General features: G+C 38.2%; 49 protein-coding genes, 13 tRNA genes and 1 rRNA gene. 56 read left to right on the forward strand and 7 right to left on the reverse strand.

Annotated features, from left to right (window positions below):
- Positions 1–73: 73 nt before the first annotated feature.
- The 3 genes from AC1DEF_RS26650 to rocF all read left to right on the forward strand — a co-directional run bounded on the left by AC1DEF_RS26650 (position 74) and on the right by rocF (position 1,309).
- Positions 74–148, forward strand: a tRNA-Gly gene (locus AC1DEF_RS26650).
- A 22-nt stretch (positions 149–170) separates the two neighbouring features.
- Positions 171–246, forward strand: a tRNA-Ala gene (locus AC1DEF_RS26655).
- A gap of 163 nt (positions 247–409) precedes the next feature.
- The gene (rocF, locus tag AC1DEF_RS26660; protein ID WP_013054967.1) at positions 410–1,309 is read left to right on the forward strand and encodes an arginase; all 900 of its coding nucleotides are present in this window, start codon (positions 410–412) and stop codon (positions 1,307–1,309) included.
- A gap of 82 nt (positions 1,310–1,391) precedes the next feature.
- Here the strand turns inward: rocF and AC1DEF_RS26665 are convergent, their stop codons facing one another.
- A complete protein-coding gene (locus tag AC1DEF_RS26665) occupies positions 1,392–1,553 on the reverse strand; it encodes an aspartyl-phosphate phosphatase Spo0E family protein (protein ID WP_013054968.1) in 162 nt (53 codons plus the stop codon).
- Between the two features lie 164 nt (positions 1,554–1,717).
- On the opposite strand from AC1DEF_RS26665, the gene sigW reads away from it, so the two are divergent.
- The 12 genes from sigW to AC1DEF_RS26725 all read left to right on the forward strand — a co-directional run bounded on the left by sigW (position 1,718) and on the right by AC1DEF_RS26725 (position 18,274).
- Positions 1,718–2,281 (forward strand): RNA polymerase sigma factor SigW, encoded by a 564-nt coding sequence (gene sigW, locus AC1DEF_RS26670; protein WP_013054969.1) that lies wholly within the window; start codon positions 1,718–1,720, stop codon positions 2,279–2,281.
- Positions 2,282–2,295: 14 nt separating this feature from the next.
- Complete coding sequence (locus AC1DEF_RS26675) at positions 2,296–2,901, forward strand: anti-sigma factor family protein (protein WP_013081391.1); 606 nt, start codon at positions 2,296–2,298, stop codon at positions 2,899–2,901.
- A gap of 192 nt (positions 2,902–3,093) precedes the next feature.
- Entirely contained in the window at positions 3,094–3,915 is an 822-nt protein-coding gene (cdaA, locus tag AC1DEF_RS26680) for a diadenylate cyclase CdaA (protein WP_097825457.1), read from the forward strand.
- Positions 3,908–5,461 (forward strand): CdaR family protein, encoded by a 1,554-nt coding sequence (locus AC1DEF_RS26685; protein WP_097825458.1) that lies wholly within the window; start codon positions 3,908–3,910, stop codon positions 5,459–5,461. The genes cdaA and AC1DEF_RS26685 overlap by 8 nt, the downstream gene beginning before the upstream one ends.
- Positions 5,462–5,489: 28 nt before the next feature.
- The gene (glmM, locus tag AC1DEF_RS26690) at positions 5,490–6,836 is read left to right on the forward strand and encodes a phosphoglucosamine mutase (protein WP_013054973.1); all 1,347 of its coding nucleotides are present in this window, start codon (positions 5,490–5,492) and stop codon (positions 6,834–6,836) included.
- Between the two features lie 430 nt (positions 6,837–7,266).
- A complete protein-coding gene (gene glmS / locus AC1DEF_RS26695; RefSeq protein ID WP_043977775.1) occupies positions 7,267–9,069 on the forward strand; it encodes a glutamine--fructose-6-phosphate transaminase (isomerizing) in 1,803 nt (600 codons plus the stop codon).
- Positions 9,070–9,930: 861 nt separating this feature from the next.
- Complete coding sequence (locus AC1DEF_RS26700) at positions 9,931–10,647, forward strand: YebC/PmpR family DNA-binding transcriptional regulator (protein ID WP_013054976.1); 717 nt, start codon at positions 9,931–9,933, stop codon at positions 10,645–10,647.
- Positions 10,648–10,805: 158 nt separating this feature from the next.
- Positions 10,806–12,347, forward strand: a complete 1,542-nt coding sequence (locus tag AC1DEF_RS26705; RefSeq protein WP_477727655.1) for an SH3 domain-containing protein — start codon at positions 10,806–10,808, stop codon at positions 12,345–12,347.
- A gap of 160 nt (positions 12,348–12,507) precedes the next feature.
- Positions 12,508–14,400, forward strand: coding sequence for a PTS mannitol transporter subunit IICBA (locus tag AC1DEF_RS26710; protein WP_097825559.1), 1,893 nt, complete (start codon positions 12,508–12,510; stop codon positions 14,398–14,400).
- Positions 14,401–14,460: 60 nt separating this feature from the next.
- Positions 14,461–16,551 (forward strand): BglG family transcription antiterminator, encoded by a 2,091-nt coding sequence (locus AC1DEF_RS26715; RefSeq protein WP_097825558.1) that lies wholly within the window; start codon positions 14,461–14,463, stop codon positions 16,549–16,551.
- A gap of 5 nt (positions 16,552–16,556) precedes the next feature.
- Entirely contained in the window at positions 16,557–17,699 is a 1,143-nt protein-coding gene (locus tag AC1DEF_RS26720) for a mannitol-1-phosphate 5-dehydrogenase (RefSeq protein WP_043977785.1), read from the forward strand.
- Positions 17,700–17,788: 89 nt separating this feature from the next.
- Positions 17,789–18,274 carry a VOC family protein gene (locus AC1DEF_RS26725; RefSeq protein ID WP_075422356.1) on the forward strand — a complete coding sequence of 162 codons (486 nt, stop codon included), beginning with the start codon at positions 17,789–17,791 and terminating at the stop codon, positions 18,272–18,274.
- A 55-nt stretch (positions 18,275–18,329) separates the two neighbouring features.
- Here the strand turns inward: AC1DEF_RS26725 and AC1DEF_RS26730 are convergent, their stop codons facing one another.
- A complete protein-coding gene (locus AC1DEF_RS26730; RefSeq protein WP_097825557.1) occupies positions 18,330–18,848 on the reverse strand; it encodes a L,D-transpeptidase in 519 nt (172 codons plus the stop codon).
- A 280-nt stretch (positions 18,849–19,128) separates the two neighbouring features.
- Here AC1DEF_RS26730 and mscL point away from each other — a divergent pair, with 280 nt between their 5' ends.
- The 10 genes from mscL (at position 19,129) to AC1DEF_RS26780 (ending at position 29,708) form a co-directional block, all read left to right on the forward strand.
- Entirely contained in the window at positions 19,129–19,524 is a 396-nt protein-coding gene (mscL, locus tag AC1DEF_RS26735; protein WP_043977792.1) for a large conductance mechanosensitive channel protein MscL, read from the forward strand.
- Positions 19,525–19,719: 195 nt separating this feature from the next.
- Positions 19,720–21,789 (forward strand): LTA synthase family protein, encoded by a 2,070-nt coding sequence (locus AC1DEF_RS26740; protein WP_097825556.1) that lies wholly within the window; start codon positions 19,720–19,722, stop codon positions 21,787–21,789.
- 196 nt (positions 21,790–21,985) lie between these two features.
- Entirely contained in the window at positions 21,986–22,528 is a 543-nt protein-coding gene (locus tag AC1DEF_RS26745; RefSeq protein WP_097825555.1) for a helix-turn-helix domain-containing protein, read from the forward strand.
- A 20-nt stretch (positions 22,529–22,548) separates the two neighbouring features.
- On the forward strand, positions 22,549–23,646 hold the full coding sequence (locus AC1DEF_RS26750) for an ABC transporter ATP-binding protein (RefSeq protein ID WP_097825554.1): 1,098 nt from the start codon (positions 22,549–22,551) through the stop codon (positions 23,644–23,646).
- Between the two features lies 1 nt (position 23,647).
- Positions 23,648–24,448, forward strand: coding sequence for an ABC transporter permease (locus AC1DEF_RS26755; RefSeq protein WP_097825553.1), 801 nt, complete (start codon positions 23,648–23,650; stop codon positions 24,446–24,448).
- 1 nt (position 24,449) lies between these two features.
- The gene (locus AC1DEF_RS26760) at positions 24,450–25,256 is read left to right on the forward strand and encodes an ABC transporter permease (RefSeq protein ID WP_013054988.1); all 807 of its coding nucleotides are present in this window, start codon (positions 24,450–24,452) and stop codon (positions 25,254–25,256) included.
- Entirely contained in the window at positions 25,253–26,326 is a 1,074-nt protein-coding gene (locus tag AC1DEF_RS26765) for an ABC transporter substrate-binding protein (protein WP_042992389.1), read from the forward strand. Before AC1DEF_RS26760 ends, AC1DEF_RS26765 begins: the two co-directional genes overlap by 4 nt.
- 218 nt (positions 26,327–26,544) lie before the next feature.
- Positions 26,545–27,657: an acyltransferase gene (locus AC1DEF_RS26770; protein WP_097825552.1), complete on the forward strand. Its 1,113-nt coding sequence runs from the start codon at positions 26,545–26,547 to the stop codon at positions 27,655–27,657.
- A 145-nt stretch (positions 27,658–27,802) separates the two neighbouring features.
- Complete coding sequence (locus AC1DEF_RS26775; RefSeq protein WP_097825551.1) at positions 27,803–28,480, forward strand: response regulator transcription factor; 678 nt, start codon at positions 27,803–27,805, stop codon at positions 28,478–28,480.
- Entirely contained in the window at positions 28,473–29,708 is a 1,236-nt protein-coding gene (locus tag AC1DEF_RS26780) for a sensor histidine kinase (RefSeq protein ID WP_318331542.1), read from the forward strand. Before AC1DEF_RS26775 ends, AC1DEF_RS26780 begins: the two co-directional genes overlap by 8 nt.
- Positions 29,709–29,725: 17 nt before the next feature.
- Here the strand turns inward: AC1DEF_RS26780 and AC1DEF_RS26785 are convergent, their stop codons facing one another.
- From AC1DEF_RS26785 to AC1DEF_RS26795, 3 genes are read right to left on the reverse strand one after another with little or no spacing between them, the layout of a single operon-like run.
- Positions 29,726–30,613 (reverse strand): RnfABCDGE type electron transport complex subunit D, encoded by an 888-nt coding sequence (locus AC1DEF_RS26785; RefSeq protein WP_097825549.1) that lies wholly within the window; start codon positions 30,611–30,613, stop codon positions 29,726–29,728.
- A complete protein-coding gene (locus AC1DEF_RS26790; protein ID WP_097825548.1) occupies positions 30,597–31,529 on the reverse strand; it encodes an FAD:protein FMN transferase in 933 nt (310 codons plus the stop codon). Before AC1DEF_RS26790 ends, AC1DEF_RS26785 begins: the two co-directional genes overlap by 17 nt.
- Before the next feature lie 11 nt (positions 31,530–31,540).
- On the reverse strand, positions 31,541–32,053 hold the full coding sequence (locus AC1DEF_RS26795) for an FMN-binding protein (RefSeq protein ID WP_097825547.1): 513 nt from the start codon (positions 32,051–32,053) through the stop codon (positions 31,541–31,543).
- Between the two features lie 293 nt (positions 32,054–32,346).
- On the opposite strand from AC1DEF_RS26795, the gene AC1DEF_RS26800 reads away from it, so the two are divergent.
- The 4 genes from AC1DEF_RS26800 (at position 32,347) to uvsE (ending at position 37,683) form a co-directional block, all read left to right on the forward strand.
- Positions 32,347–33,429 carry a D-alanine--D-alanine ligase gene (locus tag AC1DEF_RS26800; protein ID WP_097825546.1) on the forward strand — a complete coding sequence of 361 codons (1,083 nt, stop codon included), beginning with the start codon at positions 32,347–32,349 and terminating at the stop codon, positions 33,427–33,429.
- A 96-nt stretch (positions 33,430–33,525) separates the two neighbouring features.
- Positions 33,526–34,908 (forward strand): UDP-N-acetylmuramoyl-tripeptide--D-alanyl-D-alanine ligase, encoded by a 1,383-nt coding sequence (locus AC1DEF_RS26805; RefSeq protein ID WP_043977817.1) that lies wholly within the window; start codon positions 33,526–33,528, stop codon positions 34,906–34,908.
- 196 nt (positions 34,909–35,104) lie between these two features.
- On the forward strand, positions 35,105–36,616 hold the full coding sequence (gene cshA / locus AC1DEF_RS26810; protein ID WP_016762753.1) for a degradosome RNA helicase CshA: 1,512 nt from the start codon (positions 35,105–35,107) through the stop codon (positions 36,614–36,616).
- Positions 36,617–36,711: 95 nt separating this feature from the next.
- Positions 36,712–37,683: a UV DNA damage repair endonuclease UvsE gene (gene uvsE / locus AC1DEF_RS26815; protein ID WP_035336061.1), complete on the forward strand. Its 972-nt coding sequence runs from the start codon at positions 36,712–36,714 to the stop codon at positions 37,681–37,683.
- A gap of 8 nt (positions 37,684–37,691) precedes the next feature.
- On the opposite strand, the gene AC1DEF_RS26820 is transcribed toward uvsE, so the two are convergent.
- A complete protein-coding gene (locus AC1DEF_RS26820; RefSeq protein ID WP_097825545.1) occupies positions 37,692–38,294 on the reverse strand; it encodes a rhomboid family intramembrane serine protease in 603 nt (200 codons plus the stop codon).
- Between the two features lie 64 nt (positions 38,295–38,358).
- Between AC1DEF_RS26820 and acpS the strand changes: the two genes are divergently transcribed.
- From acpS to AC1DEF_RS26890, 14 genes are all read left to right on the forward strand, one after another.
- Positions 38,359–38,724, forward strand: coding sequence for a holo-ACP synthase (gene acpS / locus AC1DEF_RS26825; protein ID WP_043977839.1), 366 nt, complete (start codon positions 38,359–38,361; stop codon positions 38,722–38,724).
- A gap of 58 nt (positions 38,725–38,782) precedes the next feature.
- On the forward strand, positions 38,783–39,841 hold the full coding sequence (locus tag AC1DEF_RS26830) for a LolA family protein (protein WP_013081419.1): 1,059 nt from the start codon (positions 38,783–38,785) through the stop codon (positions 39,839–39,841).
- 143 nt (positions 39,842–39,984) lie between these two features.
- A complete protein-coding gene (gene alr, locus AC1DEF_RS26835; protein WP_477727657.1) occupies positions 39,985–41,145 on the forward strand; it encodes an alanine racemase in 1,161 nt (386 codons plus the stop codon).
- A 200-nt stretch (positions 41,146–41,345) separates the two neighbouring features.
- Positions 41,346–41,627, forward strand: coding sequence for a CopG family ribbon-helix-helix protein (locus AC1DEF_RS26840; protein WP_013055003.1), 282 nt, complete (start codon positions 41,346–41,348; stop codon positions 41,625–41,627).
- A gap of 4 nt (positions 41,628–41,631) precedes the next feature.
- Entirely contained in the window at positions 41,632–41,982 is a 351-nt protein-coding gene (gene ndoA, locus AC1DEF_RS26845; RefSeq protein ID WP_013055004.1) for a type II toxin-antitoxin system endoribonuclease NdoA, read from the forward strand.
- Positions 41,983–42,139: 157 nt separating this feature from the next.
- A complete protein-coding gene (locus AC1DEF_RS26850; protein WP_013055005.1) occupies positions 42,140–42,976 on the forward strand; it encodes an RsbT co-antagonist protein RsbRA in 837 nt (278 codons plus the stop codon).
- 2 nt (positions 42,977–42,978) lie between these two features.
- Positions 42,979–43,335, forward strand: a complete 357-nt coding sequence (locus tag AC1DEF_RS26855) for an STAS domain-containing protein (protein WP_013055006.1) — start codon at positions 42,979–42,981, stop codon at positions 43,333–43,335.
- Between the two features lie 3 nt (positions 43,336–43,338).
- Entirely contained in the window at positions 43,339–43,740 is a 402-nt protein-coding gene (locus tag AC1DEF_RS26860; RefSeq protein WP_013055007.1) for an anti-sigma regulatory factor, read from the forward strand.
- Positions 43,741–43,753: 13 nt separating this feature from the next.
- On the forward strand, positions 43,754–44,764 hold the full coding sequence (locus tag AC1DEF_RS26865; RefSeq protein ID WP_013055008.1) for a PP2C family protein-serine/threonine phosphatase: 1,011 nt from the start codon (positions 43,754–43,756) through the stop codon (positions 44,762–44,764).
- A gap of 59 nt (positions 44,765–44,823) precedes the next feature.
- Positions 44,824–45,156 (forward strand): anti-sigma factor antagonist, encoded by a 333-nt coding sequence (locus AC1DEF_RS26870; protein WP_013055009.1) that lies wholly within the window; start codon positions 44,824–44,826, stop codon positions 45,154–45,156.
- Positions 45,153–45,638 carry an anti-sigma B factor RsbW gene (gene rsbW / locus AC1DEF_RS26875; RefSeq protein ID WP_013055010.1) on the forward strand — a complete coding sequence of 162 codons (486 nt, stop codon included), beginning with the start codon at positions 45,153–45,155 and terminating at the stop codon, positions 45,636–45,638. Before AC1DEF_RS26870 ends, rsbW begins: the two co-directional genes overlap by 4 nt.
- Positions 45,604–46,398 carry an RNA polymerase sigma factor SigB gene (gene sigB / locus AC1DEF_RS26880; RefSeq protein ID WP_013055011.1) on the forward strand — a complete coding sequence of 265 codons (795 nt, stop codon included), beginning with the start codon at positions 45,604–45,606 and terminating at the stop codon, positions 46,396–46,398. The genes rsbW and sigB overlap by 35 nt, the downstream gene beginning before the upstream one ends.
- Complete coding sequence (locus AC1DEF_RS26885) at positions 46,398–47,003, forward strand: PP2C family serine/threonine-protein phosphatase (RefSeq protein WP_057243274.1); 606 nt, start codon at positions 46,398–46,400, stop codon at positions 47,001–47,003. The genes sigB and AC1DEF_RS26885 overlap by 1 nt, the downstream gene beginning before the upstream one ends.
- Positions 47,004–47,087: 84 nt before the next feature.
- Positions 47,088–49,262, forward strand: coding sequence for a Tex family protein (locus AC1DEF_RS26890; protein ID WP_477727656.1), 2,175 nt, complete (start codon positions 47,088–47,090; stop codon positions 49,260–49,262).
- A gap of 56 nt (positions 49,263–49,318) precedes the next feature.
- On the opposite strand, the gene cmpA is transcribed toward AC1DEF_RS26890, so the two are convergent.
- Positions 49,319–49,435, reverse strand: a complete 117-nt coding sequence (gene cmpA / locus AC1DEF_RS26895; RefSeq protein WP_013055014.1) for a cortex morphogenetic protein CmpA — start codon at positions 49,433–49,435, stop codon at positions 49,319–49,321.
- Positions 49,436–49,544: 109 nt separating this feature from the next.
- On the opposite strand from cmpA, the gene AC1DEF_RS26900 reads away from it, so the two are divergent.
- The 13 genes from AC1DEF_RS26900 to AC1DEF_RS26960 all read left to right on the forward strand — a co-directional run.
- Positions 49,545–49,994, forward strand: a complete 450-nt coding sequence (locus AC1DEF_RS26900) for a SprT family protein (protein ID WP_097825542.1) — start codon at positions 49,545–49,547, stop codon at positions 49,992–49,994.
- A gap of 134 nt (positions 49,995–50,128) precedes the next feature.
- Positions 50,129–50,203 (forward strand) — tRNA-Asn (locus AC1DEF_RS26905).
- A 3-nt stretch (positions 50,204–50,206) separates the two neighbouring features.
- Positions 50,207–50,297: transfer RNA gene (locus AC1DEF_RS26910), tRNA-Ser, on the forward strand.
- 9 nt (positions 50,298–50,306) lie between these two features.
- A tRNA-Glu gene (locus tag AC1DEF_RS26915) sits at positions 50,307–50,381 on the forward strand.
- 24 nt (positions 50,382–50,405) lie between these two features.
- Positions 50,406–50,481, forward strand: a tRNA-Val gene (locus tag AC1DEF_RS26920).
- A gap of 28 nt (positions 50,482–50,509) precedes the next feature.
- A tRNA-Asp gene (locus AC1DEF_RS26925) sits at positions 50,510–50,585 on the forward strand.
- Between the two features lie 10 nt (positions 50,586–50,595).
- A tRNA-Gln gene (locus AC1DEF_RS26930) sits at positions 50,596–50,670 on the forward strand.
- Positions 50,671–50,674: 4 nt separating this feature from the next.
- Positions 50,675–50,747: transfer RNA gene (locus tag AC1DEF_RS26935), tRNA-Lys, on the forward strand.
- 12 nt (positions 50,748–50,759) lie between these two features.
- Positions 50,760–50,842, forward strand: a tRNA-Leu gene (locus tag AC1DEF_RS26940).
- A 22-nt stretch (positions 50,843–50,864) separates the two neighbouring features.
- Positions 50,865–50,950, forward strand: a tRNA-Leu gene (locus tag AC1DEF_RS26945).
- Positions 50,951–51,040: 90 nt separating this feature from the next.
- Positions 51,041–51,117 (forward strand) — tRNA-Arg (locus AC1DEF_RS26950).
- 4 nt (positions 51,118–51,121) lie between these two features.
- A tRNA-Gly gene (locus AC1DEF_RS26955) sits at positions 51,122–51,195 on the forward strand.
- A gap of 81 nt (positions 51,196–51,276) precedes the next feature.
- A 16S ribosomal RNA gene (locus AC1DEF_RS26960) occupies positions 51,277–51,350 on the forward strand; the annotation flags it as partial.

Genomic DNA, 51,350 nt, shown 5'->3' on the forward strand with positions numbered 1-51,350 from the left:
GCTCAGTTGGTAGAGCATCTGACTTTTAATCAGAGGGTCGAAGGTTCGAGTCCTTCATGGCTCATTTTAATAAGCGGAAGTAGTTCAGTGGTAGAACACCACCTTGCCAAGGTGGGGGTCGCGAGTTCGAACCTCGTCTTCCGCTCCATTTCTATATAAAAAAAGATATTGGGGCCTTAGCTCAGCTGGGAGAGCGCCTGCCTTGCACGCAGGAGGTCAGCGGTTCGATCCCGCTAGGCTCCACCATACATATAAACGTACAACCTTTAAGCAAATTGCTTAAAGGTTTTTTTGTGTAGTTTTTACAAATTAGAATTGTATATATATTCAAAAAAGTGTCGAGTTGAGCCATCGCTCATTTAGCCGTTACAATAGGAGAGTAGCAACATTTGTGATGGGGGGACATATTATGAATAAGCTTTCAATTATTGGAGTACCAATGGATTTAGGTCAAACTCGCCGAGGGGTGGATATGGGGCCAAGTGCGATACGATATGCAGGTGTTATTGAACGCATCGAGAATATTGGATATAGTGTAGAAGATAAAGGGAATATTGAAATTGCCTTAGCTGAACGAGTACATAGTGATGAAAATACAAACTTAAAGAATTTAAAAGCTGTAGCAGATGCTAGCGAGAGGCTTGCTCAGACCGTAAGTGATGTTATTACAAATAAAAGGTTTCCTTTAGTGCTAGGGGGAGATCACAGCATCGCTATCGGAACACTAGCAGGAGTAAGTCGTCATTATAAAAACTTGGGCGTGATTTGGTATGATGCACACGGAGATTTGAATACAGCAGATACGTCTCCTTCAGGAAATATTCACGGTATGCCATTGGCGGCAAGTATAGGTATAGGAGACGACGCATTGACTCGAATTGGTGGTTATACACCTAAAGTCAAGCCTGAAAATATTGTGATTATCGGAGCACGTTCTTTAGATGAAGGAGAAAAAGAGTTAATAAAGGAAAAAGGGATTAAAGTGTATACGATGCATGAGATAGATCGAATGGGTATGACAAAAGTAATGGAAGAAACAATTTTATATTTGCGTGATAAAACAGATGGCGTTCATCTATCACTCGATTTAGATGGATTGGATCCACATGATGCACCTGGAGTAGGAACGCCGGTCATCGGTGGAATAAGCTACAGAGAAAGTCATTTAGCTATGGAGATGTTAGCAGAATCTCAGCTAATCACTTCTGCTGAGTTTGTGGAAGTGAATCCTATTTTAGATGAACGGAATAAAACAGCTACCGTAGCTGTTGCATTAATGGGCTCACTTTTAGGAGAGAAATTAGTATAAAACATTAGTACCTACCAAAAGGTACATAAAATATATATGAAGATAAAAAAAAGAAGCTCTTAGTTCGGATTCGAGAGCTTCTTTATATAGAGAAAAACTTTTCATATTCATTTAATAAACCATCTAGCTCTGAACTGACTCTCACTACTGTTAGTGATGATAAAGGGTTTTCTGCTGCAAGAGTGACCATGTTATTTCTGCATTCTTCAATTTGATTCAAAAGGTTCTCTTTTGTATGAGTCAAGCTTTCCACTCCTCTTCTTTTCATCTATACTAATTACATAACCTACGTACGATCTTTTTAAACGTATTTGACAAATTTTTGTTAAAATAATTAAGCATAAGTGAAACTTTATGATAAAGTACACGTATATATACTATCCCGCAATGGGCGGAGGTAACCGTTACATGGATTTATTATTAAAAAGAAAAATAAAAAAAGTAAAAAAAGGTGACCAGGATGCGTTTGCTGACATAGTAGAATATCACAAGGATAAACTTTTTCATCTATGTTATCGAATGTTAGGAAACCGGGAAGAAGCCCAAGACGCTGCCCAAGAAGCGTTTATTCGAGCCTATGTAAATATTCATAGCTATGACACGAGTAAAAAGTTTTCCACCTGGTTATATCGAATTGCTACAAATCTTTGTATTGATCGAATTCGTAAAAAAAAGCCAGACTATTATTTAGATGCAGAAGTAGCCGGGACCGACGGGTTAAATATGTACTCTCAAATAGCTGCCGATCAGGCCTTACCAGAGGAAGAACTAGAGCAAGTAGAATTGCAAGAATTCATTCAGTCGGAAATATTAAAGCTACCTGAGAAATATCGAACTGTCATTGTCCTAAAATATATAGATGAGCTGTCGTTAAAAGAAATCAGCGATATTTTAGACCTGCCTCTTGGTACGGTAAAGACTAGAATTCACAGAGGACGTGAAGCTTTAAGAAATCGACTTCGCCACTTGTAAGGAGTGAACTAAGAATGAAATGTCCAAAAATGTATGTAAATCTCATTCATGAGCATTTAGATGGAGATATTACAAAAGAAAATGAACTGTTATTAAAAGAGCATTTGCATCAATGCAAAGGTTGTCAGCAGCATATGCATCAGTTAAAAAGAACCATTGCATTTGTGCAAAGCACTTCTCATATAGAATTACCTATGAACTTTACAGCAGGTGTTATGGCTGGGTTACCACGTGAGAAGAATCGAATTCGAATGAATAGATGGTTTACAAACCACCCGATTCTTAGTGCAGCTGCTGTATTTGTGCTGTTAATGTCAGGCACCGTGTTTTCAGCTTGGGAAACGGATGAAGACTTTTCTGTTTCAAAGCAGCCGAACTTGGTCATTCACGATAAAACAGTGGTTGTACCAAAAGGTGAGACCGTCAAAGGTGATATTACTGTGAGAAATGGCGATATTAAAATTGAAGGAAAAGTAGATGGAAACGTTACTGTTATACATGGTGATAAGTATCTAGCTTCTGCAGGAGAAGTGACAGGCAATATTGAAGAGTTAGACAAGATTTTTGACTGGGTATGGTATAACGTCAAAACTCATGCCAAACAAGCTGTTGACTTTTAATAGTTGAAACATAAAACCGTCCGCTTATCTTGTTAGAGAGGAACAGTGGACGGTTTTATTTATATAAAAAGAAGGCTACATTATATAGGAACAAGGATTTAAAAATAAGATGTAATTTACAGTGTAATTTTGTTTTATGGTATAATAAAACGGTTATGTTATCTTTATTACATATATAGAGGAAGTGAGAAGATGCCTATTGGAGACCTGCCAATCCTCTCATATTTAGGAAAAATTGTTGATGTTCTCCTGGTATGGTTCGTCATATATAAATTAATTATGGTCATAAGAGGTACAAAAGCAGTACAGCTTTTAAAAGGAATTACGGTGATTTTAGTTGTTCGCTTTATAAGTAACTTCCTTGGACTAAATACGCTGCAATGGTTAATGGACCAAGCGTTAACGTATGGGTTTTTAGCTATCATTATTATCTTCCAGCCAGAGCTGCGCCGAGCGCTTGAACAGCTTGGGAGAGGACGTTTGTTTTCACGCAGTAATTTGCCTGAAGAAGACGAACGTACCGTTACGATTGAGGCGATTATAAAAGCAACGCATTATATGGCTAAAAGACGCATAGGTGCATTGATCTCAATCGAAAGAGAGACGGGTATGGGTGATTATATTGAAACAGGTATACCGCTCAACTCTAATATTTCTTCTGAATTATTAATCAACTTATTTATACCAAATACACCACTTCATGATGGAGCGGTTATTTTACAGCGGGATCAAGTAGCCGCTGCAGCATGTTACTTACCTTTATCTGAAAGTCCTTTTATTTCAAAAGAATTAGGTACTCGCCATCGTGCTGCTGTAGGAATAAGTGAAGTAACAGATAGTGTGACTGTCATTGTATCTGAAGAAACTGGAGGCATTTCCATTACCAAAAATGGTGAATTGTATCGTGAATTGACAATTGATACATTGAGAGAAATGCTAGAAAAAGAATTAGTCACAACTTCTAAAGCAACTTCTTCCACTCGTTGGCAATGGAGGTTGAAGAAGAATGGATAAATTGATGAATCGATCGTGGGTTATGAAAATTATCGCGTTGCTGTTAGCCTTCATGTTATATTTATCTGTTAATTTAGATGATGGTGCCAGTTCATCAAATAAGATTCTGAACCGAAGCAGTTCTGCCAACACTGGAGTAGAAACATTAACAGATGTTCCGGTTCAAGTATCCTATAATGAGAAGAACAGAATTGTAAGAGGTGTTCCGGATACGGTGATTATGACACTGGAAGGTCCTAAAAATATTTTGGCTCAAACAAAGCTACAAAAAGATTATCAAGCTTATATTGACCTTGATAATTTAAGCTTAGGGCAGCATAGAGTCAAGGTTCAGTATCGAAATATCTCTGATAATTTAAATGTAGTGGTTAAGCCTGATATTGTAAACGTAACAATTGAAGAACGCGATTCAAAACAGTTTTCAGTAGAGGCAAGCTATGATAAAAACAAAGTCAAGAATGGATATGAAGCAGGGGAAGCAACTGTTAGTCCAAGAGCCGTCACGGTAACGGGCGCATCAAGTCAATTGGACCAAGTTGCTTATGTGAAAGCTATTATTGATTTAGATAATGCTTCAAAAACAGTGACGAAACAAGCAACTGTTGTCGCACTAGACAAGAATTTAAATAAATTGAACGTAACAGTTCAACCAGAAACGGTCAATGTAACAATCCCAGTGAGAAATATTAGTAAAAAAGTGCCGATCGATGTGGTTCAAGAAGGCACGCCAGGCGACGGTGTCAACATTACGAAGCTAGAGCCTAAAACAGATACAGTAAAAATTATCGGTCCATCTGATTCTTTAGAAAAAATCGATAAAATTGATAATATTCCAGTCGATGTTACCGGTATTACGAAATCTAAAGATATTAAGGTGAACGTCCCTGTTCCAGACGGAATAGATAGTGTAAGTCCTAAACAAATTACCGTTCATGTGGAAGTAGACAAACAAGGTGATGAGAAAGACGCAGAAGAAACGGATGCAAGTGCAGCTGAGACTAAGTCATTTAAGAATTTACCGGTTTCTTTAACTGGTCAATCCTCAAAGTACACGTATGAACTGCTTTCTCCTACTTCAGTAGATGCGGATGTAAAAGGACCAAAATCTGATTTAGATAAGTTGACGAAAAGCGGCATTAGCTTGTCAGCGAATGTAGGGAATTTATCTGCCGGGGAGCACACGGTTCCTATTATGATAAATAGTCCCGACTCCGTTACATCAGCTCTATCGACTAAACAGGCAAAAGTTCGTGTAACAGCGAAAAAACAATCAGGGACAAATGATGAGCAAACAGATAAAGAAACAAGTGGAAGTACGAGCGATAAAGAAACAAAGCCAGACACGGGAACTGGATCAGGAACAAATCCTGGGACGGGAAATTCAGGTGATTCAGCTGATAAACCAAGCGAAGAGACTGATACACCTGAGGACAATACAGATACACCAACAGATAGTACAGAAACTGGTGACGACAGTAGTAATAATCAAAGTGATGAAAATTCTACACCCGTAGATGGACAGACAGATAATACATCAGGAAACTAAATGTTTTGACATGAAGGAGAGAAAATTAATGGGTAAGTATTTTGGAACAGACGGAGTACGAGGAGTTGCCAATAGTGAATTAACTCCTGAGCTTGCTTTTAAAATTGGACGCTTAGGTGGTTACGTTCTAACAAAAGATTCAGAGCGACCAAAAGTATTAATCGGACGCGATACACGCGTTTCTGGTCATATGTTAGAAGGAGCGCTTGTTGCAGGATTGCTTTCAATTGGAGCAGAAGTTATGCGACTAGGTGTTATTTCAACTCCAGGGGTAGCGTATTTAACAAAAGCACTTGGCGCACAAGCAGGAGTCATGATCTCTGCTTCGCACAACCCAGTTCAAGATAACGGAATTAAATTCTTTGGTCCAGATGGATTTAAACTTTCAGATGCCCAAGAGAATGAAATTGAAGCGTTAATGGATAGTGACACAGATCAATTACCAAGACCCGTTGGGGGAGACTTAGGTCAGGTAAATGACTACTTCGAAGGTGGACAAAAATATCTGCAATACTTAAAACAAACGGTTGATGAAGACTTCTCAGGTATTCATGTGGCATTAGACTGTGCGCACGGGGCAACGTCATCTTTAGCAGCACATTTATTTGCAGATCTAGATGCAGATATCTCTACAATGGGGGCATCTCCAAACGGATTAAACATCAATGACGGTGTAGGATCTACACATCCGGAAGCATTAAGTGCCTTCTTAAAAGAAAAAGGAGCGGATGTTGGGTTAGCATTTGATGGAGACGGAGATCGTTTAATCGCAATCGATGAAAAAGGCGAGATTGTAGATGGTGATCAAATCATGTTCATTTGTGCAAAATACTTGTATGAACAAGGGCGTTTAAAGAAAAACACGCTTGTTTCTACCGTTATGAGTAACTTAGGTTTCTATAAAGCACTAGAAGCTAGCGGGATTGAAAGTGCACAAACTGGTGTAGGCGACCGTTATGTAGTGGAAGAAATGAAAGCTAATCAATATAACCTAGGTGGAGAACAGTCAGGTCATATTATTTTCTTAGATTACAACACAACAGGTGACGGTATGCTTTCAGCTATTCAGCTTGTAAATATTATGCAAGCAACGAAAAAGCCTTTATCAGAATTAGCAGCCGAAATGAAGAAATATCCTCAGCTTCTTGTAAATGTAAAAGTAACAGATAAGCATCATGTTACAGATAACGAGAAGGTAAAAGTGGTTATTGAAGAAGTGGAAAAAGAAATGAACGGTAATGGCCGAGTACTTGTACGCCCTTCAGGAACAGAGCCGTTAGTACGTGTGATGGTTGAAGCACAAACACAAGAAGAATGTGAAACTTATGTAACGCGTATCGTAGAAGTAGTAAAAGAAGAAATGGGCTTAGAGTAATTCATTAATTATATGCATAAGCGGTGACGTTTCAAGCCGTTTATGCATATTTTTATATTGTTGAGAAAAATTCTTGGAAATTATCTGATGCTAAAGGCTGTTTTTACAGATAGTAAAGAAGATAATTGACGTTTTCTCACTTCTTATTGTAATATTAAATCTGTTCGTCTCTTAATTTATGTAAAGGAGTGAATAATCTAGTTTAAAAGTGAATACAAAGCGCCTGAACTAAGTAAAGGGACGGAAACGACTTAGTTGACGAGGAGGAGGTTTATCGAAGTATCGGCGGATGCCTCCCGGTTGTTGATTATCACGGCCGAAAACTTGATGTGAAAAACAATGAGGTGACTTATTGGACAAAAGCGTTGAGATGATAATCATTGATGATGAAAAGAGACTCTCTTTTCATACATGAAGGAGGATTTTATCTATGTGCGGAATTGTAGGATATATTGGAACAGAAGATTCGAAAGAAATTTTATTACGTGGTCTTGAAAAGTTAGAATATCGTGGCTATGACTCAGCAGGTATTGCAGTTGTTAACAATGAAGGCGTACACGTATTCAAAGAAAAAGGCCGTATTGCAGAATTGCGTCAGGCAGTAGATAACAGTGTTGTAGCACCAGCAGGTATCGGTCATACGCGTTGGGCAACTCATGGTGTACCAAGCCAAGAAAATGCTCATCCGCATCAAAGTACATCTGGACGCTTCACACTTGTGCATAACGGTGTAATTGAAAACTATGCTATTTTGAAACGTGAATATTTACAAGATGTAACGTTCAAAAGCGAAACGGATACAGAAGTAATCGTTCAGTTAATTGAAAAAATCGCAGCAGAAGGCTTAGATGTAGAAGAAGCGTTCCGTAAGACAGTGAGCTTGCTTCACGGTTCTTATGCACTAGCTCTTGTTGATAACGAAGATAAAAATACAATCTACGTAGCTAAAAATAAAAGCCCGCTTCTTGTAGGTGTTGGCAAAGGATTTAACGTTGTAGCGAGCGATGCTATGGCAATGCTTCAAGTAACAGATCAGTACGTAGAATTAATGGATAAAGAAACAGTAATTGTTACAAAAGAAGGCGTAACAATTAAAACGCTTGATGGTGAAGTGGTAGAAAGAGCACCTTATACAGCAGAGCTTGATGCAAGTGATATTGAAAAAGGTACGTACCCTCACTATATGTTAAAAGAAATTGATGAGCAGCCTTTAGTTGTTCGTAAAATCATTCAAGAGTATCAAAATGAGAACAATGAACTGCACATTGATGCAGACATTTTAGGAGCAATGGATGAAGCAGACCGCATCTATATCGTAGCATGTGGAACAAGCTATCATGCAGGCCTAGTAGGTAAACAATTCATTGAAACGTGGGCGAAGGTTCCAGTAGAAGTGCACGTAGCAAGTGAATTCTCTTATAACATGCCGCTTTTATCTGAAAAGCCATTGTTTATCTTTATTTCTCAAAGTGGAGAAACAGCTGACAGCCGTGCAGTATTAGTTCAAATTAAAGAACTAGGTTACAAAGCGTTAACAATCACAAACGTTCCGGGATCAACATTATCTCGTGAATCTGATTATACGTTATTACTTCATGCAGGTCCGGAAATTGCTGTAGCATCAACAAAAGCTTATACAGCTCAATTAGCAGTGCTATCAATTCTAGCGGCTGTAACAGCAAAAACACGCGGCATTGAATTAGAATTTGATTTAGTTCAAGAGTTAGCAATCGTAGCAAACACAATGGAAGTACTTTGCGACGACAAAGAAGAAATGGAAAGCATTGCTCTTCAATTCTTAGCAACAACTCGCAACGCATTCTTTATTGGACGTTCTGTCGATTATTATGTAGGTTTAGAAGGTGCGTTAAAACTAAAAGAAATCTCTTACATCCAAGCAGAAGGGTTTGCTGGAGGAGAGCTTAAGCACGGAACAATCGCTTTAATTGAAAACAATACGCCAATTATTGCATTAGCAACACAAGAGCATGTAAACTTAAGCATCCGTGGTAACGTAAAAGAAGTAGTAGCACGTGGAGCTAATCCTTGTATCATTTCAATGAAAGGATTAGAAACAGAAGAAGATCGCTACGTGATTCCGAAAGTTCACGAAACACTTTCACCACTAGCAGCGGTTATTCCTTTACAATTAATCTCTTACTACGCTGCATTGCACCGCGATTGCGATGTAGATAAACCACGTAACTTAGCAAAATCAGTTACTGTAGAATAATAAGGTTCTAGACACCCTTCTATTATAGAAGGGTGTTTTTGTATATAATTCTCATTGAGCTAAAAAATATATTTGCTTGCTCAATTTATTTTATATAATAGAGTAGGTAAATGAACGAAACTCACTTATAAAAAAGGAAGTGAAAAGTATTAGTGGAGTAGCTCAAAGTATAAAGTACGTGTTGCGAGGCATTTTTTTTGTCTTGTATTTTCCCTTTTATTTTGTATTTCAAATTTTGTGTAAGCTATGGATATATTTTATCGCTAAGCCCCTCATATGGATAGGAACAAGAATTATTCAACCTGTCATTGATTTCATTTGGAGATACATTATACGTTTCTTGTTCGTTTATCCTATTTCTTGGCTATGGAGTGTCCTCATCTATCCTTTTATTCTCTTCGTTTGGAAACGATGTTTTTTGCCTATAACTAGATTTATATGGAAGTACGTTTTATACCCTGTGTTGTATCTAGTTTGTTACCCTTGTTATCTTTTCTGGAAATATGTTGTGCTGCCATTTTATAATGAAATTGTTATCCCTGTGGTTTCATTTTGTCAGCGTATATTTCTCTGTTTCTGGAAAGGAGTTAAGTGGATCGTAATTCATATGATCTACTATCCTTTACGGTGGATTTGGATGAGATGTATATACAAACCGCTTAAAAATGTATATACAAAAATCATTCAGCCGGTTATCAAATGGTTTTCTCATTTATTTAGTTAATGAAATATACCAAAAGATTGCTTGTCTTTTTTAGGTATTAAACTCGAAAGATAAGAGGGAATTGATGTATAATAAAGACGGATATATCATTGCCTATTTATTTTATTAGATTCAATTTTGAAAGAGAGTGAAACAATATGGGCCGTAAGTGGAACAATATTAAAGAAAAGAAAGCGTCAAAAGATGCTAATACAAGTCGTATATATGCCAAGTTTGGCCGTGAGATTTATGTGGCTGCGAAACAAGGCGAGCCAGATCCAGAATCAAACCAAGCGTTAAAAGTTGTATTAGAACGCGCGAAAACATACAATGTGCCAAAAGCAATTATTGACCGTGCGATTGAAAAAGCAAAAGGCGGATCAGAAGAAAATTACGATAATCTTCGTTACGAAGGTTTTGGACCAAATGGCTCAATGGTTATCGTAGATGCTCTTACGAATAACGTAAACAGAACAGCTTCAGACGTGCGTGCTGCTTTTGGTAAAAACGGCGGTAATATGGGAGTAAGCGGATCAGTAGCGTACATGTTTGATCCAACAGCTGTTATTGGTGTAGAAGGTAAGGATGAAGAAGAGACGCTAGAACTGTTAATGGAAGCAGATGTAGACGTGCGTGACATTTTAGAAGAAGAAGATTCTGTAATTGTTTATGCTGATCCGGATCAATTCCATGCGGTACAAAAAGCGTTCAACGATGCTGGTATTACGGAATTTACAGTAGCTGAGCAAACGATGCTTGCTCAAAATGATGTAACTCTTCCTGAAGATGCACAAGCTCAGTTTGAAAAAATGATTGATGCATTAGAGGACCTAGAAGATGTGCAGCAAGTATATCACAACGTTGATTTAGGATAATAGTGAAAGAGGCAGACCTATCAAAGAGGTCTGTCTTTTTTTATAGGCCGTGTGAAAAGCATCTATTGACCCTTTCCCTTCTTTTGGAATATGGTAAGATAATGAATTAAGAATAGAAAATAGTAGAATTTTATAAGAGATAAATGGAGGGAAAGCAGTTGAAAAAATTAATGGTGGGGATGGCATTAACAGCTACACTTGCAACGGCTGTAACGCCTGGCTTTGGCTCAATCGGAGGAAATCAAGAAAAGGCATATGCAGCGACAGTTACATATAAAGTAACGGCAAGCAAGCTAAATGTGAGAAGCGGAGCGGGAACGACTTACGGGATTATCGGCAGCGTAGTGAAAGATCAAACGCTATCTGTGGTGAGTAAAAGCGGAAGCTGGTACAAAATCAACTATAACGGCCGCACGGGCTATGTAAGCAGCGATTATGTACAAGCATCAGGAACAGCAACGCCGCCAGCAGAAAGCACAACGTACACAGTAACGGCAAGCACGCTGAATGTAAGAAGCGGAGCAGGTACCAATTATGCATCCATAGGAAGTGTGACAAAAGGCCAGAAGCTGTCCGTGGTGAGCAAAAGCGGAAGCTGGTACAAAATCAACTATAACGGCCGCACGGGCTATGTAAGCAGCGATTATGTACAAGCATCAGGAACAACAACGGCCCCAACAACGCCACCACCAGAAAGCATGACATACACAGTAACGGCAAGCACGCTGAATGTAAGAAGCGGAGCAGGTACCAATTATGCATCCATAGGAAGTGTGATAAAAGGCCAGAAGCTGTCTGTGGTGAGCAAAAGCGGAAGCTGGTACAAAATCAACTATAACGGCCGCACGGGCTATGTAAGCAGCGATTATGTACAAGCATCAGGAACAACAACGGCCCCAGCAGAAAGCACAGCGTACACAGTAACGGCAAGCACGCTGAATGTAAGAAGCGGAGCGGGCACTAGCTATGCATCCATAGGAAGTGTGACAAAAGGCCAGAAGCTGTCTGTGGTGAGCAAAAGCGGAAGCTGGTACAAAATTAACTATAACGGCCGCACAGGCTATGTAAGCAGTGACTATGTACAGGCTTCAGCTACAGCGTCTCCAAAACTCGTAGTCGATTCTTTTAAAACGTTAGGTAACGCTCAGCAAGTCATCTTGGTTACAGCAGATAACTACGATACGAAGTCTGCTAAAATTCAAACGTTTGAAAAAGTTGATGGGAAATGGAAGCAAGTTTTAACTGCGAACGGTGTACTTGGACAAAAAGGATTCGCTTTATCGAAAAAAGAAGGAGATATGGAATCTCCGACAGGGAAATATACAATTGGCACAGCATTCGGACGCTATGCAAACCCTGGAACTAAGCTTCCATATCGAAAGATTACAGCAAATGATGTGTGGGTAGACGATTCAAAAAGCTCTCTATATAATACGTGGCAGCAAAAGCCGGCTAATGGCCGCTGGACGAGCGCTGAGAACATGGACATCCCCGCTTACGACTATGGGTTCGTCATTAATTATAACGAATCTAGAACGCCAGGAAAGGGAAGTGCAATCTTCTTCCATGTAGGAACAAATTATACCGCAGGATGTACGGCTACTTCTAAAGAACAAGTTGTCTCTATTTTAAAATGGTTAAACCCAGAGAAAAATCCGGTTATTATTCAATCTCCTGTAAGTGAATTAGATAAATATTAAGTTAGAAAGCAGCTGAACTTTGACAGTTCAGCTGCTTTTTTATGTAATTAAAAGCTTTGTCTGTCTGTGGTACGACAAAGTTAGTTTTCCTATTCATTGAATGAAAGCGTTTAATCTCTTACGATTAAAGTATCATCACGTAGAGAAAGGAAGAGAGCAAATGGCTCAATCTAATATAAAAGTAGCTGTACAAAAGTTTGGGAACTTTCTAAGTTCAATGGTTATGCCAAATATCGGAGCATTTATTGCATGGGGACTTATTACTGCTTTATTTATTCCAACAGGCTTTTTTCCAAATGAAAGCCTTGCCAAACTAGTGGATCCAATGGTCAAGTATTTGCTTCCGCTGCTAATCGGCTACACAGGAGGAAAGCTTGTCCACGATCAGCGTGGAGGCGTTGTAGGTGCTATCGCGACCATGGGCGTCATCGTTGGATCTGATATTCCGATGTTTCTAGGCGCTATGATTATGGGACCGCTTGGCGGTTATATCATCAAGAAGTTTGATCAGTTTATTGAAGGTAAAGTCAAAACAGGATTCGAGATGTTAATTAATAATTTCTCAGCAGGTATTCTTGGAGGAATTCTAGCAATTCTAGCCTTTTTAGGAGTTAGTCCAGCCGTGGACGGATTTACAGGCGCGCTTGTAGTGGGTGTAGATTGGATGGTTGCACATGGCCTTCTTCCACTTACAAGTATTCTAATTGAACCAGCTAAAATTTTATTCTTAAACAATGCTATTAATCACGGTATCTTATCTCCGATCGGAGCAGAACAAATTCGAACAAACGGACAGTCAATTCTATTGTTATTAGAAACAAATCCTGGTCCGGGATTAGGAATTTTGTTAGCGTATTGCTTCTTTGGAAAAGGAACAGCAAAACAGTCAGCGCCGGGAGCAGCCATCATTCATTTTATTGGCGGAATTCACGAAATTTACTTCCCTTACGTTTTAATGCGTCCGCTTCTAATCATTGCGGCTATTTTAGGCGGAATGAGCGGCGTATTTACATTTGTTCTTTTAGGCGGAGGCTTACAAGCGGTTGCTTCACCGGGAAGTATTTTGGCTATTTTAGCTGCTACACCAGGTAATGCAGGCAGCTATGTTGCAAATATCTCCGGTGTTCTCGTTGCAGCCATCGTATCGTTTATTGTAGGTTCGTTAATTTTAAAAACGGGCAAGCAAACAGAAGATTTGGATGAAGCAGCTCGCAAAATGCAAGAGATGAAAGGCAAGAAGAGCTCTGTAGCAGGAAGCTTTACAAAACAGCAAGGAGAAGTACCAGCAAGCGTTCAGAAAATTGTTTTTGCCTGTGACGCAGGTATGGGATCGAGTGCGATGGGCGCCTCTCTTCTTCGCAAGAAAGTTAAACAAGCAGATTTAAATATTTCGGTAACGAATACAGCCATCAGTAATATTCCAAGTGATGCTCAAATCGTTATTACACAGGAAGAGCTAACGCCAAGAGCTCAAAACAAAGTTCCAGATGCGTATCATATCTCGGTTGATAATTTTCTATCTAGTCCGGAATATGACAAACTAATTGATCAACTAAAAAATGATCATACTACTTCTAAAGCGGAAGAAGAAAAAAGAGTATCTGCAGAAAATAATACAGATAGTAATGATGGTTTATTAAAAGAAGAAAACGTTTTCTTAAATCAGCACTTTTCTTCTAAGGAAGAAGCAATTCGATTTGCAGGGAGCGTGTTAGTAAAAGGCGGATATGTAGAAGAAAACTACGTTGAAGCGATGATTGAGCGCGACAATATGACTTCTACTTATATGGGAAATGACGTAGCGATTCCGCACGGTACGGAAGAAGCGAAAAAGAACGTTTTAAGGTCGGGTTTTACAGTGATTCAAGTGCCAGAAGGCGTTGATTTTGATGGTGAGAAAGTTCGTTTGATTTTTGGAATTGCCGGAAAAGACGGCACTCATTTAGAAATTTTATCTGGTATCGCGATTACATGTTCTGATATGGACAATATTGAAAAGATGGTTCATGCCAAATCAGCTAAAGAATTAATGGCTATTATTCAAAGTAACTAACGGGATAGAAAGGCATGGAAATGCCTTTTTATCCTTTGTTTATAAATAAGAAAAGAGTTGATGTTCTTGTTTATTACTTCAAGAGAAAAATCAATCATTGAGTTAATTATTAAAACGGCAGGAAAACATACAGCCCTTACACTTGCTACTTTTTTGAATGTAAGTGTAAGAACCGTTCACCGAGATTTGAAGGCAATTGAATCAATACTTGAAAAATTTGATTTGAAGCTGATTCGTACGCAAGATGAAGGACTAATGATTGAAGGTAAAAATGAACAAATTTTTCGCCTTATCCAAGAGCTGATGAAGATTAAAACGACGGATCAGTCTCCACAGGAAAGAAAACTAATTCTTTTAATTCTTCTTCTAGAAGAAGGAGATTCATTTAAATTACAAACGCTGGCTAAAGACTTAGAAGTAAGTATTACTACACTCACTGCTTATTTAGATGAATTAACAGAGTGGTTAACCACATTTGACGTTTTCCTTCAACGAAAGAGAGGGGTGGGAGTAGAGGTTCAAGCTACTGAAGCCAATAAACGAAAAGCATTAGCTAATTATTTTCTTGTTTACTTTAATGAAGAGTTAATTGAGTGCATGTTTTTAGCAGAAAACCAGCAGCATACGGATGAAACGATTTTGCACTATTTTTATCCGGATTATTTGGCAGAAGTAGACAGAATTGTACATCAAGCGATTAATCAGCATCATTCTAAGCTGGCTGACAGCGATTATATAGGGCTCATTGTTCATATTTGCATTATGATACAGCGAACGAAAAAGCAAATGTATCTAGAAGACGACGGCGGCCAAACGGAAGAACTGGCGAGTGAAATGTTTTTAATGAAGGATATTTGCCGGGAAATTGAACGGGTATTTTCTCTTTCTTTTACAGAAAAAGATATTCATTTCTTAGCAGTGCGGCTGCGTGCAGCAAAGTTCCAAACTACTAGAGACGTATATTACGACAGCGTAGTGGTTGGGCAGGTTATTAAGAATATGATTGCTCACGTTTCTGTTCAGCTTAACACCGACTTAACCGGTGATTTTTCCCTTTACCAGGGGCTGCTCGCTCATATGGAACCCGCAATTTTTCGTCTTAAGCAAAAAATGGAGCTTTTTAATCCATTAACAGAAGAGATTAAGAAAAAGTACCCGGTTTTATTTATGGCTGTGAGAAACAGTATCGATCAAGAGCTGCCGCATTTAGTTTTTCCAGATGATGAAGTAGCATATCTTGTTTTGCATTTCGGTTCAACGCTAGTGCTAAAAGAAGAAGTTATGGAAATTCAGGCACTAATCGTCTGTCCAACTGGAATTGGCACCTCGAAAATGTTAGCTAGCCGTATTCGTAAAGAGATTCCGGAGATTAATTCAGTTGTCATTAAATCGGTAAAAGAAATCAAAGAAGCCGCGCTTGAAGGGTATGACGTAGTGATTTCAACAGTAAGACTGCCTTTTTTAAATGTCGATTACATTTTAGTCAATCCACTCTTAACCGAAGAGGATATTCAATCCGTCCAGAATTTTTTACAGAAAAACATTCAAAAGTTAACCAAAGATAAGGACTATCGCTCGTTCCAATATAAAAATAAGACTTTTTCTAAAGAAAAACCGTCTTTTGAGGAAACGATGAAGCAAATTAAAGATGTGCATGGAAGTATCGAATCAATTCTTCAAAACCTTAGAATGTATCGATTTTCGGATGAAGTGAGTCACGATCAAGTGATTTCGCACGTAGTAAAAGCTGCTGAAAAAGAACGTTTAATAACCAATGCCAGCTGCGTTATTCATCAGCTTAAGGAACGAGAAAACAAAGGCGGTTTAGGCATTCCGCAAACGAGTATGGCACTGTTCCATTGCCGTGAACATCACGTGAACGAGCTGATTTTTCAAGTTTCACATTTAGAACAGCCTTGCACAGTTAAAGGCATGGACGGAACAAACATGCAGGCGCGTAACCTTCTATTAATGCTCGCACCTGAAGAGTTAAGTGAAGCACAGCAAGAAATTTTAAGTTTAATTAGTACCAGTTTAATTGAAGACCATGAAGCAATGATGATTTTTTCGTCTTCGAACGAAGAGATAATTCGCAAAAAGCTAGAGGATACGTTTCATGAGTACCTTCGAAATAATTTGATAAAGGAATGATTTTTGTGAAACAAGCAGTTCATTTTGGAGCAGGCAATATCGGTCGAGGATTCATTGGGGCATTGTTTTCTCAAAGCAACTATCACGTCACATTCGTAGATATTGCTGAAAAGATTATTAATCAGTTAAACATAGATGAAGGGTATAACGTAATAACAGCCGCAGAGCATCCCGAGACATTAGCTGTTCAAAACGTATCTGGTTTAAATAATCTGACACAAGAACAAGCGGTCATTAAAGCGATTAAAGAAGCAACGTACATTACGACGGCCATCGGACCGAACGTTCTGCCTCGCATTGCTCCTTTAATTGCTAAAGGTTTGGCTGAACGTGTAAAAGCAAGCGACGAAAATGTATATGTGATTGCATGTGAAAATCAAATCTCTGCGACAGATTTATTAAAAGGCTATATTTTTGACGCGCTGGATGAAGAGACAAAAGCTCATATGATAAATAAGGTCTTTTTCTTCAATTCAGCTGTAGATCGTATCGTGCCTATTCAACATGATCAAGGTTCGCTTGATGTTTTAGTAGAATCCTATTATGAATGGGTAGTAGAGGCACCTGAAGATATTCCTTTTGTAGAAGGAATGACGATTGTGCCTGACCTTGCTCCTTTTATTGAAAGAAAGTTATTTACAGTGAATACGGGACACGCGGTGATTGCATATTTTGGTTATTTAAAAGGAAAAGAAACAATTGATCAAACGTTAAGAGATTCAGATATTTATGAACAAGTACAGCAAACGCTACAAGAAACAGGAAACTATCTAATTAAAAGATATGACTTAGATAAAGAGGAACACAAAGCCTATATTACTAAAATCATTGAACGCTTTAAAAATCCTCATTTAAATGATTCAGTTAAAAGAGTAGGACGAGCACCAATTCGCAAGCTTGGACCTCAGGATCGTTTGATTCGTCCAGCGCTAGAAGCAAAAAAATCGGGCCTTTCTTATACCTATTTAGCAAAGGCTATTGCCGCTGCGCTTTTATTTGATCCGCAAGAAGATAAAGAGGCTATGAAGCTTCAAGCGAATATTCATGAGTATGGTATTGAGTATGTATTAAAAGAGATTAGTGGGTTAGAGGCAAGTAATGATTTAACAAAAGAAATCATTGCTCAATATAATGCTTTAAAATCGTGAATGAATTTAGTATGTGTAAACAGTCCATTTTAAATGGGCTGTTTTTCTTTTAGCAGAAAGGGAATGTTTGTGTATAGGAGGGTGATAAAATGGTAGCTATTACGCACGTTGGATTAGCTGTACCTGATGTAGAAGAAGCCGTGCAGTGGTATGGAAAAGTTTTAGGTTTTAAGCTAATTGCCGGTCCTTATATGTTTAATGCGGAGGAAGAAAAAGCTGAAAATATGACTCAAGATTTACTGGGGTCTCATATCAAAAAAATGAAAAATGCTCACATGACAGCTGACAACCAGGTAGGCATTGAACTGTTTGAATTTAATAAGCCGCAAATGCCTCTTGTATTAAAAGACAGCGATGAGCAGTATCAAAGTTATTTTCACATGTGCTTAATAGCCGATGACGTGGAAAAGTTAGCGGATAAAATCGAACAATCAGGCGGTAAAAAGCGAAGCCAAGTATGGAATACAAGACCAGGAAAACCTTATTACTTGGTTTATTGTGAAGATCCGTTTGGGAATATTATTGAGCTATATTCACACAGTACGGAGCTCATGTATGGGAATAGAGAAGAATAAAAGCTTATCCAGATTTCTTGGATAAGCTTTTATTTTTTCATAGCTGTCCGTAGCCTTATACTTTTGCCAGCTCTTCAAAGGTTTTTGATGAATACGTAATAGTTACAGATGTTCCTACTGCCACTTTATTGAATAATTCTTCGAAATCCGCATTATGCATTCGTACGCAGCCGTGGCTTACATATTTGCCGATGCTATCTTCTGAGTTATTCCCATGAATAGCGTATGTGTCGCCGGTTGTTCCGTTTGCATTAAGCCCTAGCCAGCGAGAGCCAAGATGATTATTAGAAGCGCCTCCTGCAATATGCCCTGTATAGTAAGGACGATTTTTAATTTTGTTAACAATCTTGAAAAAGCCTACCGGCGTATCGCTCCATGTTTTTCCCGTAGCTACTGAATACGTCTTTTCTAACTTTCCATTATGAAAATAAGCAAGCTGATTTGTTTTTTTATTAATAATAATTAAATCTCCACTTGCTGCGTTTTCACTTGCATTCGCCGCACTTGCTGTATAAGAAATGCTGATAATAGCTACGAGGCATAAAGCAGCTGCTCGCAGTATAATTTTTCTCACGTTCTAGCCATCTCCTCTATTGTTCATTTACATATTTGGTGAATTACATGCTATTAGTGTATAAAAGGAAAATGGACTGAATATGAATCTTTCCTGAATGAAAACTGAAAGTGCATTTTATTTATAAGCGAATATAAAGTAAAAATCTGGGCAGAAATACAACTAAAGGTCTGGTACATATCTCATGAAAAAGAGAAAAGTGAAAATGCACCTTGTATGTTTAATTTAGGATGTATTATCATGAAAGTTTGAAATGAAGGGCAGGAGGTGGAAGAAACAGATGCTTAAAGAATTTAAAGAGTTTGCTTTGCGTGGAAATGTATTGGATTTAGCTGTCGGTGTTATTATTGGAGCGGCATTTGGAAAAATTGTAACGTCTCTTGTAAATGATATTATTATGCCGCTGATTGGTTTGTTGTTAGCAGGGATAGACTTTAAAGATTTATCCTTCACGGTTGGAGATGCTACGGTATTATATGGATCTTTTATTCAAACAATTGTTGATTTCTTAATTGTCGCATTCTCGATTTTCTTATTTATTCGTTTCTTTAATCGTTTTAAGAGAAAAGAAGAAGAGAAAGTAGAGGAAGAAGTGGCTGTTCTGTCAAAAGAAGAAGAGATCTTAACAGAAATTCGCGATCTGTTAAAAGCAGAAGCGTTGAAAGAACGTTCATAACAGCAATTTTTACATACGTATAAAACGGCTAAGAGGCCCGTCTTTTCATAAGAAAAGCGGGCTTTTTTCGTGTGAAATTTCTCGGGAAATGTTAGTGGTATGATCATGGGAAAATTAGGCGTGAAAGCGAGAGAGATAGGAATGTTAAAATTATATTAAAAGTGTTAAGATATTGTAAATAGGAGGGTTAAGGTTATGTTTAAACATTTGTATCGTTCTTTGCCAATGCTGGCAGCGTATGGGCTGCTTAGCGTTTTTTTATACAGTGTTGTTATGTTTAATGTATCAAATGACACAAAGATATTGTTTGACTGGGCCCAAATCCATACAGCTGGGTTCGTAGTATTAATAGGGGGATGCTCCCTTGTTTTATGGGCGCTCACTTTCTATTTGCTACTTCGGTTTAATCAGATAGAGAGAATACAAGCTTCGCAGTGGTATGCCATTTTTACGGCAATTGTGTTTTCAATTACAGTAGCAGCTGTTTCTGCCATGGTTTTTGTTGTCTATCATATTGATATACATAACCCAGGCAAAACAATAGAGTGGATGCAGGCGTACCCTCAACGCTATCTCTTTACGGTATTTTTGCTTTCGCTGTTAACACTAGCGATCATTATGCTAGTAGGGGAAGCTTATTTAGGGGCTGGGATTACCTTTGTTCTGTATTTTATTTTAGCTCTCGTAAACTATTACAAAAAAATCTTTCGAAATGAACCATTGTTCCCAAACGATTTTATTCAGGCCAGTCAGTTAAAAGAAGTTATTCCGATGATTAAAGATTCGATTTCAATTCCTATTGTAATAGGAGTTATTGGATCTATTATCGTACTGATTACTCTTTGGTTTTTCTTGCCGAAAATTAAAATTCGATGGTTTCTTCGAATTATTATGATTCTGCCGCTCATCTTTTTAATGAAATCATTTTTATTCTTTGAACACTCGTTTGCTCAAAAATATTATGATCAATATGCTGCGCTGATGCCTTGGAATCAGCAAAATAATTATTACTATAATGGACCTGTTATTGGCATGATTTCAAATGTTAAAACAGATGTGCTGCAAGAGCCGGATGACTACTCAGAAGAAGCTATGGCAAAAGTGGCAAAGCGCATTCAGTCAAAGGAAGAGAAAACACAAGAAAGCAAGACTGAAGTCAAACCAAACGTTGTGTTTGTGATGAATGAAACATTTTGGGACCCAACAAAGCTTAACGTGACGTTCTCTGAAGATCCAATGAAAAATACAAGAGAACTTCAAAAGAAATATCCTTCCGGATGGTCTTTAAGTCCTTCGTTTGGCGGGGAAACAGCTAATGTGGAGTTCGAAGCGCTGACGAGCTACTCTTTGTCTTTCTTTAACCCTGGAGGCCTTCCTTATCAGCATGTATTGAGTAAAAAAGAATATCCGTCTTTTGTTTCTTATTTAGAAAAGCAAGGCTATGCTACAACAGCTATGCATCCAAACAGCGGCATGCTTTATATGAGACAAAATGTATATCCAAACTTGGGATTTGATCAAGTGAAGTTTATTGATGAAATGAAGCATACGCAAAAAGATAACAAAGAGTTTGTTTCCGATGAAGCGGTAGTTGATGAAGTACTCGATACGCTTCGTCAGTCGAAAAAGCCTGCATTTGTGCATGCTGTAACGATTGCAAATCATCTTCCTTATTCGGCGGATAAGTATAATGGTCAGGAAACCATTAAAGTAACCGGTAAAGGGTTATCACCGGAAATGCAAAAGGAAATTGGAATTTATGCTGAAGGAATTAAACGTTCAGATGCTGCTTTAAAACGATTGAACGATGAAATTCAAAAGCTGGACGAGCCGACCATTGTAGTATTTTGGGGAGATCATTTGCCGGCGCTTGGCCAAAACCTTCAAGCTTACAAAGAAACGGGTTTTGGAAACGAGAAAACGCAGCAAACATCTCAAAAATTTTATGAAACGCCGCTCTTATTTTTATCTAATTACGATACGAAAATAGATAAAAATCTCGGTACGATGAGTCCTATTTATATTGCTCCGACGCTTGCTCAATCTCTTGGTTACAAAAGTAATCTGTTCTACGATCAGTTGAATCAAATGAAAACAGAAGTGCCGGCTTTTCGTTCAAATATGTATATAGATTCGAAAGGAAAGCTAGTCGATGATCCGGCGGCACTATCTAAAAAAGCTGCAAAAGACCTTCAAGATTACCATGAAGTTGAGTTTGATACATTATCCGGGAAACAGTACGAAACGCATAAGTTGTATAAATAAAAATAAAAACTCCTTTTAATATAAAAGGAGTTTTTATTTTTTAAGTGTTTAAGGTTGTACTAAAAAATAATTCATGTATAATATTTTAAGGTTAAAAGTAAACTTTAAGTTAAGTAAAACAAAACTTGAGTTTGGAACAGCATGAACAATCATTCATGCTGTTTGCTAATTTTAAATACAGTTGAGGATCGAGAGTATGGAAATAGGAAAGAAAATTAAAAATTTACGATTAAAAAAAGGTTTAACACAAGAAGAGCTAGGAGAACGTACTGATTTAAGTAAAGGCTATATTTCCCAGCTAGAGCGCGATTTAAGTTCACCGTCTTTAGAAACATTTTTTAGTATTTTGGAAGTGCTAGGATGCGAACCGAAAGAATTCTTCGAAATTGATACGCATGTTCAAAAGGTTGTATACAGAGAGGAAGACTACACGAGTTATTGCGAAGATCAAAAAGGTTACCATATTCAGTGGCTTGTCCATGAATCAAATGAAAAAGAAATGGAGCCGATTCGTCTTATTCTTCATGAAAAGGGTGCATTTAAGAGATTTGAGCCTTCCCTTTCAGAAACGTTTGGCTACATTTTGCGCGGGTGTGTGAAGGTAAAGCTTGGAGGCAGAATATATGAAGCCAAACAAGGAGAAACCATCTATTTTCAAGCTTCTGAAGAACATCAGATTTTAAATGCTCATGACGGAATAACAGAGTTAATTATCGTGGCGACAGAGTCTTATTTATAGAACAAAAGAGGTGAAGTGAAATGACATCTACGAATGCAATTATTCAATTTGAAAATGTGACCAAGCAATATGATAATGATTCAGTTGTATTGGATCATGTAAGCTTTGAAATTGAAAAAGGGAAATTTTATACCCTCTTAGGTCCATCGGGATGTGGAAAGACAACGATTTTACGATTAATTGCAGGCTTTACGGAAGCCTCAAGCGGAACGATTTATTTTAATGGGAAAAGAATTAATGATGTCCCGGCTAACAAACGACAGGTTAATACGGTTTTTCAAGACTACGCGCTTTTCCCCCATTTGAATGTATTTGAAAATGTAGCATTTGGTCTTCGAATCAAGAAGATGAAAAATGCTGATATTGCAATAAAAGTTAAAGAAGCCCTTCGTTTTGTTAACTTAGAAGGATATGAAAACAGAGAAATAAAGGAAATGTCGGGCGGCCAAAGACAGCGTGTAGCAATTGCACGAGCAATTGTAAACCAGCCCGAAGTCATTTTGCTGGACGAGCCGCTTTCAGCTCTTGATCTAAAATTGCGTACAGAAATGCAATACGAGTTAAGAGAATTACAGCGTCGTCTAGGTATTACGTTCATTTTTGTTACGCACGATCAAGAAGAAGCGCTTGCGATGTCCGATGAAATCTTTGTTTTGAATAAAGGAAGAATTCAGCAGAGCGGGGAACCCACAGATATTTATGATGAGCCAATTAATCGTTTTGTTGCCGATTTTATTGGTGAATCAAATATTGTACCAGGTAAAATGATTGCTGACTTTTTAGTGGAGTTTGGCGACCAGCAATTTGAATGTGTCGATCAAGGATTAAACCAAAATGAGCAGGTTGAAATTGTGATTCGCCCTGAAGATTTAGCCATTACAAGCTCCGATCAAGGAAAGCTGCAGGTTCGTGTAGATTCACAGCTGTTCAGAGGAGTCCATTATGAAATTTTAGGCTATGACCATGCAGGGAATGAGTGGCTCGTTCACTCTACGAAAAAGGCAACGGTTGGCGAAGAAATTGGTTTATATTTTGAACCTGAAGCTATTCATGTTATGCGATTTAATGAAACGGAAGAAGAATTCGATAAGCGACTCGAAGGTTATGAAGAGGATTAAGATGCAAACTAAATCAAGAAATATTTACTTAGTCCCGTACGTGTTATGGATTTTGCTTTTTGTAGTTGCTCCCATTGTATTAGTTGTCTATTATTCTTTTTTCAACATCGATAATGAGCTGACGCTTGAAAACTATAAGAAATTTTTCACCCCAGTTTATTTACAGATGACGCTGAGTTCATTTTGGTATGCCTTTTTAATTACGTTATTTTCCTTGGTTTTTTCTTATCCTACAGCTTATTTACTAACGAAGCTTAAGCACAAGCAGCTTTGGCTTCTACTGATTATTTTACCGACGTGGATTAACCTATTATTAAAAGCTTATGCTTTTTTAGGTATATTTGGCACGTATGGTGCGGTTAATAAGTTTACTGAATTTCTAGGACTTGGTACTCATCAAATTTTATTTACTGACTTTAGTTTTGTATTTGTATCGGTGTATATTTTTATCCCCTTTATGATTTTGCCGATCTTTAACTCTTTAGAAGAACTTAATCCCTCGCTTATCTACGCTTCGCGAGACTTGGGGGCATCTTCATGGGTGACATTTAAGCGCGTAGTATTTCCGCTAACGCTAGAAGGGGTTAAATCAGGTTGTCAGGCTGTTTTTATTCCAGCACTATCCCTCTTTATGATTACGCGTTTAATTGCTGGAAACCGCGTCATTACACTGGGAACAGCGATTGAACAACATTTTTTAGTGACGCAGGATTGGGGCATGGGCGCCACAATAGCCGTCTTTTTAATTATTGCGATGGCCGTTATGATGCTCATAACAGGCACTGGAAAGAGAGGTGTGTAAAATGAAGAGAAAGTGGAAGTTCAGCCACCTTTATTTATTTTTTGTATTTTTCATTTTATACGCGCCCATTTTTTATTTAATGTATTACTCTTTTAACAGCGGAGGAAACATGCGTGAATTTGAAGGGTTTACGTTAGATTGGTACAAAGAAGTGTTTCAAGACACGCGTTTGCTTATTATTGTCTTGAATACTCTTATTATTGCTCTACTGTCTTCGGTTATTTCAACTATTATTGGCGTGATAGGGGCACTTGCTATCGTATACGTGAAGCGCAGACGTGTTCAAAATACGCTGTTAACATTTAATAATGTGTTAATTGTGAGTCCAGATGTTATTATTGGCGCATCTTTTTTAATTCTATTTACCATTATCGGTGTAAAGCTCGGATTTATATCGGTATTATTAGCGCATATTGCATTCAGTGTACCGATCGTGGTCATCATGGTTCTGCCTAAGCTGCAGGAAATGAGTCCGACACTGCTCGATGCAGCCCGTGATTTGGGCGCAAGCCGCTTTGAAGTACTTTCGAAAGTGGTATTGCCATTTATTCGTCCGGGTATCTTTGCAGGCTTTTTTATGGCTTTAACTTACTCTTTGGATGACTTTGCGGTTACGTTCTTTGTGACCGGGAACGGTTTTTCTACGCTTTCAGTAGAAATTTATTCGTTAGCAAGAAGAGGGGTCTCGCTGAAAATCAATGCTCTTTCTACTCTTATTTTCATGTTTACCGTGCTGATTGTGATTGGTTATTACTTTATCAGTCAGCGATATAGCAATAAAGTGAAAGGGGTGGCGACTGGAAAATGAAGCAATTAGCAAAGCCGTTTATCTTCATCGTCATCCTTTCTTTCGTTCTTATGTATGTGGTTCATCATTTGAACAATGCCGAAGGATACTCTGGAGGAGATACGCTGACCGTCTATAATTGGGGAGATTATATTGATCCTGATTTAGTGAATCAGTTTGAGAAAGAAACCGGAATTAAAGTCATTTATCAGACCTTTGATTCGAATGAAGCAATGATGACCAAAATTGAACAAGGCGGTACGACATTTGATATTGCTGTGCCTTCTGAGTACGCGATTAGCAAGATGCGTGAAGAAAATTTACTATTGCCAATTGATCATTCGAAGCTGCCTAATTTAAAATACATTAATCCGCGTTTTTTAGACTTATCCTTTGATCCTGGCAATAAGTACTCTATTCCTTATTTTTGGGGAACTGTTGGTATTGTGTATAACTCTGATATGATTCATGGCAAGAAGATAAAAAGCTGGAATGATTTATGGGATCCTAAGCTGAAAAATCAAATTTTACTTGCAGATGGCGCTAGAGAAGTGATGGGAATGGGACTAAACAGCTTAAATTATTCATTAAATGATACGAATAAAGCCCATCTTCAAGAAGCAAAAAGAAAGCTTGATACATTAACACCAAATGTCAAAGCTATTGTAGGAGACGAGATTAAGATGCTCCTAGCAAATGAAGAAGCGGCAATTGGCGTTGTTTGGTCAGGCGATGCTTCTGAGATTATGAGTGAAAACGATAAGCTGAATTACGTTGTTCCAGAAGAAGGTTCGAATTTATGGTTTGATAACATGGTTATTCCAAAAACGGCTAAAAACGTAGAAGGCGCACATAAATTCATGAACTTTATGTTAGATCCTAAACATGCTGCTCAAAACGCGGAATATGTAGGGTATTCTACCCCTAATAAAAAAGCGTTAGATTATTTGCCGAAAGAAGTAGCGGAAGATGAACGTTTTTATCCAGAGGAAGAACTAACAAAAAAGCTTGAAGTATATAATAACTTAGGCAAACGAATGCTTGCTTATTACAATGAATTATTTTTAGAATTTAAAATGCACCGTAAATAAAAGGAACTTAATTAGGTATTTGTACTTAAGTTCTTTATTGTTTTTGTAAATTCAGTTGCGTGATAGCAAGAGGAAAGATAAAATACAAACGAGTAAAGCTAATAACATTTATTTTGTGTTATTAGCTTTTTTATTTGTAAAACGGGAAAGATAAGAAAAAATTGAATGTTCTATTATTCATCTAGAAGTTATATTTCACATTATATAGGAGAGAAAAAGTGAAGCAAAAACAAAAGCAGCATATTCAATCCATTTATTTTTTACGATTATTCGCTATGATGATGGTTGTGCTCGTACATGTAACAGCAGCATATGCAACGGTACTGCCATTTGCAAGCGAAGCTTATCAGAAATATCATTTTCTTAACCGAATTGTTCGAATTGAAGCAGGAATCTTTATTGTGATCACAGGTTTGGTTTTCTTTTATAGTTATATTAACAAGCCTTTAACAAAGACTTTATGGAAAACGTATTATGCTCGAAGAGTGACATATATTTTGGTTCCCTATATTATTTGGGCACTTATTTATGAATTTTATTCGTACTATGTAGGAGCAACAGAATTAAATGCAGCTGATATTGTGAAACGTATTTTACGCGGAGAGTCCTACTATCAGCTTCATTTTATCTTTTTAATTGTACAAGTTTATCTCGTGCTGCCGGTTTTTGTATGGCTAGCACAAAAAGTAACCATTTTTAAAAAATACATGTGGCTGTTTGGCATTATCATTCAGCTTGGTTATTTAATGCTTAACAATACGTATCATATCACTTCATTTAATTTATTTTTAAATACAATGGCGACGTTTTTACTCGGCGGTTGGATTGGCATTTATTATCGCGAGCAAGTGGATAAAAAGTACAGTCGTTCGAATATTGTATTATTTCTGGTGACGCTCGGAGCGGGAATAGCTATTTCACTGTTAAATTATCACTTGTACACAATGAAGACAATCCAAATTTCAGGCTTTACGTATGAGGCTGTTAATACGCTTTATTTGGTTGCTGGAAGTTATTTCTTCTTCCGAATTGCAGAGATATTAGCTGAAAAGCTTTCTGCGAAGTCCGTGACGGTTGTTAAAAATATTGCCATGTACTCGTTTGGCTTTTACTTGATTCACCCGATGGTTTTAAACTTTGTGGCAAAAGCAGTACCAATACAAGGCAACTACATGTTTCACGTTGAAATCTTGGCACGCTATATTCTAACATTAGCGGGCTGTTACCTCATCATTTGGGGATGTCATCGTCTTTTACCGTTTGCTAGCTTTTTGTTTGGTAAACTGCCAAAAGAAGCGGTGTTCATTTACCGACGTCCTGATCATAAATAGCGTTTAGTTAAAAGTTATGTCTGCTTGCAGGCATAACTTTTTTTATAAAGTATAAGAGATGATAACACGCTAGTTTTAAAATATTTTTAAAAGTGACATGCTAAGATAATGCTTACTTAGGTACTCACAAAAGGGGGAATTTGATATGCGTGTACTTGTGGTAGAAGATGATGCTTCCTTATTACACGGTATCGTAGAAGGCTTAAAAGAAGAAGGATATGAAGTTGATTGTGCGTCTGAAGGAGATGAAGGTTTGTTTTTAGCAGAGCAGAATATTTATGATGCCTTGATTTTAGATATTATGCTGCCGGGTATGACAGGGCTTGACATACTAAAAAAGCTAAGAAAACAAAAGGTGCTGACGAAAGTTATTTTTCTTACTGCAAAAGATAGTGTAGAAGATCGAGTGAAAGGACTTGATTATGGAGCTGATGATTATTTGGTTAAGCCTTTTGCCATGGCTGAACTTTTTGCGAGGTTAAGGGTGATGCTCAGAGACTTCCAGGCAGAAGAAGGCATGATTTCATATGGTCCCATTTCTATACGAGAAGCCAATCATGAAGTTATGATAAATGGTAGTGCCTTAACGTTAACGATTAAAGAATTTCAGCTTTTGGAATACTTTATTCGAAATAAAGAACAAATCCTTATTCGAGATCAAATTTTTAATCGCGTATGGGGATTTACATCTGACGTAGGAGTGGGTGTAGTAGATGTCTATGTTCACCATTTAAGAAAGAAGCTTCAGCCTTTTAATTGTGACGGTTATGTACGTACAGTAAGAGGCGTAGGCTTTATGTTGAAAGGCGAAGAGCATGTTTAAAAAGACGAGAATCAGGCTGGTGTTATTTAACACAATCGTGCTGATGGTTATTTTGAGCATTTTTAGTTTAGTTTTATATGTTTATATGCAGCATGTTATTTTTTTAAACCCAGACAATCGGTTAAGTGAGATGAGCGAGCAAGTAAAAAAAAGAAACTTACATGAGATCCAGGAAAACAATGAGAGAGAAACAGAAAGACGGGTTGCGTTTTTACTTTGGAGCAGTGATAAAAAACTAATCAAAATCACACCTAAAAAAGGGTTATATACAAACGATATTGACGACTTTAAGCCTGCGCTTTCAGAAGGAAAAGCCCAAACTTCACAAGAGGTAAACGGTCATGCTTATCGAGTGATGAATGTGAAAAACGAAGGGTATATAAAAGACCAAGACGTTTCAACGATTCAACTTGTCTTAAACGTAGATCCAGAAACTCAAACCTTAGAGCACCTTGCTTTTCTTCTTATCATTTCAGCGTTTATTGGACTGCTTCTTTCGCTTGTAGCTGGCTTGTTTTTAGCTAATCGAGCGCTTGTACCTATACAAAAGTCGTGGAACAAACAGGTCGAATTTATTGCAGATGCTTCCCATGAGTTAAGAACGCCTCTTTCCGTGATGCAAACGCATCTCGAGCTATTGTTTAGACGACCAAATCATACGATCGAGCAAGAAAGCGAAAATATTTATCAAAGCTTAAACGAAGTGAAGCGGATGACGAAGCTGGTGGGTAACTTACTAACACTGGCTAGATCTGATTCAAGTGCGCAGCTGCTAAACAAAACGGTCTTTAATATGAGCGAGCTGGTTGATAAAGTAGCTAATCAATTTGAGCCCATATTTGAACTAAAGGAGCTGCACTTCACAAGGGAAATTGAATCGTTAATGTGCGGAGGAGATCAAGAACGACTTCATCAGCTATGTATGATTTTATTAGATAACGCTTTTAAATACACGCCCTCTGGAGAAAGCATTCACATCAGTCTAAAGAAACATCATCACTCTATGACGTTAATCGTTAGAGACACAGGCGTTGGAATTGAAGCAAAAGATCTTCCATATGTGTTTGATCGCTTTTATCGAAGTGATAAGAGCCGAGCACGTGCCGAAGGAGGATCAGGTTTAGGTCTCGCGATTGCCAAATGGATTGTACAAGCTCATGACGGAGAAATTAAGGTTTTTAGCCAAAAAAACGTGGGTACGGAATTTCATGTGAGAATTCCGCTATAAAAAAAAGCTGCCTATCATCAGGCAGCTTTTTTTATCACTTTTTTGTTGGCAGTTTTCCACGCTTTCCATGCATTAGCGATTAACAGGCCAATTAATAAATAGGCAAGGCCGCCAAAAACTAAGTAATCTACAGCGCTAATCGCCCCCGCAAGCAGTCCAAATTTTATTTGGTCTTTATACTTGGCAGGAGAAGTTGGCGGATCCGTCACCATGAAGAAGGCTAAAAATAAAGCGGAATTGACAAAAGGAGCTCGTAAAGCATCCGCTACATCGCCCACTCCTATTAATGACATAATCGTAAAAATAGCAAAATACACGCCCAAAAACGCAAATACTTGAGGGAATTTATTTACCTTGCTCGTCACAAGGTACCCCGTCACAAATACGAATACAATGAGCCATACGGGTAGTAAAGATAAGCTTCCCCACCAGCTTTGGCCGCTTGAAAAGACAATAAGTGAAAAAAGAAGACCAAAAGCGGCAGGGTTAAAAACAGGCTTCTTTTTTACTTTTACGAAGTGCTTCGATAAAATCGCAACAGCTACAGTGCAAAATGTGACCCAAGCAGGTGTAGAGGTGCTGAGTACTAAGGCAATAATTAATCCAGTAATAATTCCGCCGTCAGGAAGCTGAATTTTCTTTTTATAAGCAAAAGAAAATCCTAAATCTAAGGCAGCCGCCGAGCATACGGCAAGCAGTAGGTGTCCTAATCCTTGAAAGGCAGAAGAGTTGAATTCACCTAATAAAGTTAAAAGCAGAAGCATAGCGATTACATATCTTTTAGGGGTTTTAACTAGCTGCACCCAAAGACTTATTTCTTTTGGTTTGTTTTCATCTACAGTAATATAACCTTTTGGTGTACTGATATATTTAACACCGCTTCTTCGTTCAGAACGTGTGGTCATAATTTATTAATTCCTCCATATCTGATGTGAAAAAAGGAGTGAATCTAGAGTCGAAGAGCACGCCGCGTATGTCGGCATCATTCAATAAATTTACTCCTTTTTCCGCTCCTAAAATAAAAGCTGACGTAGATAATGCATCGGCCAGCATGGCAGAAGGAGCAATAGCTGTGCAACTCAACAGACTGCTTCGAGTGGATGGAGATAAGGGATTAACCAAATGATGCGTTGATGGATGTATCTTATTTTTTCTAGCATAATTTCCTGATGTGCAGACAGCCGTATCTGTTACACGTAAAGTCAGTAGTGACTGCGTTTGAATCACAGGGTGCTGAATCCCAACTTTCCACAACTCTCCGTGTTGATTGCGTCCTTTAACTAGGATGTCTCCTCCTGCATTAATCATAAAATGCTGATAAGGAAGGGAGCGGGCAGCTAAATCAATCGCCAACCCTTTGGCGACCGCTCCAAGATCTATAATCATCGGTTTTTGTAAACAAACCGTTTTTTTATGTGTATCCAATACGATGTCTTTATAACTTCCAGAATCGACTGCTTCGTTCACTTGTACGAGTTTTCCATATAAGTAATGTTCATTAAAACCGCGGTTTTCTAATTGCTTTCCTACCGTTGGGTCAAAGATTCCATGCGTTTCATTTGCTACTAAGACAGCGAAATGAAGGGCTTCAAATAATAGATGACTAACAGAAACAGGCTCTTTGACATGTCTAATTAGTTTCATAACTTCGCTTTTGGCATCAAATCGACTGCATGTCGTTTCAACGGTTTTAAAAATAGTAAATGCCTTTGAGATATGGTGAAGGACATTTGCTTCTTCTGATTGGGGAGCAATTACTTGAATGGAGACGGTTGTTCCCATACATAATACGGAGCGGCTATATGTTTTTATGGACATCATTCGTTTCTCCTTTATGCATTGATTGCTTGCTGAAGTGCGTCGTCCACGGCATTTTGAAAATCTTCTGTACTAAGCGTTGCTCCGCTCACGACGTCGACATCTGAGCTTTGTCTTTGTACGACTTGAGCCGGAAGGCCCTCAATGTAACTTTGAGAATAGTGAGTATCTGCTTCTGTAATTTCAACTGTATCAATTCGGTCGTTTTTAATGGTCACGGATACGTAGACAGTTCCGATACGGTTGCTTCCTTGGCCAGAATACGTTCCATCTTTGTATTTTGTTTTAGGAGAAGAACTTTCGGCACTCGCTGATGAATGGTTCCGATTAGAAGAAGCTATATCTTCTCCCCAGCTGTCATTGACAATCGTTTGATTGTCTGTTTGATCCGTCGTTTTCTTCTGATGATGAGCCGGGGTGACTTGAACAGCTTGTGCATCAGATAGAGTGTTTATATAACCAGTTGCATAAATACTTCCAATGGCTACGCTGCATGCAGCAATCATCGTTTTTCCCATTTTACTCATGTTTGTTGAACCTCCTGCTTTATACCAGAACTATAGTTTCGATTATTGATGGTGATCTTTAGCATAAATAAACTTTACAAATAAAATTTTAAAAAAGATTTAAAATCAAAAAAGTTTTTTCGAAAATAAATGATCCAAGTGAAAAGGTCATTTTAAATAATGAAAGGAGAAGCTGGAATTTCTTTCACAAGCCTAGCTATTTTGACATACGTAATAATAGTTAATATTTCTGTTTACTATCTAAACGTGCATGATAAAATAGAAAAGATGAATATGTGTTAGGAGGAACATCAGTGAAAATTAAGCTTGGCCTTTTATACGGAGGAAAATCCGCTGAACATAAAGTATCTTTACAAACAGCTCTAGCAGTTTCAAAAGCAATTAATCACGATAAATATGAAGTGCATCCAATTTACATTACAGAAACAGGAAAGTGGATTCGCGGCACACAGCTGACTGGTCCGCTTGAAACAGTTGCTCAATTAGAAATTCAAGATAACGGAACTGCTATTTCACCAGTTTCATTGAATACGGAAATGTTTGCATTAACAGATTCAAAAACAGATGATCAGCTAGATGTTATTTTCCCACTTCTTCATGGTCCAAATGGAGAAGATGGTACGGTACAAGGATTATTAGAATTATTGAATATTCCTTATGTTGGAAACGGTGTATTAGCTTCAGCAGCTGGTATGGATAAAGTTGTAATGAAGCAGCTGTTTGCACAGGCAGGTCTCCCTCAAGTAGAGTACGTATCATTTATCCGCCGCGAGTGGGAAGCAGATCGAACGGTTGCTTATGAAAAAGTAGAAACACTTGGATACCCTTGCTTTGTTAAACCAGCAAACTTAGGTTCAAGCGTTGGGATTAGCAAATGTGATAACCGTGAAGAGTTAGAAGCGGCATTTGTTGAAGCTTTCTTATTCGATCGGAAAATCATTGTAGAAGCAGCAGCAGTTGGTCGTGAAGTTGAAATTGGTGTGTTAGGTAATGATGAAGCAGCTTGTTCAGTAGTTGGAGAAATCTTACCTAAAAAAGCGTTTTACGATTACAAAGCCAAATATGAAGACGGCGATACAGGCCTTATTATTCCAGCTGAAATTACAGAAGAACAGCATCAAGAAATGTCAGCACTAGCAATCAAAGCATTTAAAGCAATTGATGGATCTGGTCTTGTACGTGCAGATTTCTTCTTAACATCAGAAGGTAAATTCATTATTAATGAAGTGAATACGATGCCTGGTTTTACACCTTTCAGTATGTTCCCGTTATTGTGGAAACACGCAGGTGTTGAATATCCAGATTTAATCGAAAAACTTGTATCACTAGCAATTGAACGTCATACCGAAAAGCAGCAAATTAAACACACAATGTAACTCACACAACACTATTCATCATGAATAGTGTTTCTGTGTTTAGTTTCAATTAATGTTATCCATAGTTAACTTTATATCGAGAGGAGCAAACCAACAATGATTAAACGTACGCTTACACAGCTAGCTACAATGATTCCAGGAAGTGTATTTCATAGCGGAAATGAAACAGCTGTAATTGAGGGAGTCTCAATTGATACGAGAACCATTCAGCAAGGTAATTTATATATCCCAATTAAAGGGGAACGTTTTAACGGGCATGCATTTGTTCATAAAGCAATTGAAAACGGAGCGGTCGCTACACTGTGGAACAAAGATGAAGAAAATCCACCGACAGACATTAGTGTTATTTTAGTCGATGATACGCTAGAAGCTCTTCAGCAATTAGCGAAATCCTATCGTCACGAGTTAGATATTAAAGTAGTGGGCATTACAGGAAGTAACGGAAAAACAACAGCAAAAGACATGGTAAAAGCTGTGCTCGATACAACTTACCGCGTTCTGAAAACAGATGGAAACTTTAATAATCATATTGGTATGCCGCTTACTATTTTGCGTTTAGATGAAACTCATGATATTGCAGTTTTAGAAATGGGCATGAGCAGCCGAGGGGAAATTGAGTTTCTTTCTAATTTAGCGGAGCCTGATGTAGCCATTATTACAAATATCGGAGAATCGCACCTTCAAGACTTAGGAAGCCGTGATGGAATTGCGGAGGCAAAATTAGAAATTACAAGCGGCTTAGCGCCAACAGGTCAGCTTGTCTATAATGGTGATGAGCCACTTTTAACGTCGCGCGTTGTTAATCCAGTATTTGAAACGGTGACATTTGGCAGCTCAGAACAAAACGATTTGTATCCAAGTGCTATTTCAGCTGAAGAGTTAGGCACAACATTCACTGTTTCACGTGAAACAACATATCCATTCTTTATCCCGGTATTAGGTAAACATAATGTTCACAATGCGCTTTCTGCTATTGCGGTAGGTCATTATTTTGGACTAGACAATGAAACAATCGCTAAGGGGTTAAAAGAATTAAAGCTAACCAATATGCGTATGGAGCTCGTGAAACGAACGGATGGCCTGACCTTCATTAATGACGCATATAACGCAAGCCCAACGTCCGTTAAAGCTGCTATCACGTTGATGCATGATTTAGAAGGCTATAAGCAAAAAATTCTTGTTCTCGGGGATATGCTTGAATTAGGCGATCAGGAAAAAGAGTTCCACAAAGAAGTGGGAGAGTTTATTCAAGCAGAAAAAATTGATTATGTTCTAACATACGGCCCCTTATCTGTTGAAATTGAGCAAGGAGCAAAAAATAATTTTGCAGAAGATAAGGTAATGCACTTTGAGGAGAAAGATGAGCTTGTTAAAAAATTAACAGCGATTACAACAAGAGAAGATGTGGTTTTAGTGAAAGCATCTCGAGGGATGAAGCTTGAGGAAGTTATCTCAAAAATGATGCATAAATTACCGTGATATTAAAAAGAGTATAAGTAAGCTCTATTGCAAACGGAAAGCCATAGTGTTATGATGTAGTCTGAGTGTCTTGAGGCGCTTATACTCTAAACGTTGAATTTATTGAAGTAGTCGTTTAGAGCATTTTCCGTTTCCTCGGAGAATGCTTTTTTTTGTAAAATATAGATAGTCTAAATATAAAAGGAGTTTGAAAAACTTGGCATTATTTCAAGATTTAGGATTAAGTCAACAGCTTAATAAAGCTGTGAGTAAAATGGGTTTTGAAGAAGCAACACCAATTCAATCAGAAACTATCCCATTAGCACTAGAAGGTCACGATTTGATCGGACAAGCACAAACAGGAACAGGGAAAACAGCGGCATTTGGTATTCCTCTTATTGAAAAAGTTGATGTAAACGTAGATGCAATTCAAGGGTTAATTATTGCTCCTACTCGTGAACTTGCTGTACAGGTATCTGAAGAACTTTACAAAATTGGTCAAACAAAGCGCGTACGCGTGCTATCAATTTACGGTGGTCAAGATATCAGTCGTCAAATTCGTGCATTGAAAAAGCACCCTCATATCATCGTAGGGACACCAGGGCGTATGCTAGATCATATTAATCGTCGTACACTTCGTCTACAAGATGTTCATACAGTTATTTTAGATGAAGCAGATGAAATGTTAAACATGGGATTCATCGAAGACATTGAAAAAATCTTATCAAACGTACCTGAGAACCACCAAACACTTTTATTCTCAGCAACAATGCCTACTCCAATCCGTCGCATTGCTGAAAAATTCATGAACGAACCAAAAGTGGTAAAAGTACAAGCAAAAGAAGTAACGATGCCAAACATTACGCAGTATTATTTAGAAGTACAAGAAAAGCGTAAATTTGATATCCTTACTCGTCTTTTAGATATGCAATCACCTGAATTAGCTATCATCTTTGGTCGTACAAAGCGCCGTGTTGATGAGTTATCAGAAGCATTAAATATGCGTGGTTATTCTGCACAAGGTATCCATGGTGACTTGACGCAATCGAAACGTCTATCTGTACTACGTCAATTTAAAGAAGGTTCTATTGATGTATTAGTTGCAACGGACGTAGCTGCACGCGGACTTGATATTTCTGGTGTTACTCATGTATACAACTTTGATATCCCTCAAGATCCAGAGAGCTATGTACACCGTATCGGACGTACAGGACGTGCTGGTAAAATGGGTGCTGCTATGACATTTGTAACGCCAAGAGAAACTGGACAGTTACACAATATTGAGCGTACAACAAAACGTAAAATGGAGCGTCTTACTCCTCCAACGCTTGATGAAGCAATGGAAGGTCAACAGCGTATTGCAGCTGACAAATTAACAGAATCTGTGACACAAGGCAACTTATCTTACTACAAACAGTTGGCAGAAGAGTTACTTGAAGAGCACGATTCAGTTTCATTAGTGGCAGCAGCGATCAAATTATTTACAAAAGAACCAAACGAATCACCAATTCAATTAACTGCTGAACCACCGGTAATTGCAAAAGGTGATAAAAACAAACGTGGAAATGGCGGAGGTCGTTCACGTTCTAACTCTAAAAACTACTCACAACAAAATCGTCGTGGAAACTCAAAACGTTTTGGTGACAAGCGTCGCGGTGGAAGCAACGGCAGTGATAATAGAAATCGTAATAGCAGCAGTAATCGTAAAGATTCTCGCAGCAAAGCGTAAAATAAAAACGAGCCTTAACAGGCTCGTTTTTTTTATGTGTTAATTGCTATTTTATTGGTGCACACTATGAGTAAAATAAAATGGGGTGTTCACTGATGTCGACCATTGTTCGGTTAGGTTATGTGGCGATGAGCGTTCATTTGGAAAATAGTTCTCCTTCTCAAACAATGACTTTTGCACAATTTCAGCGTGTGAAAGACCATGAAGCGGCCATTCGCAAGCTCGAACGTATTGCAATATCCAACTTAGAAAACTGCTTACGTTTATTAAAACATAATGCGTGGAGTGAAATTGAGTTTTTTCGATTCAGTTCTAAGTTAATTCCATTAGCTAACCATGAGGCGCTAAAAGAGTGGAACTACATAGCTCCTTTAAAGGATGCTCTTCAGCGTATTTCTGTATTTTTGAAGGAACATCCAATGCGAGTAGATTTTCACCCGGATCATTTTGTTGTTTTAAACTCAACGGATAAAGAGGTTTTTAAGCATTCTATCCAAACTCTTCGCATGCATCAAAAGTTGCTAAAAGGAATGGATATTCCGCTTCAAAATCGCTGTGTTTTACATGTCGGAGGGGCTTATAATGATAAAGAAAAAGCATTGGAGCAGTTTATTCATAATTGGGGGCTTGTACCTCAATCCCTTCAGCAAATGATTATGTTAGAAAACGACGATACAACCTTTCATATAAAGGACGTCTTGTATTTATGTGAAAAACTAAATGTCCCAATCATTTTTGATCTTCATCATCATCAGGCAAACAACGATGAAACTTCATGGCAAGAGCATTGGGACCGTATCACTAGAACGTGGGAACAGGAAACGCTTCCTCTAAAAATGCATATATCTAGTCCTAAAAGTGATAAAGAATTTAGAGCCCATGCAGATTATATCGATGTTCATGGGTTTTACAGCTTTTTAAAAGAAGTAAATGGAACGATACCGCAAATTGATTGCATGATTGAAGCTAAGAAAAAAGATGAAGCGCTCTTTCAGTTAGTAAGAGACTTGAAGTCTTATGAAGATGTGGAATTTATTAACTCATCCACTTTTTATATTAAATCTTAAAGCAGGCCTCATATCTGTGGCTTGTTTTTCTGTTTGAACGCGAGAAAAGCGAGAAGAAATCCAGCAATACCTCCAACGAAATGAGCTGTGTTGTTGGTTCCTGGCGTTAGCAGACCTGAAAGTAATCCAATAATTAAGAAGACGATAATGATTTGCTGGTTACTTTGAGAAAGCATATGTTTTTGTTTTATTACAAGGTAGAGGTAAAACCCGAGCAGCCCGAAAATGGCACCGGATGCACCCACATGGCTGTAGAAAGAAGATTGGGTTAGAAATGTAACGATATTTCCAAGAAATCCACACGTAAGGTAGAATAGAAGAAACTTATAAGAAGAAAGAATACGCTCAGCACCTGGCCCTAACAAGAACAATGAAAATGAGTTAAAAAGAAGGTGTGAAAAGCTTAGATGCAAAAAGATAGGTGTGAAAAGTCGCCAGTAGTCTCCTTGAGAAATTAAGCTATTCACACCGATAAGCTGATGTATAAAAGATTCTGCAAGGTTTGAGGGAAGAGCGGCAAGTAACCATAGCGCAATGTGAATGCAGATAAGCGTGAAGGTAACAGGGTAAAAACGTTTAAATTCAGCTGCATTTTCTGTGCGTACGAACATATTTGTCACTCCTTTTTATAAAGGCATTTTTATATACTATTCTGTAAGAGAGGATTAAATGAAAATGATTATAGGAACTGGAATTGATATTACAGAGTTAGAGCGGATTGAAAAAATGGTGCAGCGTCAAAGTGCTTTTGTTACTCGGATTTTAACAAAAAATGAAAAAGAACGCTATGAAAAGCTATCAAGCCGACGTAAGGTCGAATTTTTAGCAGGGAGATTTGCTGTGAAGGAAGCATATTCGAAAGCTCTTGGAACAGGAATAGGAAAAGATTTCAGCTTCCAAGATATCGAAATCGTGAATGATGAAAGAGGAAAGCCCCACATTGTTACAAAACAACCACTGGACGCGTCCATACACGTATCTATTTCCCACAGTGCGCACTATGCGATTGCTCAAGTAATTATTGAACGCTTGTCAAGCTAGTCTGCATATTCACTATTTCTTGTTCATATATTCATAGTGTGGATAGGGGAGACAAGATATGTTCTTGCTTCTCCGTTTAGCTGTGAATATACGAAATAAAGGAGTTGGGGAAATGCATAAAAAATGGATTGGCTTATTTGTTTGCGCCTTTTTTCTCTTAGCCTTATCAGCATGCGGTGAAAAAAGTCAGCAGGATGTAACAGATGCATTGGATGCCAAGGTACAAGAAATGGCGGGGTATAAATCAGATGCTAAGATGACATTGAATACAGGGAAAGATGCTCAAGTATACGATGTAGAGATTTGGCATAGTAAGCCTATGTATTATCGAGTGAATTTGAAAAATACAAAGAAAGATCAAAGCCAAATGATTTTGCGTAATGATGAAGGGGTTTTTGTTTTAACGCCCGCCTTAAATAAAAGCTTTCGTTTTCAAAGTGACTGGCCGCAAAATAGCAGTCAAGCTTATTTGTATGAATCCCTTGTCCAAGATATTGTGAAGGATGAAAAGGCAAGTTTTAAATCAACAAATAAGCATTATATTTTTGAAACAAAAACCAACTATCAAAATAGTACGATGCTTCCTAAACAAGAAATTACGCTGAACAAAAGTGATTTAGCGCCTGTTTCGGTTAAAATTATGGATACGGATAACAAAGTGTTAATAAAAGTTGATTTCTCTAAGGTGAAATTCGATTCTAAGTTTGATAAAGGGGCTTTTGATACAAAAAGAAACATGACAAGTGCAAAGATTGACGTTCCGACATTAGCTCAGCAGAAATCATTTAGCGTCCTTTATCCTAAGGATGTTCCAAAAGGTACAAAGCTGTCCAAGGAAAAGAAAATTGAGACGGAAAATGGCGAGAGAGTCGTTTTAATGTACAAAGGAGAAAAGCCGTTTACGCTTGTACAAGAAAAAGCGCAAGTAGCTAAAACAGCAACATCTACAGTTACTGCCGGAGAGCCATTTGATTTAGGTTTTACTGTGGGAGCTTTAACGGATAAAAGTCTATCTTGGACATATAATGGAGTAGACTTTATGCTGGCTTCTGATCAGCTAACACCAGATGAATTGAGTACAGTTGCTAGATCTGTGCAAAGTCAGATGGGAAAATAAGAGAAGCTTACAAGCCTGCATATATGTAGGCTTGTTCTTGCGTAATTTGAATAAAGATCGAGATGAAGTTTGACTATAGATGTATTATACTAACAGAGGAAAGTACGTTTAGAATGGTTCTGAAAAAAGGAAGTGTCGTAGTAATGGATGCATTTTATAGAGAAACATGGGCAGAAATTGATGTAGAAGCCATTTTTCAAAATGTGAATCATGTAAGAGAACTGATACCGGGGCATAAAACGTTAATGGCCGTAGTGAAGGCGAATGCGTACGGGCATGGAGATAAAGAAGTAGCAGAGATTGCGCTTCAAGCTGGTGCTGATATGCTAGCTGTAGCTTTTTTGGATGAAGCTATTGCTCTTCGGAAAAAAGGAATAAAGGAATCCATTTTAGTATTAGGCGCCGTGCCTACCCTACACATTCAAACTGCATTGGAGTGGGATGTAACGGTCACTGCTTATAGCAAAGCTTGGATTGAAGAAGCGGCGTCCATTCTAGGTGAAAACAGTCAGCTGCATATGCATTTAAAAATAGATACAGGCATGGGTCGCTTGGGAGTTAGAACAAAAGAAGAATTACACGAAACAATGAAGATCATCGCTTCTAATTCGGGATTCGTGCTGGATGGAGTGTTTACACACTTTGCAACAGCAGATGAGCTAAACTCGACTTATTTTGAAGAACAATACACATTCTTTGAAGAAATGGTTCGAATTGTGAAAGAATATAATTTTACACCTCCGATGATTCACTGTGCAAATAGCGCAGCCTTGCTTCGTCGTCCGAAAGATATCTTTAATGGCGTACGCTTAGGTATCTCTATGTATGGCTTGAGTCCTTCTGAGGAATTAAAAGAAGTCTTGCCAATTCCGTTAAAACAAGCTTTTTCGCTGCACAGCCGTATTGTGCATGTTAAAAAAGTCAAAAAAGGGAGTCATATCAGTTACGGAGCTACTTATGAAGCTAAAGAAGATGAATGGATTGCTACTATTCCAGTAGGATACGCAGACGGCTGGATTCGTAAATTAAGCAATTTTGAAGTATTAGTAGATGGAGTTAAAGTGCCAATTGTTGGTAGAATCTGCATGGATCAACTGATGATTAAATTACCTAAAATGTATAAAATGGGTACAAAAGTAACATTTATTGGAAAACAAAAAGGTGCTGAAATTACAATTGATGAAGTAGCGAAGCATCTTGAAACAATTAATTATGAAATCCCTTGCATGGTTGCAGCAAGGGTTCCGAGGGTTTATACAAGAGATTTGCAGCACATTGATGTTAATAATTATATCTTGCGCTGAATATACATCTTCCTGAGTCAACATAAAAAGTCTGCGAACACAAGACAATAAAATAATAACTTCCATGCATAAAAGAGGGTATCAATTGACGATAATAGTGTAGAAATTGACAGAATTAACTTTCCATTAAAGCTAATCAATGTTATGATAAGGAAAGATGAGACTATTGGTGTGTGTATTGATGTTGGAGGTGTATGTTTGTGTCTGAAGCGAGCGCAACTACAGAAATCCTAGTAAGATTACCGAAAAATTTAGTATCGGAGCTCGATCTTATGGTTAAACAAGAAAATGGCAACCGAAGTGATTTTATTCACCAAGCAACAAAATTGTACCTTCGTGAGCGAAAAAAACGCCATATTCGCGAATCAATGAGACGTGGATATATGGAGATGGCAAAGATAAACTTAAATATTGCTTCCGAGGCTTTTCTAGCAGAGTATGAAGCTGATCATACTGTGGATCGTTTAGTAAGCGGGGGGTAATGACTTGGTAGTCAAACGTGGCGACGTTTATTTTGCTGACCTATCTCCTGTTGTTGGCTCAGAACAAGGAGGCGTTCGCCCTGTACTTGTCATTCAAAATGATATAGGCAATCGTTTTAGCCCAACTGTTATTGTAGCTGCGATCACTGCTCAAATTCAAAAGGCAAAGTTACCTACGCATGTTGAAATTGATGCAAAGCGCTATGGATTTGAGCGAGATTCAGTTATTTTACTAGAACAAATTCGTACTATTGATAAACAGAGGCTAACAGACAAGATTACCCATTTAGATGATGAAATGATGGACAGAGTGGATGAAGCCTTGCAAATCAGTGTAGGACTTATCGACTTTTAGAATTATACTTCCATTTATGCTAAGTTGCTCCTTTATGAGCAACTTTTTTAATTTGACTAGGAATAATCAGTAAACGTATATTGTAATAAGAAACCTTTTAAAAATGATAATATATATATAGATATAAATGAGTGTATTGACTCACAAGGAGGACCTCATGAATCAAGATTTATTCAATTATATACAAAATCATAAATCAGAAATTTTTGATCGATGGCTAGTGTTAATGAATGATGTGGAAACAGAGCGCATTAAAAACATTGTATCCGAGCAAGTGTACGTAAATGTAAGCTCTGATTTTGTAAATTTACTTTTGGCAAAAGCATTCCGTGATCAGGAAAATTTTGCAGAGGAACTAGAGGAAGTAGTAGGACGAGTTGTGAGTTTAGGATGGCCTCTTGCTTATTTAACACAGGGTGTACGTAACTTGGGTCACGTAGTGGTCGAAGGGTATGTAAACAGTGAACATGTAAAGGCTGACCAAACTCATTCTGAATTATTCTATCGGTTTGACAAGTGGTTAAGCCCTATTTATAACAAAATAGTAGAACAATACTCCAACTCGTGGGAAAATACAGTTATGTTGCAAAAAGTTGCACTTCAAGAATTGTCTGCTCCATTAATACCGGTATTTGATAAAATTACAGTAATGCCGCTTGTAGGAACAATTGACACTGATCGTGCAAAGAAAATTATGGAAAACTTACTGCAAGGTGTCGTAAAGCACCGATCAGAGGTCGTATTAATAGATATTACCGGAGTACCAGTAGTGGATACGATGGTTGCCCATCATATCATTCAAGCTGCTGAAGCCGTACGTTTGGTTGGAGCCAAGTGTTTGTTAGTAGGAATTCGTCCGGAAATTGCTCAGACTATTGTGAACTTAGGTATTAACTTAAACGAAATTATTACGAAAAATTCATTAAAAAAAGGCGTAGAGTTTGCGTTAGAAATGACTGAGCGGAAAATAGTTGATATAGAATCGGAGGAATAAACGTGAGAATACCCATTTTGAAATTGTACGACTATTTATTGGTATCCATTCAATGGGAGCTGGATGATCAAACGGCTATTCAATTCCAAGAAGATTTGCTAAGTAAAATTCATCAAACTGGAGCAAAAGGAGTGGTAATCGATTTAACTTCAATTGATATGATCGATTCATTCATCGCAAAAGTTTTAGGTGACGTGGTTAGCATGTCTAATTTGATGGGGGCTAGAGTAGTATTAACAGGTATCCAGCCTGCAGTAGCTATTACACTTGTTGAGTTAGGGATTGGCCTAAATGATGTTCTTACTGCACTCGATTTAGAAAAAGGTCTTGAGAAACTCCAATCGGAATTGGGGGATTAGTATATGGAATTCCAATCCAGCGTAAAAATCGTAACAGAATGGGACATCGTAGCGGCACGCCAATTAGGTAGAAATGTGTCGAAAGAGCTAGGGTTTGGAACAGTTGACCAAGCTCGTATTACAACCGCCATTTCTGAATTAGCTCGTAATATTTACCTATATGCGGGTAAGGGTCAAATCTATATTGAGAAATTAAATCGTGGAGGAAAAAACGGTCTTCTTGTCGTAGCAACAGATGAAGGGCCAGGTATCCCCGACGTTCGCAAAGTAATGGAAGATGGATACTCAACATCGGGTGGACTAGGAGCTGGGCTTCCTGGGGTAAAACGATTGATGGATGAGTTTGACATCGAAACAAATGTCGGAGAAGGTACTGAGATTAAAGCAGTTAAGTGGCTCCGGTAGGAGGAAATAGATAATGTCTTTTGATAAAGAGATGAGAGATTTATACAAAGATATTTTGGGGAACTATATCCAAACACAAAATGAACAAATTTTGTATCAAGGACAAAAACTAAGTAGAAAATCTTTAGAGAATGAAATATCGCCAGAAGATATTGTGAGCATTCATAAAGAAGTGATTGAAGAAATTTATTCTGATATTCCAGAAAAAGTGCTGCATTCTCTGGACTTTTTACTTGAGGTAATGATTAGCTACGGTCTTGCTCTTCGTGAGCATCAAACATTAAAAAATAAGCAGCGGGAACTTCGTTCTGAAATTGAAGTTGCCGCTAACGTCCAGCAGACGCTGTTGGGGACAAAGGTTCCGGCTAGTTCAACTTTAGAAATTGGTGCGATTAGCGTACCGGCTAAACAGATGAACGGAGATTATTTTCACTTTGTAGAAGAAGAGCACGGCGGGTTAAGTATTGCCATTGCCGATGTGATCGGAAAAGGAATTCCAGCTGCAATGTGTATGTCTATGATCAAGTATGCAATGGACAGCTTACCGGACTCAAGAAAAAATCCAAGTTATGTATTAGAGAACTTGAACAATATTGTAGAGCGAAACGTAGATCCAAGTATGTTTATTACGATGTTCTACGGAAGCTATAATCCCGAGACAAACTTATTTGATTATGCATCTGCAGGGCATGAACCAGGTTTTTATTATGATGCCAAAGCTGATTCATTTGAAGATTTGGAAGCAAAAGGGCTCGTGCTAGGAGTCGATCGCCATGTGAAATATCTTCAGTACGAGCAGCAGCTTTCAAAAGGCGATATGATTGTTCTGTTAACAGATGGCGTAACAGAATGCAGAACTGAAGAAGGATTTATTGAAAGATTGGACATCATAAAATTAATTCGAAAATACATGCATTTGTCTCCTCAAGAAATTGTAGAATCTGTATATAAAGAGCTGGAAAAATTACAGCATTTTCAATTGAGGGATGACTTTACATTGATTATTTTGAAGAGTTTAGTTTAAGTATTCTAAATAAGGGTACAGAAAAGATAGCACAAAATTAGAGGGGGTCTACTAATACGATGAATTTAAAAATAGATATACAAAAGGACGGTCAAGCATATCGTATTAAGCTGGCTGGAGAGATTGACGCATATACAGCACCTAAGCTAAAAGAAAAGTTCATGGAAATTACTGAACATACCGAACCAGAAATTATAGTCGATTTAACCGATGTATCATACATGGATAGTACAGGACTAGGTGTATTTATTGCATTGTTAAAAGCCAATAAGAAAAATAACGGCTCTTTGAAATTTGTTGGTGTATCAGAGCGCATCAAGCGCTTATTTGATATTACGGGCCTCACAGACATTTTAAACGTGAATTCACAAGTAGAAGGTGGCGTAAAATGAAACAGCCTTATGACTTTGTTGAGATGAAGATTCCTGCTAAGCCAGACTACGTAGCGATTATTCGACTGACGCTGTCTGGTGTAGCGAACCGGATGGGTTTTTCTTATGATGAAATTGAAGATATGAAAATTGCTGTGAGTGAGGCATGTACAAATGCCGTACAGCATGCTTACAAGAATGAAGAAAATGGTGAAGTGAGAGTAGGTTTTGGTTTATTTGATGACCGTTTAGAAATCATGGTGGTCGATAAAGGTGAAAGCTTTAATTTTGAAGAGCTTAAGGAACATATAGGACCTTATGAAACATCAAAAGAAGTTGAATTTCTTCCTGAAGGTGGACTTGGTTTATATTTAATTGAAACACTAATGGACGAAGTGAAAATGGTCAATTCAAAAGGTGTAACGCTAATGATGACTAAGTATGTGCAAAGAGAGCAGGTGGAGAGTGATGAAAACACAGTCTCAACCTATGAAATTAACTAAAGAACAGGTTCAGGAACGAATTGAGCGCTTTCAAAAAACGCAGGATGAAGAAGCACAAAGTGATCTAGTAGTACATTACAAGAACCTTGTTGAATCTATTGCACGTCGCTATTCAAAAGGCAGAAGCCTACATGAAGATATTGTGCAGGTAGGGATGCTAGGACTGTTAGGAGCTATTAGAAGGTATGATGCTTCATTTGGAAGAAGCTTTGAATCGTTTGCTGTTCCTACAATCATTGGAGAGATTAAGCGATTTTTACGCGATAAAACGTGGAGTGTTCACGTACCGCGCCGCATCAAAGAATTAGGTCCTAAAATTAAAGCAGCTGTCGAAGAGCTAACAACCCGTTTACAGCGATCTCCTCAAGTGAAAGAAATTGCTGATCATATCGGAGTGACAGAGGAAGAAATTTTAGAAACAATGGAGATGGGGCAAAGTTATCAAGCGTTGTCTGTTGATCATTCCATTGAAGCAGACTCTGATGGAAGTACTGTTACAATCCTTGATTTAGTAGGTGAACAAGAGTCGGGTTATGAGAAAACTGATCAGCGCTTAGTGTTAGAAAAGATTCTTCATGTATTAAGCGATAGAGAAAAAGAAGTGATTCGCTATACATTTATTGAAAATCTGAGTCAAAAAGATGCCGGTGAGAAGTTAGGGATTTCTCAAATGCATGTATCTCGACTGCAAAGAAGAGCTCTTGATAAGCTAAGGACTGCAGCTCGCTCAGATTCTAACGATTCGGAGTATATGTCGTGATGACAGTAGACCCTAATACAAAGTTGATTCAAACTCATATATACCAAGAGCCAAAGCAAGGGAACTTATGTTGTGGAGATAGTTACTATGTCAAAGAAACGGATGACTATTTTCTATGTGCAGTGGCAGATGGATTAGGAAGCGGTGAACAAGCTAGAGCCGCTTCTGTAGCTGTTACGGATGTAGCGAAAGCTCATCATCATCTAGATGTGGATGAGATCATTTCTAAGTGTAACAAAGCTACTCGACATACAAGAGGTGCGGCAGTAGCTATTTTGAAAATTGATAAAAAACATAACGAATTTCATTATACAAATGTAGGTAATATCCGCTTTTATCTGTATTCTCCGGAGGGAAAATTAACGTACCCTCTACCAATTCAAGGTTTTTTATCAGGGAAAATTCAAAAGTTCCGCACACAAACCTTCCCATATGACTCCGGTTCTAAATTTTTGATTCATACAGATGGCTTAGAATTAAAAGAGATTAAATCTGTTTTTGCTAACTCGATGAATGTAGATCAATTGTCGACACGGCTACAGGCAGCAATTCGATCTCATAATGACGATATTACGTATATCGCTGGTCATCTTCCAACTGCATAGCCTTTCTTTTTAGCTCACATGTGTTATTGCATGTGAGTTTTGTTACAATAAAGACAAAGTTTCATTTAGCTAGGAGGATAAGCTGTGTCTGTTGCAACGAAATTAGATAATCAAATTGTTCAACGTGTAAGTAAAGAGGTGGAGATTTCACAAAAGCAAGTACAAAACGTAATTGCTTTAGTAGAAGACGGTAATACAGTTCCCTTTATTGCTCGATATAGAAAAGAACAAACTGGTGCTTTGGATGAAGTCCAAATCCGGAATATTTTAGATTCCTGGAACTACTTAATGAATTTAGAGGAGCGTAAAGAGGAAGTTCTTCGATTAATTGAAGAGCAAGGGAAATTAACTGAGGCACTGGCTGCTCAAATTCATCAAGCGAAGAAATTGCAGCAAGTAGAAGATTTATACCGCCCTTTTAAGCAAAAACGACGTACAAAAGCAACTGTAGCAAAAGAAAAAGGTCTTGAACCATTAGCACAGGGGTTACTAAGTTTTCCACGTTCCGACGTGAAGAACGAAGCGAAAACATACATAAATGAAGAAGCGGGAGTTCAATCTTCTGAAGAAGCTATTCAGGGAGCCCTAGACATTGTAGCGGAACAAATTTCTGACGAAGCATCTTACCGTCAATGGATTCGTACGACTACTGTAAAAGATGGCATAATTGTTACTTCAGTCAAAGATCCCGAAAAAGATGAAAAAAATATCTATGAAATGTACTATGAATATACAGAAGCGGTAAAGCGAATCGTTCCTCATCGTATCTTAGCCATGAATAGAGGAGAAAAAGACAGTATTTTAAAAGTGAGTATTGATGCGCCTACAGATCGTATTCTTTCATATTTACATAAACAAGTAATCAAAAAAAGGGATTCTTCAGCTGAAAGTTATATCATCTCAGCTATAGAAGATGCTTATAAACGCTTAATAGAACCATCTATTGAACGCGAAATCCGTAAAGAGCTATCAGAAAAAGCCGAAGAAAGAGCCATTCACATCTTTTCTGAAAACTTACGGAAACTTCTTCTCCAACCTCCATTGAAAGGGAAAGTGGTATTAGGAGTAGATCCAGCTTTTCGAACAGGCTGCAAATTAGCTGTAGTAGATGAAACAGGCAAGGTATTAAAAATTGATGTTATTTATCCACATCCTCCTGTGAGAAAAGCAGCTGAAGCGCAAAATAAATTAAAGAAAATGTTCGCTGAATACCCTATTGAAGTAGTAGCCATTGGAAACGGAACGGCATCTCGCGAAACGGAGCAATTTGTAGCGGATGTTCTTAAAGAAATTGAAAACCCAGTTTATTATTTGATTGTGAATGAAGCGGGAGCAAGCGTATATTCGGCTTCTGATGTTGCTAGAGAGGAATTTCCTGATTTTCAAGTAGAAGAGCGAAGCGCTGTATCGATTGCCAGAAGGCTGCAAGATCCGCTGGCTGAACTTGTGAAAATCGATCCTAAGTCGGTAGGAGTAGGGCAGTATCAGCATGATGTGTCTCAAAAGCAATTAAATGATTCACTGACTTTTATTGTAGAGACAGTAGTAAATCAGGTAGGAGTAAATGCAAACACGGCTTCTGCTTCGCTTCTACAATACGTTGCTGGTCTAAATAAGACAGTTGCTCAAAACATTGTAAAATATCGGGATGAAAACGGAAAATTCTCTAACCGAAAACAGCTGAAGAAAATTCCGCGTCTAGGTGCTAAAACGTATGAGCAGTGTATTGGGTTTTTACGTATTATAGAAGGTGAAGAACCTTTAGACAGAACGGGTATCCATCCTGAAACATATGGAGACGTTAAAAAGCTTTTAAAGAAAGCTGAAGTGAAAGAGACTGAGCTTGGAACGGAGAAAGTAAAAGAAGCATTAAAACATATTTCTTTACCCGAAATATCAGAAGAGCTAAGTATAGGGGAGCTTACTTTAAAAGACATTATAGAAGCGCTCGTAAGACCGGAAAGAGATCCTCGTGATGAACTGCCAAAACCTTTGCTCCGTCAGGATATTTTGAAGCTAGAGGATCTTGCCAAAGGTATTCAGCTTGAAGGTACTGTGCGAAACGTCGTAGACTTCGGAGCGTTCATCGATATAGGAGTTAAGCAAGACGGTCTAGTCCATATTTCTAAATTAACGAATCGGTACGTTAAGCACCCCCTCGATGTCGTTTCAGTAGGAGATTTGGTGAATGTGTGGGTAGAAGACGTAGATATGAAAAAAGGAAGAGTCGCATTGACGATGATTCCGCCCCATCAATAATAAAATTGCCTTTTCAGATTTTCTGAAAAGGCAATTTTATTTTTAAAAAGAAGTGATTAAGAAGCGGAGTTATTTTTTTGATAAAAAAACCAACATTGATTGAGCAATTTTATTTGTGCACGGTCTTTTTCAGAATAAGCGCGCCTCATTTGTTTTTGTAGCCACATTGGCATAAGGACAATCACTCCTTTTCATTTATGATAAGGTAAATAGTGAGTATGTAATGAAGTGTATGCCCAAAGAGCTAGTCAGGTGATTTCATACAGTAGAGGAGTATATAAGATGAATGATAAGGATTTACAAATACTTGTAGAAGAAATTTCATTGAAGCTGTTTCACAAACCATTTCGTCATGAAGCCACTTTTAATCCTCGTTTACGTACGACAGGTGGAAGGTATTTATTACGTACATCTAATATAGAAGTAAACTACAAATATTTTGAACAATATGGCACACAAGAAATAGTAGCAATCATTAAACATGAGCTCTGTCACTATCATTTACATATTGAGGGGAAAGGGTATAAGCATGGAGATCAAGACTTTAAAAGCCTAATGAAAGAAGTAGGGGCCCCCCGATTTTGTCAGGCATTGAAAAAAGAAAGTGATGGAAAGAAAAAAGAGCACATATATGTATGTATGCAGTGCGAGCAAAAATATGTTCGAAAAAGAAAAGTGAACACGGTTAAATATGTTTGTGGAAAGTGTAAAGGTAAATTAAAAAAAATGTAGAAGATGCTTGACTAAAATAGATTGATTATGATAAATTAATAAAGCCGTCTCAAATAAACGGCAAATAAATTACAAAAACTTATTGACATTACATACAATGTCGATTACAATGTAAGAAGTCTGATAAATATTATTCCACAGTAGCTCAGTGGTAGAGCTATCGGCTGTTAACCGATCGGTCGTAGGTTCGAGTCCTACCTGTGGAGCCATATGGAGAAGTACTCAAGTGGCTGAAGAGGCGCCCCTGCTAAGGGTGTAGGTCGTGTAAGCGGCGCGAGGGTTCAAATCCCTCCTTCTCCGCCATTTTATAATGGCCCGTTGGTCAAGCGGTTAAGACACCGCCCTTTCACGGCGGTAACACGGGTTCGAATCCCGTACGGGTCACCATTGATTTTCATTTACATATTCTGTGGAGGATTAGCTCAGCTGGGAGAGCACCTGCCTTACAAGCAGGGGGTCGGCGGTTCGATCCCGTCATCCTCCACCATTTGACTGTTTTATACATAATTTTGGATGGTCCCGTGGTGTAGCGGTTAACATGCCTGCCTGTCACGCAGGAGATCGCGGGTTCGATTCCCGTCGGGACCGCCATTTAAATTATTGGGCTATCGCCAAGCGGTAAGGCAACGGATTTTGATTCCGTCATGCGTTGGTTCGAATCCAGCTAGCCCAGCCATAAAGAGCCATTAGCTCAGTTGGTAGAGCATCTGACTTTTAATCAGAGGGTCGAAGGTTCGAGTCCTTCATGGCTCATTTTCATTTCTTGCGGGTGTGGCGGAATTGGCAGACGCGCTAGACTTAGGATCTAGTGTCTTTACGACGTGGGGGTTCAAGTCCCTTCACCCGCATCTTATTCATTTTATGTATTTAGCGGTCGTGGCGGAATGGCAGACGCGCTAGGTTGAGGGCCTAGTGGGGGCGACCCCGTGGAGGTTCAAGTCCTCTCGGCCGCACCAAAAAAACTTTTTAAAAAAGTGTTGACATAAGAAAATAGAAATGATATTATAATAAAGTCGCCAAAACAACGGCGGTAAACATCATAAGAAGCGCCCGTAGCTCAATTGGATAGAGCGTTTGACTACGGATCAAAAGGTTAGGGGTTCGACTCCTCTCGGGCGCGCCATATTGCGGGTGTAGTTTAGTGGTAAAACCTCAGCCTTCCAAGCTGATGTCGTGAGTTCGATTCTCATCACCCGCTCCAAATATATTGAACTTTGAAAACTGAACAAAGCGACAAACGTCAACGTTAAATTTTATTTTTTAATTGAGCAAGTCAAACATTTCTTCGGAGAGTTTGATCCTGGCTCAGGATGAACGCTGGCGGCGTGCCTAATACATGCAAGTCGAGCGAACTGA

The sequence above is a fragment of the Priestia sp. 10L35 genome, assembly GCF_056395685.1.

Excerpts from the sequence above, each read along its gene's own strand:
- rocF (WP_013054967.1), top strand. The coding sequence starts at position 410 with ATGAATAAGCTTTCAATTATTGGAGTACCAATGGATTTAGGTCAAACT.
- sigW (WP_013054969.1), top strand. The coding sequence starts at position 1,718 with ATGGATTTATTATTAAAAAGAAAAATAAAAAAAGTAAAAAAAGGTGAC.
- AC1DEF_RS26675 (WP_013081391.1), top strand. The coding sequence starts at position 2,296 with ATGAAATGTCCAAAAATGTATGTAAATCTCATTCATGAGCATTTAGAT.
- cdaA (WP_097825457.1), top strand. The coding sequence starts at position 3,094 with ATGCCTATTGGAGACCTGCCAATCCTCTCATATTTAGGAAAAATTGTT.
- AC1DEF_RS26685 (WP_097825458.1), top strand. The coding sequence starts at position 3,908 with ATGGATAAATTGATGAATCGATCGTGGGTTATGAAAATTATCGCGTTG.
- glmM (WP_013054973.1), top strand. The coding sequence starts at position 5,490 with ATGGGTAAGTATTTTGGAACAGACGGAGTACGAGGAGTTGCCAATAGT.
- glmS (WP_043977775.1), top strand. The coding sequence starts at position 7,267 with ATGTGCGGAATTGTAGGATATATTGGAACAGAAGATTCGAAAGAAATT.
- AC1DEF_RS26700 (WP_013054976.1), top strand. The coding sequence starts at position 9,931 with ATGGGCCGTAAGTGGAACAATATTAAAGAAAAGAAAGCGTCAAAAGAT.
- AC1DEF_RS26710 (WP_097825559.1), top strand. The coding sequence starts at position 12,508 with ATGGCTCAATCTAATATAAAAGTAGCTGTACAAAAGTTTGGGAACTTT.
- AC1DEF_RS26715 (WP_097825558.1), top strand. The coding sequence starts at position 14,461 with ATGTTCTTGTTTATTACTTCAAGAGAAAAATCAATCATTGAGTTAATT.
- AC1DEF_RS26725 (WP_075422356.1), top strand. The coding sequence starts at position 17,789 with ATGGTAGCTATTACGCACGTTGGATTAGCTGTACCTGATGTAGAAGAA.
- mscL (WP_043977792.1), top strand. The coding sequence starts at position 19,129 with ATGCTTAAAGAATTTAAAGAGTTTGCTTTGCGTGGAAATGTATTGGAT.
- AC1DEF_RS26740 (WP_097825556.1), top strand. The coding sequence starts at position 19,720 with ATGTTTAAACATTTGTATCGTTCTTTGCCAATGCTGGCAGCGTATGGG.
- AC1DEF_RS26745 (WP_097825555.1), top strand. The coding sequence starts at position 21,986 with ATGGAAATAGGAAAGAAAATTAAAAATTTACGATTAAAAAAAGGTTTA.
- AC1DEF_RS26750 (WP_097825554.1), top strand. The coding sequence starts at position 22,549 with ATGACATCTACGAATGCAATTATTCAATTTGAAAATGTGACCAAGCAA.
- AC1DEF_RS26755 (WP_097825553.1), top strand. The coding sequence starts at position 23,648 with ATGCAAACTAAATCAAGAAATATTTACTTAGTCCCGTACGTGTTATGG.
- AC1DEF_RS26760 (WP_013054988.1), top strand. The coding sequence starts at position 24,450 with ATGAAGAGAAAGTGGAAGTTCAGCCACCTTTATTTATTTTTTGTATTT.
- AC1DEF_RS26765 (WP_042992389.1), top strand. The coding sequence starts at position 25,253 with ATGAAGCAATTAGCAAAGCCGTTTATCTTCATCGTCATCCTTTCTTTC.
- AC1DEF_RS26775 (WP_097825551.1), top strand. The coding sequence starts at position 27,803 with ATGCGTGTACTTGTGGTAGAAGATGATGCTTCCTTATTACACGGTATC.
- AC1DEF_RS26780 (WP_318331542.1), top strand. The coding sequence starts at position 28,473 with ATGTTTAAAAAGACGAGAATCAGGCTGGTGTTATTTAACACAATCGTG.
- AC1DEF_RS26785 (WP_097825549.1), bottom strand. The coding sequence starts at position 30,613 with ATGACCACACGTTCTGAACGAAGAAGCGGTGTTAAATATATCAGTACA.
- AC1DEF_RS26790 (WP_097825548.1), bottom strand. The coding sequence starts at position 31,529 with ATGATGTCCATAAAAACATATAGCCGCTCCGTATTATGTATGGGAACA.
- AC1DEF_RS26795 (WP_097825547.1), bottom strand. The coding sequence starts at position 32,053 with ATGAGTAAAATGGGAAAAACGATGATTGCTGCATGCAGCGTAGCCATT.
- AC1DEF_RS26805 (WP_043977817.1), top strand. The coding sequence starts at position 33,526 with ATGATTAAACGTACGCTTACACAGCTAGCTACAATGATTCCAGGAAGT.
- uvsE (WP_035336061.1), top strand. The coding sequence starts at position 36,712 with ATGTCGACCATTGTTCGGTTAGGTTATGTGGCGATGAGCGTTCATTTG.
- AC1DEF_RS26820 (WP_097825545.1), bottom strand. The coding sequence starts at position 38,294 with ATGTTCGTACGCACAGAAAATGCAGCTGAATTTAAACGTTTTTACCCT.
- acpS (WP_043977839.1), top strand. The coding sequence starts at position 38,359 with ATGATTATAGGAACTGGAATTGATATTACAGAGTTAGAGCGGATTGAA.
- AC1DEF_RS26830 (WP_013081419.1), top strand. The coding sequence starts at position 38,783 with ATGTTCTTGCTTCTCCGTTTAGCTGTGAATATACGAAATAAAGGAGTT.
- alr (WP_477727657.1), top strand. The coding sequence starts at position 39,985 with ATGGATGCATTTTATAGAGAAACATGGGCAGAAATTGATGTAGAAGCC.
- AC1DEF_RS26850 (WP_013055005.1), top strand. The coding sequence starts at position 42,140 with ATGAATCAAGATTTATTCAATTATATACAAAATCATAAATCAGAAATT.
- AC1DEF_RS26860 (WP_013055007.1), top strand. The coding sequence starts at position 43,339 with ATGGAATTCCAATCCAGCGTAAAAATCGTAACAGAATGGGACATCGTA.
- AC1DEF_RS26865 (WP_013055008.1), top strand. The coding sequence starts at position 43,754 with ATGTCTTTTGATAAAGAGATGAGAGATTTATACAAAGATATTTTGGGG.
- AC1DEF_RS26870 (WP_013055009.1), top strand. The coding sequence starts at position 44,824 with ATGAATTTAAAAATAGATATACAAAAGGACGGTCAAGCATATCGTATT.
- rsbW (WP_013055010.1), top strand. The coding sequence starts at position 45,153 with ATGAAACAGCCTTATGACTTTGTTGAGATGAAGATTCCTGCTAAGCCA.
- sigB (WP_013055011.1), top strand. The coding sequence starts at position 45,604 with ATGAAAACACAGTCTCAACCTATGAAATTAACTAAAGAACAGGTTCAG.
- AC1DEF_RS26885 (WP_057243274.1), top strand. The coding sequence starts at position 46,398 with ATGACAGTAGACCCTAATACAAAGTTGATTCAAACTCATATATACCAA.
- cmpA (WP_013055014.1), bottom strand. The coding sequence starts at position 49,435 with ATGCCAATGTGGCTACAAAAACAAATGAGGCGCGCTTATTCTGAAAAA.
- AC1DEF_RS26900 (WP_097825542.1), top strand. The coding sequence starts at position 49,545 with ATGAATGATAAGGATTTACAAATACTTGTAGAAGAAATTTCATTGAAG.